48 protein-coding genes are annotated in these 42,269 nt (G+C 46.9%); all 48 read right to left on the bottom strand.

The annotated features are described in order from the left end of the window. Positions 1-317: 317 nt before the first annotated feature. A complete protein-coding gene (lysS, locus tag ADS79_RS14440) occupies positions 318-1,838 on the bottom strand; it encodes a lysine--tRNA ligase (RefSeq protein ID WP_049739139.1) in 1,521 nt (506 codons plus the stop codon). A 104-nt stretch (positions 1,839-1,942) separates the two neighbouring features. Continuing rightward, positions 1,943-2,419 carry a transcription elongation factor GreA gene (greA, locus tag ADS79_RS14435; RefSeq protein WP_049739138.1) on the bottom strand — a complete coding sequence of 159 codons (477 nt, stop codon included), beginning with the start codon at positions 2,417-2,419 and terminating at the stop codon, positions 1,943-1,945. 219 nt (positions 2,420-2,638) lie between these two features. Then, positions 2,639-3,667, bottom strand: coding sequence for a tRNA dihydrouridine synthase DusB (dusB, locus tag ADS79_RS14430; protein WP_049739137.1), 1,029 nt, complete (start codon positions 3,665-3,667; stop codon positions 2,639-2,641). Between the two features lie 67 nt (positions 3,668-3,734). After that, a complete protein-coding gene (locus tag ADS79_RS34375; RefSeq protein WP_084765873.1) occupies positions 3,735-3,944 on the bottom strand; it encodes a helix-turn-helix domain-containing protein in 210 nt (69 codons plus the stop codon). Further along, positions 3,896-4,426, bottom strand: a complete 531-nt coding sequence (gene folK, locus ADS79_RS14425; RefSeq protein ID WP_049739136.1) for a 2-amino-4-hydroxy-6-hydroxymethyldihydropteridine diphosphokinase — start codon at positions 4,424-4,426, stop codon at positions 3,896-3,898. Before folK ends, ADS79_RS34375 begins: the two co-directional genes overlap by 49 nt. Beyond that, positions 4,423-4,794: a dihydroneopterin aldolase gene (gene folB, locus ADS79_RS14420; protein ID WP_049739135.1), complete on the bottom strand. Its 372-nt coding sequence runs from the start codon at positions 4,792-4,794 to the stop codon at positions 4,423-4,425. The genes folK and folB overlap by 4 nt, the downstream gene beginning before the upstream one ends. Next, positions 4,787-5,986, bottom strand: a complete 1,200-nt coding sequence (gene folP / locus ADS79_RS14415; RefSeq protein WP_141261180.1) for a dihydropteroate synthase — start codon at positions 5,984-5,986, stop codon at positions 4,787-4,789. The genes folB and folP overlap by 8 nt, the downstream gene beginning before the upstream one ends. Positions 5,987-6,037: 51 nt before the next feature. After that, complete coding sequence (gene pabC, locus ADS79_RS14410) at positions 6,038-6,883, bottom strand: aminodeoxychorismate lyase (protein ID WP_049739134.1); 846 nt, start codon at positions 6,881-6,883, stop codon at positions 6,038-6,040. Between the two features lie 33 nt (positions 6,884-6,916). Next, complete coding sequence (tatC, locus tag ADS79_RS14405) at positions 6,917-7,651, bottom strand: twin-arginine translocase subunit TatC (protein ID WP_049739141.1); 735 nt, start codon at positions 7,649-7,651, stop codon at positions 6,917-6,919. 80 nt (positions 7,652-7,731) lie between these two features. Next, positions 7,732-7,971: a twin-arginine translocase TatA/TatE family subunit gene (gene tatA / locus ADS79_RS14400; RefSeq protein WP_049739133.1), complete on the bottom strand. Its 240-nt coding sequence runs from the start codon at positions 7,969-7,971 to the stop codon at positions 7,732-7,734. Between the two features lie 20 nt (positions 7,972-7,991). Next, entirely contained in the window at positions 7,992-9,635 is a 1,644-nt protein-coding gene (locus ADS79_RS14395) for a PhoX family protein (protein ID WP_049739132.1), read from the bottom strand. A 190-nt stretch (positions 9,636-9,825) separates the two neighbouring features. Continuing rightward, positions 9,826-10,410: an aminodeoxychorismate/anthranilate synthase component II gene (gene pabA / locus ADS79_RS14390; protein ID WP_049739131.1), complete on the bottom strand. Its 585-nt coding sequence runs from the start codon at positions 10,408-10,410 to the stop codon at positions 9,826-9,828. Next, positions 10,411-11,928 carry an anthranilate synthase component I family protein gene (locus tag ADS79_RS14385; RefSeq protein WP_049739130.1) on the bottom strand — a complete coding sequence of 506 codons (1,518 nt, stop codon included), beginning with the start codon at positions 11,926-11,928 and terminating at the stop codon, positions 10,411-10,413. It abuts the gene before it with no gap. Between the two features lie 120 nt (positions 11,929-12,048). Continuing rightward, entirely contained in the window at positions 12,049-12,981 is a 933-nt protein-coding gene (cysK, locus tag ADS79_RS14380) for a cysteine synthase A (RefSeq protein WP_049739129.1), read from the bottom strand. A gap of 81 nt (positions 12,982-13,062) precedes the next feature. Continuing rightward, a complete protein-coding gene (locus ADS79_RS14375; protein WP_049739128.1) occupies positions 13,063-13,965 on the bottom strand; it encodes a peptidyl-prolyl cis-trans isomerase in 903 nt (300 codons plus the stop codon). Between the two features lie 49 nt (positions 13,966-14,014). After that, positions 14,015-14,887 carry an Hsp33 family molecular chaperone HslO gene (gene hslO, locus ADS79_RS14370; RefSeq protein ID WP_049739127.1) on the bottom strand — a complete coding sequence of 291 codons (873 nt, stop codon included), beginning with the start codon at positions 14,885-14,887 and terminating at the stop codon, positions 14,015-14,017. A 174-nt stretch (positions 14,888-15,061) separates the two neighbouring features. After that, the gene (locus tag ADS79_RS14365) at positions 15,062-16,006 is read right to left on the bottom strand and encodes a sigma-70 family RNA polymerase sigma factor (RefSeq protein ID WP_049739126.1); all 945 of its coding nucleotides are present in this window, start codon (positions 16,004-16,006) and stop codon (positions 15,062-15,064) included. 260 nt (positions 16,007-16,266) lie between these two features. After that, positions 16,267-17,226, bottom strand: coding sequence for an ABC transporter ATP-binding protein (locus ADS79_RS14360; RefSeq protein WP_049739125.1), 960 nt, complete (start codon positions 17,224-17,226; stop codon positions 16,267-16,269). Between the two features lie 26 nt (positions 17,227-17,252). After that, on the bottom strand, positions 17,253-18,170 hold the full coding sequence (locus ADS79_RS14355; RefSeq protein ID WP_049739124.1) for a C40 family peptidase: 918 nt from the start codon (positions 18,168-18,170) through the stop codon (positions 17,253-17,255). Positions 18,171-18,172: 2 nt separating this feature from the next. Next, positions 18,173-19,267, bottom strand: a complete 1,095-nt coding sequence (locus ADS79_RS14350) for a dipeptide epimerase (protein ID WP_049739140.1) — start codon at positions 19,265-19,267, stop codon at positions 18,173-18,175. A gap of 144 nt (positions 19,268-19,411) precedes the next feature. Further along, positions 19,412-21,073 carry a peptide ABC transporter substrate-binding protein gene (locus ADS79_RS14345; protein ID WP_049739123.1) on the bottom strand — a complete coding sequence of 554 codons (1,662 nt, stop codon included), beginning with the start codon at positions 21,071-21,073 and terminating at the stop codon, positions 19,412-19,414. A gap of 130 nt (positions 21,074-21,203) precedes the next feature. Beyond that, positions 21,204-22,229, bottom strand: a complete 1,026-nt coding sequence (locus ADS79_RS14340) for an ABC transporter ATP-binding protein (RefSeq protein WP_049739122.1) — start codon at positions 22,227-22,229, stop codon at positions 21,204-21,206. A 5-nt stretch (positions 22,230-22,234) separates the two neighbouring features. Next, positions 22,235-23,122 (bottom strand): ABC transporter permease, encoded by an 888-nt coding sequence (locus tag ADS79_RS14335; RefSeq protein ID WP_409362441.1) that lies wholly within the window; start codon positions 23,120-23,122, stop codon positions 22,235-22,237. Between the two features lie 26 nt (positions 23,123-23,148). Further along, on the bottom strand, positions 23,149-24,087 hold the full coding sequence (locus tag ADS79_RS14330) for an ABC transporter permease (RefSeq protein WP_049739120.1): 939 nt from the start codon (positions 24,085-24,087) through the stop codon (positions 23,149-23,151). 134 nt (positions 24,088-24,221) lie between these two features. Then, a complete protein-coding gene (locus tag ADS79_RS14325; RefSeq protein WP_049739119.1) occupies positions 24,222-24,563 on the bottom strand; it encodes a DUF3870 domain-containing protein in 342 nt (113 codons plus the stop codon). 138 nt (positions 24,564-24,701) lie between these two features. Further along, the gene (locus tag ADS79_RS14320) at positions 24,702-25,265 is read right to left on the bottom strand and encodes a hypothetical protein (protein WP_049739118.1); all 564 of its coding nucleotides are present in this window, start codon (positions 25,263-25,265) and stop codon (positions 24,702-24,704) included. A 55-nt stretch (positions 25,266-25,320) separates the two neighbouring features. After that, the gene (locus ADS79_RS14315; protein ID WP_049739117.1) at positions 25,321-25,740 is read right to left on the bottom strand and encodes a hypothetical protein; all 420 of its coding nucleotides are present in this window, start codon (positions 25,738-25,740) and stop codon (positions 25,321-25,323) included. After that, complete coding sequence (locus ADS79_RS35455; RefSeq protein WP_162490618.1) at positions 25,740-25,883, bottom strand: hypothetical protein; 144 nt, start codon at positions 25,881-25,883, stop codon at positions 25,740-25,742. Before ADS79_RS35455 ends, ADS79_RS14315 begins: the two co-directional genes overlap by 1 nt. A gap of 12 nt (positions 25,884-25,895) precedes the next feature. Then, positions 25,896-26,267: a hypothetical protein gene (locus ADS79_RS14310; protein WP_236699988.1), complete on the bottom strand. Its 372-nt coding sequence runs from the start codon at positions 26,265-26,267 to the stop codon at positions 25,896-25,898. Between the two features lie 463 nt (positions 26,268-26,730). After that, the gene (locus ADS79_RS35690; RefSeq protein ID WP_162839538.1) at positions 26,731-26,877 is read right to left on the bottom strand and encodes a hypothetical protein; all 147 of its coding nucleotides are present in this window, start codon (positions 26,875-26,877) and stop codon (positions 26,731-26,733) included. A 13-nt stretch (positions 26,878-26,890) separates the two neighbouring features. After that, the gene (locus ADS79_RS14300) at positions 26,891-27,730 is read right to left on the bottom strand and encodes a hypothetical protein (protein WP_049739114.1); all 840 of its coding nucleotides are present in this window, start codon (positions 27,728-27,730) and stop codon (positions 26,891-26,893) included. After that, positions 27,730-28,629 (bottom strand): hypothetical protein, encoded by a 900-nt coding sequence (locus tag ADS79_RS14295; RefSeq protein ID WP_049739113.1) that lies wholly within the window; start codon positions 28,627-28,629, stop codon positions 27,730-27,732. The genes ADS79_RS14300 and ADS79_RS14295 overlap by 1 nt, the downstream gene beginning before the upstream one ends. Continuing rightward, positions 28,626-29,975, bottom strand: coding sequence for an ATPase, T2SS/T4P/T4SS family (locus ADS79_RS14290; protein ID WP_049739112.1), 1,350 nt, complete (start codon positions 29,973-29,975; stop codon positions 28,626-28,628). The genes ADS79_RS14295 and ADS79_RS14290 overlap by 4 nt, the downstream gene beginning before the upstream one ends. Beyond that, positions 29,975-31,093: a hypothetical protein gene (locus ADS79_RS14285; RefSeq protein WP_049739111.1), complete on the bottom strand. Its 1,119-nt coding sequence runs from the start codon at positions 31,091-31,093 to the stop codon at positions 29,975-29,977. The genes ADS79_RS14290 and ADS79_RS14285 overlap by 1 nt, the downstream gene beginning before the upstream one ends. Further along, complete coding sequence (locus tag ADS79_RS14280; RefSeq protein WP_049739110.1) at positions 31,090-31,878, bottom strand: SAF domain-containing protein; 789 nt, start codon at positions 31,876-31,878, stop codon at positions 31,090-31,092. The genes ADS79_RS14285 and ADS79_RS14280 overlap by 4 nt, the downstream gene beginning before the upstream one ends. Further along, a complete protein-coding gene (locus tag ADS79_RS14275) occupies positions 31,875-32,750 on the bottom strand; it encodes a hypothetical protein (protein ID WP_049739109.1) in 876 nt (291 codons plus the stop codon). The genes ADS79_RS14280 and ADS79_RS14275 overlap by 4 nt, the downstream gene beginning before the upstream one ends. 2 nt (positions 32,751-32,752) lie before the next feature. Next, positions 32,753-33,511 (bottom strand): hypothetical protein, encoded by a 759-nt coding sequence (locus ADS79_RS14270; RefSeq protein WP_049739108.1) that lies wholly within the window; start codon positions 33,509-33,511, stop codon positions 32,753-32,755. 155 nt (positions 33,512-33,666) lie between these two features. Further along, entirely contained in the window at positions 33,667-33,945 is a 279-nt protein-coding gene (locus tag ADS79_RS14265) for a hypothetical protein (protein WP_049739107.1), read from the bottom strand. Positions 33,946-34,055: 110 nt separating this feature from the next. Continuing rightward, positions 34,056-34,673 (bottom strand): DUF4046 domain-containing protein, encoded by a 618-nt coding sequence (locus ADS79_RS14260; RefSeq protein ID WP_049739106.1) that lies wholly within the window; start codon positions 34,671-34,673, stop codon positions 34,056-34,058. 98 nt (positions 34,674-34,771) lie between these two features. Further along, positions 34,772-35,281: a hypothetical protein gene (locus ADS79_RS14255; protein WP_049739105.1), complete on the bottom strand. Its 510-nt coding sequence runs from the start codon at positions 35,279-35,281 to the stop codon at positions 34,772-34,774. Then, positions 35,278-35,709: a TadE/TadG family type IV pilus assembly protein gene (locus ADS79_RS14250; RefSeq protein WP_049739104.1), complete on the bottom strand. Its 432-nt coding sequence runs from the start codon at positions 35,707-35,709 to the stop codon at positions 35,278-35,280. The genes ADS79_RS14255 and ADS79_RS14250 overlap by 4 nt, the downstream gene beginning before the upstream one ends. Further along, positions 35,710-36,204: an A24 family peptidase gene (locus tag ADS79_RS14245; protein WP_049739103.1), complete on the bottom strand. Its 495-nt coding sequence runs from the start codon at positions 36,202-36,204 to the stop codon at positions 35,710-35,712. Next, positions 36,201-36,377 carry a Flp family type IVb pilin gene (locus tag ADS79_RS14240; protein WP_049739102.1) on the bottom strand — a complete coding sequence of 59 codons (177 nt, stop codon included), beginning with the start codon at positions 36,375-36,377 and terminating at the stop codon, positions 36,201-36,203. The genes ADS79_RS14245 and ADS79_RS14240 overlap by 4 nt, the downstream gene beginning before the upstream one ends. Positions 36,378-36,626: 249 nt before the next feature. Next, positions 36,627-37,535: a type II secretion system F family protein gene (locus tag ADS79_RS14235; RefSeq protein WP_049739101.1), complete on the bottom strand. Its 909-nt coding sequence runs from the start codon at positions 37,533-37,535 to the stop codon at positions 36,627-36,629. Positions 37,536-37,539: 4 nt separating this feature from the next. Continuing rightward, positions 37,540-38,439, bottom strand: a complete 900-nt coding sequence (locus ADS79_RS14230; RefSeq protein WP_049739100.1) for a type II secretion system F family protein — start codon at positions 38,437-38,439, stop codon at positions 37,540-37,542. 10 nt (positions 38,440-38,449) lie between these two features. Further along, the gene (locus tag ADS79_RS14225; RefSeq protein WP_049739099.1) at positions 38,450-39,940 is read right to left on the bottom strand and encodes a TadA family conjugal transfer-associated ATPase; all 1,491 of its coding nucleotides are present in this window, start codon (positions 39,938-39,940) and stop codon (positions 38,450-38,452) included. Positions 39,941-39,953: 13 nt separating this feature from the next. After that, the gene (locus tag ADS79_RS14220; protein ID WP_049739098.1) at positions 39,954-41,360 is read right to left on the bottom strand and encodes a CpaE/TadZ family protein; all 1,407 of its coding nucleotides are present in this window, start codon (positions 41,358-41,360) and stop codon (positions 39,954-39,956) included. Further along, positions 41,357-42,085, bottom strand: coding sequence for an RcpC/CpaB family pilus assembly protein (locus ADS79_RS14215; RefSeq protein ID WP_049739097.1), 729 nt, complete (start codon positions 42,083-42,085; stop codon positions 41,357-41,359). Before ADS79_RS14215 ends, ADS79_RS14220 begins: the two co-directional genes overlap by 4 nt. Positions 42,086-42,269: the final 184 nt, after the last annotated feature.

The following is a 42,269-nucleotide window of genomic DNA, read 5'->3' as shown; positions in this document are numbered from 1 at the left end:
GGCAAATCATTTAATGATAGACTCATTAACGCTTTCGCTGTTCAGTTTTCAAAGAGCATTTTCGCAACAACCATTTCATCTTATCAGGTTGTCCAAGTCGTGTCAACAACTTTTTTGAAGTTTGTTTATCAGCGACTTCATCAATCTATCACATAACCGGATAGAAAAGCAAGTATTAATTTTTCAATCGGTTGTGATTGATGTATGTAAAAAGAAGAACAGGACTTACTATATCACCTAAAACATTTTAGCGCAAGTGAAAATAAAAAAACCGCCTGAATTCATTTCAGACGGTTTTTCCACTTAGTGATTCTCTTTTAGTCACGAGCCCGCATATGCGGGAACAACAGTACATCGCGGATCGAAGGAGAGTTGGTCAAGAGCATTACCAAACGGTCAATCCCGATACCGAGTCCCCCTGTAGGCGGCATTCCGTATTCCAAAGCTTCGATGAAATCATCATCCATTTCATGCGCTTCGTCATTACCTGCTTCTTTTTCCAAAAGCTGTGCCTCAAAACGCTCACGTTGATCGATTGGATCGTTGAGCTCAGTAAAGGCATTCGCATGTTCACGCGCAACGATAAACAGCTCGAAACGATCTGTAAAGCGAGGATCCTGATCGTTCTTTTTCGCCAATGGAGAAATCGCCACTGGGTGACCGTATACAAACGTAGGCTGAATCAGTGTATGCTCCAGCTTTTGTTCAAAAAACTCATTTACCACGTGACCAAAGGTATGGTGAGGCTCTACGGAAACCCCATGCTCTTTCGCCAGAGCGCGGGCCTCATCATCGCTCATTTCCTTCCAGAAATCAACGCCAATTTCATCCCTGATCAAATCAACCATATGAACACGACGCCATTTTGGAGTCAAATCGATTTCATTGCCTTGGTACTGAATTTTCATCGTACCCAGCACGTCTTGTGCAATATGGGCAATCAATTCTTCTGTCAGTGTCATGATGTCTTGGTAGTCAGCGTATGCCTCGTACAGCTCGATCATCGTAAACTCAGGATTGTGTCTTGTAGAAATACCTTCGTTACGATAAACGCGGCCGATCTCATATACCTTTTCCAGACCACCAACAATCAGACGCTTCAGATGCAGCTCAATCGCGATACGCATATACAACTGCATGTCCAACGCATTGTGATGCGTAATAAATGGACGAGCAGAAGCACCACCAGCAATTGCATGGAGCGTTGGGGTTTCAACCTCTAAATAGCCGAGGTTGTCCAAATAGCGGCGCATCGAAGTCAAAATACGGCTGCGCGTAATAAACGTGTCACGAACTTCAGGGTTTACAATCAAATCAACATAGCGCTTGCGGTAGCGCGTTTCGATATCTTTCAAGCCATGATATTTTTCTGGCAATGGACGCAAAGATTTTGTCAGGTAAGTCAGCTCTTTTGCCTTTACGCTGAGCTCTCCTGTTTTCGTTTTGAATACAACACCTTGAACACCGAGAAGATCGCCGATGTCGCTCAGGTCAAAAACCTTGTGAACATCTTCACCGATCGTATCCTGGCGTACATAAATTTGAATTTGGCCAGAACGGTCCAATAGTTGCGCAAAGCTCGCTTTCCCCATTGCACGCTTAGCCATAAGGCGGCCAGCGATTGTGACCACGTTTTCTTCGGCTTCCAGCTCTTCTTTGGACTTGTCGCCAAATGCTTTCACAATATCAGCAGCATGGTGAGTCTGCTCGAATTTTTTACCGAACGGATCGAAGCCCCACTCGCGAATTTGGTTCATTTTATCATGACGCACTTGAAGCAGCTCGTGAAGCCCTTCCTGTTGCTGTTCTTCCTGTTGCAAATCTTGCTCGTTAGACATTGTATCCACTCCTCTAAAAAATACCTACGTTAACAATATTGTACAAAGCGATTAAATAACGATGCGGCGTACCTTTACTAAAAGGTACGCCACTGGGCTACTACTTACAAGTTAATGTCAAGAATCTCATACTGAATGGTACCAGCTGGTACGTTTACATCTACAACTGCGCCCTTTGCTTTACCCAGAAGCGCTTGACCTACTGGAGACTCATTGGAGATTTTGTTGTTCATCGGATCAGATTCTGCAGAACCGACAATCGTGTAATCTACCACATCTCCGAACTCCAGATCCTTCAGACGCACTCTGGAGCCTACACTTACAACTCCGGTATCCACATCATCATTAGTGATGATACGAGCATTGCGGAGCATTTTCTCGAGAGTCAAAATACGGCCTTCAATGAACGCTTGCTCATTTTTAGCTTCTTCGTACTCCGAGTTCTCGCTAATATCACCAAAGCTGATCGCTTCTTTAATTCGAGCCGCTACTTCCTTGCGTTTAACCGTTTTCAAATCTTCGAGCTCTTGTTCAAGTCTCGATAAACCTTCTGGTGTAAGGATGACTTCTTTTTCGGACATGATTCAATTCCCCCGTTTTAAAAAAATGATTCCATTTGTACTGGGTAAAGTACAAAGGATTATATGTAGTTGTTCTATACAATATACAGCCAAGACACAATCATTGTGAGCTTTCAAAGGTAAAGCTGCCAGGTTGGACTGGCAGCTTGACTCCCAATATTACGGAGTATTATAGGATATGAAGGAACCCTTGTCAATGTCTGGAATGAGTATCCAAATCTAGTAGCTAACCGCCTCATTTTGTGCGGTTTCTACGGGTTCTTCACTGTCATCTGCGTAGTTTTCTACCCAATCGACATAGTCTAACAACGTACGACGAAGCTCATCTTCGGTTTCGACGGCATTTACCAAATTCTTTGTTTGGGTAGCACCCCGCAAGCCCTTTAAATACCAGGCAGCGTGTTTGCGCATTTCAAGCACACCTACTCGAGGACCTTTCAATGCAATCAAACGCTCTGCATGTAAAAGACAGATTTCCATCTTTTCGCGTACGGATGGCTCAGATACCAGCTCACCAGTCGTCAAATACTGAATGGTGCGATACAGCATCCATGGGTTACCAAGTGCTGCGCGTCCAATCATAACCCCATCGCAGCCGGTTGTATCCAGCATGCGCCGAGCATCTTCTGGGGTAGCCACATCACCGTTGCCGATTACCGGAATGGAGACTGCTTCTTTCACTTTGCCAATCCAGCTCCAGTCGGCATGTCCCTTGTACATTTGCACGCGAGTTCGGCCGTGAACAGCAATCGCTTTCCCACCTGCACGTTCTACAGCGCAAGCATTATCGAGGACATACAAGTGTTCTTCGTCCCAGCCCAGTCTCATTTTCACGGTGACCGGCTTATCGACAGCATCAACAACCGCAGAAACGACTTCATAAATCTTTTCAGGATCCAGCAGCAGGCGTGCACCTGCATCGCAGCTCGTAATTTTTGGAACAGGACAACCCATATTAATATCGATGATGTCCGCATTCGTATTCTGGTCTACATATTTCGCCGCTCCGACCAATGTTTCCTTGTCGCCACCAAAAATCTGCAAACTAAGCGGTTTTTCGCGCTCATCGACAAAAAGCATATCCAGCGTCTTTTTGTTTCCGTGCATAATGGCCTTATCACTAACCATCTCCGCACATACCAGTCCTGTACCAAATTCCTTGGCAATCAAACGAAAGGCTGGATTACACACTCCGGCCATCGGAGCAAGTACTACGTTATTTTTTAACTCAACATTTCCGATTTTCATCTATATTGACCTCCTTTTCCCGTTTTCCAATCGGGTTCTTGGAGAGGACAGACCTTTCCAAAAGTCATCATTTATTTATAGCACATAATTCGTCATAGTCGACCTGTAAAGTGCTGGCGATCTTGCGCAAAACCGGTTCGGTAGGCGTTCTGGTACCTCGTTCAAGTGAACCAACAAAAGACAGTGACACACCCATCTTTTCCGAAAAAGACTGTTGTGTATACCCTTTTAGCTTCCGGAAGGATCTAATTCGATTTCCCAATTGACTGTTCCCCACTCACGTACCCCCTTGTGATCCTCTACCAATAAAGAAAGATAGTGTTCAATCGTATGGTTGTACTCAGGCAGAGCTCCGCCCTCCCATATATCACGCAATGGTACCAGCACAAACGCCCGCTGGCTGATGCCCGGATGTGGGATTACGAGATGCTCCTCTGATATGCGGGACTGACCGTACAATAACAGATCAATATCAATCGTACGCGGTCCCCACCGAATGGTGCGCACACGACCAAGCTCCCGTTCCACTTCCAGAGCTGTATTCAGCAGCTCATCTGGCGACAGAGAGGTTTCGATAGCAATTGCCATATTGAGAAAAGCATCCTGCTCCACATTTCCAAAAGGCTCCGTTTCATAAACAGAAGAAGCCCGAAGAATGCGGATGCCTGGTTGATCATTTAGCTTTCTCAGCGCCTGTCTCAGAGTCTCGGCACGATCTCCCAGATTGGAACCTAAGGCGATGTACGCACAAACCGTCATAAAGCAAAATCCTCTCTTTTGCGTATCATCTCGATCGCTACACCTTCATAGTGACCCTTGATAGGCGGATTCGGTTTGGTTACCTTCACTTTTGCTTCTGTCAGAGGAAATTGCGTAAGCAGCTGCCGAGCAACTTCTGTGGTCAGCCTTTCCACCAGGTTATAGCGTTCGCCCTCTACTACCTTTTGCACACAGGAAAAAACCTCTGCGTAATTCACAGTATCCGTAAGATCGTCACTTGCCCCCGCGCGAGATAAATCGATGGACAGCTCGAGATCGACCATAAAACGTTGTCCCAGCTCTGCTTCCGCTCCATACACCCCGTGGAAACCATAAAATGACATACCGCTGAAGAAGATTTTATCCAACGGGAATGCCCCCCTTTAACATTGCGTCCATCATCTTGGTAACGCGCTTCATTTCCTTCACATCGTGTACCCGGACCATGTGACAGCCTTTCGCCACACCGAGCGCGACTGTCGCAGCCGTCCCTTCCACTCGCTCATCAACAGGAAGGTCGAGCACGTGTCCGATCATTCTTTTTCGGGAGGTAGCCAGCAAGACGGGATAACCCAAAGCAACCAGATCATCGAGACGTCGCATCGTTTCCAAGTTCTGATCCACGGACTTCACAAACCCGATTCCCGGATCGAGAATGATCTGCTCTTGTTTGACACCTGCATCCAAAGCAATCTGCACCGACTCTCGCAGATCTTTTATATAATCTGCAAAGAAATCGGTGTAATCGGTGTTCGTGCGATTGTGCATCAAAATAATGGGGACACCATGACGGGCAGCGACCCCAGCCATCTGCGGATCACGCTTGGCTCCCCATACATCATTGATAATATGTGCTCCTGCCGCTATCGCCCGATCAGCTACCACCGCTTTATAGGTATCAATCGAAAGCGGAACGTCCAGCTCCGCGGACAACAAACGGATAATCGGCAACACGCGATCAAGCTCTTCGGCTTCATCCACCGGCTCCGCTCCCGGTCTTGTCGATTCTCCGCCAATGTCAATGATGTCAGCACCTGCCTCGACCATCGCACGAGCCTGGGCCAAGGCCTGATTCAAATCAACAAATCGTCCACCGTCTGAAAAAGAGTCCGGCGTCACATTCAAAATCCCCATGACCAGCGTTCGCTCGCCAATCGGCAGCACGTGACGACTACAAACCAGTTCGCGACGATTGCGCAGCTGTGCAGGTCTAGCTAAAATCTCCCGTACCTCTGCCGCTGCAGCACGCAAACCTGCCGTCCTGTCACCCATACGCTCGAGCATCTGCTCCAGCTGCTTTTGCCCGGCTAGTAGAAGGACATACACGGTTTCTTCTTTTACCGGATCAGCCGAAATGATAGCTTCAGCACCTACAGACAGCATGTCCTCCTGCAATAGAAGAGCATCTGATCGAATCAAGTTTTCCACATGAATCATCAAGCCTGCTCCCCAGTTAGCGGCCAATCGCTCACATTCAGGAGATGCAATGCCCCTTTTCGACAGCTCCGATACCATTTCTGCATGATTAGCCGCGTGAATTCGGAATGGATTGTACTTCATAGCCTTACTCCCTTTTCCGTCTTAGCATGTTGATTAGTAGCATACCATAATTTACTCTTCCATCGCTATAGAATGACGGTAGGCGCGGTGCAGTTCACGGGTGAATTTACCGTAGACAGACGCGATCAAATGACCATCAATTTCTTGCACGGGAACGATCTCTTGTACGGAATTCGTGACAAAGATTTCATCTGCCAGAAGCAGCACTTCCCGCCCGAAGCGCCCCTCCACGATCGGCATGGATAATTGAGCGGCTAGCTTCAGAACGTGCTGACGAGTTACTCCATCCAATATGCCCGTGTCCAGAGCAGGCGTAAACAAGCTGCCATCCTTTATCCAGAACAGATTGCTTACTATGCCTTCAGCCAGATAGCCATCGTGCGTCAAAAACAAGCCCTCTACATCAGGCTTTGCTCCAAGCTCTTGTCTTGCCAAAGCATTATTGAGGTAATTATGCGACTTGAAGCGCTGATGTCCTTCTACTGTCTGACGAGCCAAGGACAGCGTCAGCAGCTTTTTTGGCTGGGGCGGATCTTGCAGAGCAGCAACTGGTTTGGCAAACACAAATAACGCTGGGCGCTCATAGCCATCCGCAACTAGTCCAACTCCCTCTGCTCCAGCTGTCACACTCAATCGCACGTACGCATCACGTAATTCATTGGCATCTACTGTTCGCAAAATCGCCTGCTTCAGCTCTTCCTTTGACCAGGCAGGACGAATTTGCAACGCCAAAAGCCCGGAGCTCAGCCGGGCATAATGGGCATCCCACAAAAACAGTTTGCGGTCGTACACACGCAAGGTTTCAAATAAGCCGATTCCGTATAAAAATCCATGGTCTAATACAGATACCGATGCCTCTTCAGCTGGACAAATCGTTCCATTCACATATACGTGCATGCATGCTCGCTCCCGATAATATTGTCGAGAGCATCATACCATATTTTCAGATGATAGCGCAGTTTCCCGAGTGCGTTTTCCGTGTATGAATCGAGAGATCGAAATCGATAGTTCATACAAAATGATCAGCGGTACAATGACCATGATATCTGACAGAAAATCAGGTGGCGTGATTGTAATGGAAATGATGGACAGCACCAGGTAAGCCGGCTTTCGCATTTTCGCCAGTCGATGCGGATTCAAAATGCCTAAATGACTCAGAAAAAGAACGATTACAGGCAGCTCGAACAAAAGCCCAAAAGGCAGACACAGATTTAGCATAAAGGTAAAGTAATCGTTTGCGGTAATGACCAGCTCAAAATTTCCGTTGGATAAGCCGAGGACAAATTGATACATCATCGGAAACAGCACAAAGTACGCAAATGACAGTCCAAAGAGAAACAAGAAAAACAGCGCCGGAATATACATCAGTGCGATCTTTCTCTCTCGCTCCTCCAGCGCCGGAACAACAAAGCGCCACGCCTGATAGGCAGCTACAGGAATCGTCAACGCCAAGGCACCGACTCCAGACAATTTGATATAGATCGACAAAATATCTCCTGGACCGAGAATCGCCAGTTTTTCTCCCGAATGATTGGCGAGCGCCTGATATATGTGATCGACAAATAAAAAGCAAACCACCATGCCAACGACAAGTGCCGACAAAACAATCAAAAGCCTGCGACGCAAATCCGTCAAATGCTCCAGAAAGGGCATTTCTTGATTCACATGATTTCCCCCCGGGTAAGCTGATTTTGAAAAGGAAAAGCGATGCGTAACAAAGCGCACCGCCTTCCTTCGCAAACTGATTAGTTGACTCGCTTCAACGCGTCCTCGCTGCTACTTACGGAAAGATCAACGACCGCTTCCTTTTTGGACTTGCCCCTGTCATCGTCGTCTTCCTTGGTCAAGTCTTTGGTTGCTGATTTGAATTCTGTCAGTGTACGCCCAAAGGCGCGACCAATCTCAGGAAGCTTGCTTGGCCCGAAAATCACCAAAGCAATAATCAGGATCAGGATCAGACCAGGAATTCCAATACTGGATAACATCGTTTGCTACACCCCTTGTCCTAGAAACCGGTGATGGCGACCACACTCGGCATCGCTACAGAGCTGCCGCCTTTTGGCCAATGGCTGGTAGGCTTGTCATGCGACTTGAGGTTTTCACCTGGATGCTGAACAGACAGGAACAACGTTTTTTCATCAGGTGTAAACCATGGACCCGTCATTTCCGAGCCAACTGGGCCAGAAGCGAATTGGGAAGCGATTCCTTTACTATTTCCCGAGGTTGGGATAAAGAATACACCATTATTGCCAAATGGCTTGAAAATACCTGTGTTGATGGAGGAAGAAGAGATATCTGTCACAACCCACAGATTGCCCGCACTATCAAACGCCATATTGTCAGGAGCTGCAAAGCCGCTTTGCGGACCACCCGCCGCAAAAATTTCAAACGTAAACTCGAGTCCAGCGTGGTTGTTATCAGTTTCAAACAGACGAACGATTTGCCCGTAGAAATTGCCGTGCTTGTCATTGTTCGTCAGAGCGATAAAGATCGAGCCATCAATTGGATGCACTTCCAGGTCTTCAGGGCGATCCATTGGCGTCGCTCCCACAGCTTTTGCTGCATCCCGGCAGTTTACCAAAACATCAGCCTGGGAAGCGAACAATGGCTTTCCTTCGCCGTTTACCGCCTTTTTCAGGGCATCATTCGTTGCATAATCCAGGGCTACCCATTTTCCTTTACCAAAGTTGGCAACAAACAGCGTACCCTCTTCCAGAAGCTTGGAGTTGTTTTTTCCAGCCTTCGGATCAAATTTGCCTTTGGACACGTATTTGTACACGTACTGGTCTTTGGCGTCGTCGCCCATATATACGACTAGCTGGCCGGATGGAGCGAGTACCATTGCTGTATTTTCATGAGAAAAGCGTCCAAGTGCTGTATGCTTTTTCGGAGTGGATTTCGGATCGAATGGATCTACCTCGATTACCCAGCCGTATTGATTTACATCTTGCAGCTTGCAATCACTGACAACATCCATATAGTTCTCTTCACAGGAGAGCACTGTATTCCAGAACGTAACCCCACCAGAGCAGTTCGCAAAGGTACCGATTGCTTCTTTGGCAACAGACGCTGCTGGTCCAGTCAGGACATGCTTAGTCAAGCCACTGACACGGCGACCGTATTTGGAATCGCCCACGAGCTTCCAGCTGCCATTTTCCTTTTTCACTTCGATAACAGAGCCGCCCAATGCGTACAAATACTTCTCGATTTGCGCGGATGTACGTTTGTTATCGTCTGGATCGGCAGTCAATGTATCATAGCCAGTGACGTAATATTCTAACTCACCCAAATATTCGTGATTTACCCACAAGAGTCCATGATCTGGTTTCCCGTCGATGGGTAGAAAACAGGTGAAATCGTTGTTAAAGCCGAACGTATCGCCAGCTGCATTAATTTTATCGCCATAAGAAGCAACGACGTCGTATGTAAAGCCTTCTGGAAGGACTAGGTCATCTTTGGTTGTCGGATGAATTTCTTTGAACTTTGGATTAAATGGATGTTTTTTTGAATCCAGTCCAAACAGGTGATCAGCTGTTTTTCCCGAGATAGCGCTACCCGCTGCGAGTGCAGGAATCCCTGTAGCTACCGAAGCCAATGCTGCTGTACCTGCACCTAAATAGGTTAAAAATTGCCGACGATTTACATCCATTCCATATCGCTCCTTTTTTCTGTTACTTTCTTCTAATTGTACGAGCGTTATATCTAGGCTGGATGAATCCTATATAAAGAGTGTGTAAACAAAACATCACATCATCACATCCACTTTTACGAAAAGCGTCGTGACGTTTTTCACACAAAAATACCGCCCGATGATCAGGCGGTATTCATTCATCTCTTCGTTAACTTGTTGTATGGCGCGCATAGGTACTGAGGAAATTTTTCAGCAGCTGCTTGCCATGCTGCGTGATAATCGATTCCGGATGGAACTGAACACCTTCAATCGGGTATTCGCGGTGACGAACGGCCATGATTTCTCCTTCGGCTGTTCGTGCCGTTACTTCCAATACACTCGGCATCGATGCTTCCTCCACAATCAGGGAGTGATAACGGGCTGCGGTAAACGGAGACGGAATGTCTTGGAAAATTGTTTTTCCATCATGCAGGACTTCCGAGGTTTTTCCATGCATCAAGCGCTCCGCACGAATGACTTTGCCACCGAACACTTGACCTATGGACTGATGTCCCAGGCAAACGCCCATGATCGGAATTTTTCCGGCAAAATGACGAATCGCATCCATGCTGATTCCTGCCTCGTTCGGTGTGCATGGTCCTGGCGAGATCATCAAATAGTCCGGTGCCAGCCGCTCAATCTCCTCAAGCGTGATTTTGTCATTGCGGTGTACCTGCAGCTCTTCTCCCAGCTCACCCACGTATTGCACCAGGTTGTAAGTAAACGAATCGTAATTATCAATCATCAAAATCATCTAACTCATCTCCTCTAGGCTCTTCTTACTCATTCTCTGCTCGCAAAGCTCAAGTGCTTTCCATAACGCTTCTGCCTTTTTCAATGACTCACGATACTCTGCCTCTGGCACTGAGTCAATCACAATACCTGCCCCTGCCTGAACATGAGCAACGCCATCCTTTACCACCATCGTTCGGATCGCAATGTTGACCTCGACCTCGCCATTAAAGCCAAACCAGCCGATCGATCCCGTGTACACGCCTCGCTTGACTGGCTCCAGCTCTTCGATGATCTCCATCGTGCGAACTTTGGGCGCCCCTGTAATGGTTCCACCTGGAAAGGCTGCTGCTACGGCATCAAACGCATCCTTGTCATCGGCAAGCTCTCCTTTGACATGAGAGACGATGTGCATGACGTGGGAATATTTCTCCACAACCATGAATTCGCTCACTCCCACGCTGCCAAAGCGGCAAACTCGCCCCAAGTCATTGCGTTCCAAATCCACCAGCATGACGTGTTCGGCGCGTTCCTTTTCATTATCGATCAGCTCACGTGCCAAAGCCTCGTCCTGGGCATCTGTTTGTCCGCGTGGCCTCGTACCGGCAATCGGACGCGTATGCACCTCGCCATTCTTCACCTTTACCAATAGCTCTGGTGAAGCGCTGACAAGCTGAAACTCGGGAAAGCTCACATAGCCCATATACGGCGATGGATTCAGCTTGCGCAGGACCTCGTACACTTCTGGAGGTGATACCTCTAAAGGCTTGCTCTGCCGCACAGACAGATTCACCTGGAAAACGTCCCCTTGGGAGATGTACTCTTGCACACGGCTCACGGCTGCTTCGAACTGATCCTGGGCAAATGATACCTCCACAGGAGTCTCATGCGACAACGGTCTTTTCCGCAGAGCTTCCCAATCGGTGTGATCCGTGTCCATCGCTAACGAGGTTACCATAGCCAAGCGTTTTTCGATAAGCTCGGTCATTTGCTGATAGACCTCTTCACTCAATGTTTCAGCTGGCAAATGGGTCAGACAGATGATTTCTCGTGCCTCATGATCAAAGACTAGAAGGTCTTGCATCATCATAACATACAGGTCTGGCAACTGTAAGTCGTCTGTCGCGATCTGTGGAAGTGTCGGTTCAAAAAAGCGGTTCATGTCATAGCTCATGTACCCGATGGCGCCTCCAGAAAAATCAGGCAACTCTGGAATGACCGGCGTCTTGTAGCGCGCAAGCAAACTCCGCAAGGCATCCAACGGGTTTTCATCCAAAAGACTCTCCACCTGACCGTCCGTGTATGTGACAACCGCCTCTCCCTGCCCGCTACGCATGGTAGCAATCGGCTGATATGCCAAAAACGTATACCTGCCAGCTCGTCCGCTCTCCAAAAGGACGGCATCTTGCAAAGATGGCTGCAAGGCTTTTAGCACTTGCCATGGATCTATATGGGATGCCCATTTACCACGAACAGCTAGCGGGATTAACGAAAAGGTATTGGCGTAGTTCTGGCAATCTGTATAACTAGGGAATGGCACTCCACTTCACGCTCCGGTCTTTTACAGTAGTATTATCCGTTCATTATATAGGCGGTCTATATGTAATGAAAAGACCACGGTGCATAAAAAGACACACCGTGGTCGCGTAAATTTTTCCTCTTAGTCTTCGAATTGATAAAGTGGAGTGGACAGATAGCGCTCGCCATTGGATGGGATGATCGCGATGACCTTTTTACCCTTCCCTAGCTTTGCCGCGACTTGCAGTGCAGCATGAATGGCAGCTCCAGAGGAGATTCCGCCCAAGATGCCTTCTGTACGAGCAACACGGCGCGCTGTTTCGAAAGCATCCTCGTTCTCTACCTTGATAATTTCATCGTAGATACCGGTATCCAGAATTTGCGGTACAAAGCCTGCTCCGATCCCTTGAATTTTATGCGGCCCTGGTTTTCCTCCAGATAGTACAGGGGAAGCCGCAGGCTCTACTGCAACAATGTGTACATTCGGATAATGCTCGCGCAGCACTTGACCGACACCAGTGATGGTTCCACCGGTTCCGATCCCGGAGATAAACGCATCTACACCGCCGATTTCCTGTGCTTGCTCCAGCAGCTCTCGCGCAGTCGTTTCACGGTGAATCGCAGGATTGGCGAGGTTATTGAATTGTTGTGGAATGAAATAGGTGCTGTCTTCTTTCGCCAGCTCTTCCGCTTTGCGGATCGCTCCACCCATTCCCTCAGCTCCTGGTGTCAGAACGAGCTGCGCACCATATGCACGCAATAAATTGCGACGCTCAATACTCATCGTTTCTGGCATGACCAAAATGGACTTGTAGCCTTTTGCAGCCGCTACCATAGCAAGACCAATCCCGGTATTTCCGCTCGTAGGTTCAATAATTGTATCACCGGGTTTTAGACTTCCATCTGCTTCTGCCGCCTCAATCATGGCGAGTGCGATACGGTCTTTTACACTGCTACCTGGGTTGAAAAACTCCAGCTTTAAATAAATATCTGCAATATCTTCGGTGACAACACGATTCAGCTTCACTAATGGTGTGTATCCAATCAAATCAGTAATGGAATTCGCCACGCGCATATGTCCTGCCCCCTCATTTTTAATAGCCGAGTAAAACGCTAGGATTTATAGTTTTAATTATATCAACGGTTGCCCATTTGGTCAATGAGGCATTTGCCCAGAAATCTGAACACCTACTGACTTTCGCAACTGCTCAAGAACGGTATCGAGCGACTCCACCTGCGCATAAGCTACCTCTCGCCGCAATTCCTCTTTGACTTCCTCAAAGGAACGTTTTTCTTCATCCCTTTTTTCTTCAATGCGATAGATGGCGTATTGATCGCCGACTTTTACTACTGTGCTATTTTTATTCGTTTCCATTTCAGCAAGCACCGTTTTTGCCTCATCCGGCAGGCGAGATCCGTTCATCGAAATCCACCCCATGTCGCCTCCATTCGCAGCTGTCAGGTTATCGATGGAGCGTTCCTTGGCGAGTGTTTGAAAATTGGCTCCCTGTGTGAGCTCTGCCGATACTTGTCCCGCTTCCTTTTGAGATGCAACTACAATTTGATACAAATGCAGCTGCATGGGCTTGGAGTATCGTAGTGGGTTGTTGTTGTAGATCGTTAGCAATTCATCGTCTTTAACCGTTATGTCCTTGGTTGCAAGCGCTTGCAGCAACATCTGGTATGTAATTTCCTGCTTCAGCGCTTCCAGACTCGTTCCCGCTTGCCGTTTCAGCGCTTCCTGAAACTCGCTGTCCGTTTGGCTTCCGTAGCTCTCTTTAATTTGTGCCACTTCTTTATCCAGTTGCTTTTGATCCACAGTGATCCCTAAACGCTTTGCTTCCTGGAAAACGACCTCGCGATTGATCATGTCATCCAGCACCTGCTTGCCGAACTTCTGTTTGAGTGCAGCGACATACTCCGCTTCACTAATCGTCTTGTCTCCTACTACAGCGGCAGACTGGAGCTTGCCGGACGACTGGTAATAGCCCCATGTCACGGCAAGCAACAGCAATACGAGTGCTCCAATGAATGCCCACAACCCTTTGACGTTGGTCATGCCACCCTCTCCTCGCCCTCAAACCACGCTTACATGTCGCTTACGATGTTTACATTTCGTTCAAGATGTCTGTGAGCGCAGCTTCGTCATAATAATAGCGTTCATTACAGAAATGGCAGTGTACTTCTGCCTCACCTTGCTCATCGATCATGCTTTGCATTTCCTCGCGTCCCAGGCTGATGAGTGCTTGGGTCACTTTTTCCTCCGAGCATTTACAGTGGAATTTGATCTCGGTGCGGCTGAGGTATTTCGGCTCGTCTAACACTCTCGCCAAAATTTCCTCTGGTGTCAGTCCTTCACCAATCATGCGTGACACTTGCGGCAATTGGCTCAGGCGCTCCTCAATCTGTGCCACCACTTCATCTGGCGTGAAAGGCATCAGCTGAAGAATAAAGCCACCTGCAGCGAGTACCGACCGGTCCTCTGGGTTCACAAGCACACCTACACCGACCGCTGATGGAGTCTGCTCGGACATGACGAAATAATACGTGAAGTCCTCTCCGATTTCTCCAGAAACGATCGGGGAGCTTCCTTGGTACGGCTCCTTCAACCCAAGATCCTTGGTCACGTAGACGAACCCTTCTGTTCCCACCGCACGTGCCACATCCAGCTTGCCTTTGTCATTGAGCTCAAAATGAGTGTGTGGCTCGGTAACATAGGCGACCCCTTCGCCATGTGCATTCACTTCTGCCACGATCTGGCCGATTGGGCCTCCCCCTTTTACTTTGACATTGATGCTTTCGTTTCCTTTTAGCATGGCTCCCATCATTAACGACACGGTTAGCGTACGACCTGCTGCCGCAGTTGCTGTATTCCACATGTCGTGGCGACGACGGATTTCCTCTACAATATCTGTCGTACGTGCCGCAAACGCGCGCACATGTCCGTTAAAGCCTGTTGCTCTTATTAAATAATCGCTCATCTGGCGATCCTCCTTTTGGCATAAAAAAATCTGAACCTGCTTGTAACAGTGTACCACAAGAAATGGTGGCTACGCTTCTGCCCCCATGCTTCCCAAACACTTCTACTTTTCCATGCGCAAACCTGCGCAAAAAAACCCCCTCTGCCAAATGAGAGGGGGTCACAACTTCATCGTTTACGTTAAATATTCTTTTAAAACTCGGGAAGCCTTTTGTGTGCGCAGCCGATCAATCGTGGTTGCCTCGATCTGCCGAATACGCTCACGGGTAAGACCAAACATCTTGCCTACTTCCTCCAACGTGTAAACCTGATCATCATACAAACCATAACGCATGGAAATGATCTCTTGCGCGCGTGGACTCAAGCGTTCCAGTGCGGCGCGCATCTGTGAGCGTAAATCGACCTTTTCGATCCAGTCATCGAGGGATGACAAGCCATCATCCATGATCTCCGCATAGCTGAGGCACTCATCTTCATGCCCGGCCATCCATGAATCGTCATCCGGTTCTGCGTCGATGGACTCCATTTTCATCATCAAGGCGAGCTCAATCGCATCGACCTTTTCTAATGGAATGTCTAGCAAACCGGCAATTTCATGGCGATCGGGGGTACGATTCAACGCTTGTACGAGATGCAGTACTTGTTTTTGATACTGACGAATCTGTTCGTGCATGTGAACAGGGATCCGAATCAAGGTCCCTTTGTCGTTGATCGCTCGCGTAATCGCCTGGGATATCCACCAATGCGAGTAATGATAGAGACGAACACCACGGCCCACGTCGAACTTGTCAATCGCGGTAAACAAACCAATCGTGCCCTCCTGAATCAAATCCAGGAAAGGCATACCTCTTTTCAGATGTCTCAGAGCCGTACTGACGACATAGCGCAGATAGGCTCGCACAAGAGTTTCGCGAGCATCCAGATCGCCATCCTGTTGATAGCGGACCAGACACGCTAGCTCTTCTTCTTTGTCCAACATGGGTGTTGCAGCGACACTTTCCAAAAACAGCAAGGCAGACGTGTCTGATCGCAGTGATCGTGGCACGGTGATTCCTAACTGAGCTTCGACTTCCCGCCAACGTCGGGGAGTAGAATGGAATGAGGAGGTACTCAAAGTCATATGCAACCCTCACTTTTCCTGGAATGGAAGACTCACGATGAAGGTAGGCGAATAACGAAATGGTTTACTGTAACCGTATTTCGACAAAACTTGTTTGATTCCTGCCAGTTTACAGAATATTAACAGTTCTCCTACCTGATTTTGCTGGTAACCCTTCCTTAATATAGGGCTCCTTCCACGTCAAAAAAACCATCCCCAGAAGGCAGGGATGGTATCTGAACTTTGTCGAATTTTCTGTTGCAATTTCCCACTCGCCATCCTCACTCATACAAATGACAGGCGACAAAATGACCCGTGTCAACTTCCTGCCAAGCAGGCTTTCGGCTCGCACAAACCTCTTTTGCTACAGGGCAGCGCGTGCGGAACACACAGCCGCTCGGCGGATTGATTGGGCTTGGCACATCCCCTTCGATAATGGTACGCTCGCGACTTTTCTCCAGATCCGGGTCCGGGACAGGAATTGCAGATAAAAGTGCCTGCGTATATGGATGCTTGGGGGATTCGTAGAGCTTTTCACTTTCTGTCATTTCCACCATATTGCCCAGATACATCACACCGATGCGATCACTGATATGCTTTACCATTGCCAAATCATGCGCGATAAACAAATACGTGAGGCTTTGCTCGCGCTGCAAAGTTTTCATCAGATTGACGACTTGTGCCTGAACAGATACATCCAGGGCAGAAATCGGCTCATCTGCGATAATGAAGCGCGGATTGACGGCAAGTGCCCGCGCGATGCCAATACGTTGTCGTTGCCCCCCACTGAATTCGTGGGGAAAACGGTTTGCATGTTCTTTTTGCAGGCCAACCATTTCCAGCAGCTCGATTACGCGTTGCATCCGCTCTTTGCCCTTGTATAGACCATTTAGATTCAAGCCTTCGGAAATAATCTCGGAAATATTCATGCGCGGATTCAAGGACGCGTACGGGTCTTGGAAAATCATCTGCATGTTGCGGGTAATTTTTGCACGTTCCCCGCTTGAGGCTTTATGAACATTTTGCCCATCAAACAATACCTCGCCCGAAGTCGGCTGATACAGGCCGATAATCGTACGGCCGGTCGTTGATTTCCCGCAGCCAGATTCCCCTACCAGTCCAAACGTCTCTCCCTCATATATTTCGAAGGAGATACCGTCCGCCGCTTTCAGTGAGAGTCCTTTTTCCAACGTAAAGGTTTTTGTCAGGTTCTTGACCTGGACCAGCTTCTTTCTTTCCATCTGGCCATTCCTCCCCCATTATCCATTTACCAGTATCGTCTGGAGACAGAATGTTCCTTTTCCAGCTTGTAGCCATCCAGCTTGACGATTTCGATGGCACTACGGGAGTCTGGCGAATGAATCATTTCCCCATTTCCCATATAGATGCCCACGTGATGGACTCTTCCTTTTCCTTCTTCGTAAGCGAAAAAGAGCAGATCGCCAGGGAGCAAATCTTCTTTTTCTACCAATTGACCCGCTCTCGCCTGATCAGAGGCATCGCGCGGGATTTGAATCCCTACGGAACGGTGCATGTTGTAGGCAAAGCCTGAGCAGTCATATCCATAGGAGGACATGCCACCCCATAGGTAGTGCAGGTTAAGGAATCGTTTACCCGTTTCTACAATCATTTCTCCGCGATTTCCGGTCAGCTCCACTGGCTCATTGGCATTTACGATCCGTACGTCTTCTTTTCGCAGGAGCGCTGTGCCGTCTGGTGTCGCTACTGTTACCCAGCCCTCTGTTTCTTCTATTAGAGGCAGTCTGGTCAAAAAGGCAAGCTCCATTCCTGGCTCTTTGTCGGTATTGTGTAAATGAGTAAATGCCGCAGTCACCAGCGCCTGCTTTTGACCCTCGCTTACGTCAAAGGCAGGGGTCCACGGAGAGAGCTGATGAGATGGAATCCAGCCTGGATAGCCTTTTTCATTTTTGTTGCAGGTCTGGTCAGGAATCAGCACATGGGACCACTCGCCCTGCTCCTCGCCCACCTCTACTCGTGTTCCGTACAGCGCCTGTGTCTGAATCGCATTGTTGTCGTAGAATCCAAGCTTTTCATCAATCGTGAGTGAAGCAAGCCAGCTGCGAGCATATACTGGTGTACCCAGAGCTAACTGGTCGATGTCACGCGGAGATTCCGGTTTGGTCCAAACAGTCGCTACCGAGACAGAAACGATCGCTGTTTTCATATTTATTTTCCTCCCTCCCATAAGCTAACAGAGCGCAAGCCAAGACCTGGCTCCTTCTGCATCTTCATCAAGCGTCCCTCGTAGGTTACGCCGCCGTCGATTCCGTCGTGCAGAAGCATCAATGGCGCATCGAAGTCAAAGCGAGTGATGTTTTTCTTACTAGCCGCAAAATGTGCCGCTGCCGATACTGCCAGGCGTGATTCGATCATGCTGCCAACCATGCATGGAATACCGTGCTCTTCAGCCATTTGGTTGATCAATTGAGCTTTGAAAATGCCGCCTGCTTTCATCAGCTTGATGTTAATCATGTCAGCCGCCCGGTTTTGGAGAACCTGCAACGCCTGAGCCGGCGAAAATACACTCTCGTCAGCCATGATCGGCGTATCGACTGAATCCGTTACCCGCTTCAAGCCCTCCAGATCATGCGCTTTTACAGGCTGTTCAATCAGCTCGATGCCAAGACCCATGTCCTCCATTTTGCGAATGGACTGAACCGCTTCTTTTACATTCCATCCCTGGTTGGCATCAAGACGAATCTTCACCTGATTGCCCACAGACTTACGAATTTCCTGGATGCGCAAAATATCGTCCTCAATATTGTCTTTACCGACCTTGATCTTCAGAACATGAAAGCCCTCTTTCAAGTACGCCGCTGCGTCCTCACCCATTTCCTTCGGGGAGTTCACGCTTACCGTATAATCGGTTTCCAGCTTGTCGCGATAACCTCCGAGGAATTGGTACAAAGGCATTCCGGCACGCTGCGAAATGAGGTCATAGAGAGCAATGTCTACAGCAGCTTTTGCGCTTGTATTGCCCACCATAGACTGATGTAAGGTTTGGAATACTTGCTCATAGGCAATCAGATTCAGGCCGATGAGTTGTGGCTTCATCGTATTGAGGATGGCAGATTCGATGCTTTCGATGCTATCACCTGTAATGACGACGGTAGCAGAAGCCTCGCCCCAGCCTACCATGCCATTGTCACATGTGATTTTGACCAAAACAGACTCCAGACTGTGCACCGTACGCAATGCAGTTTTAAAAGGTTTTTTCAACGGAACAGATATCCGTTTTACCTCGATGGCTTGAATAATCATGTTTTCCTCCATCTTCTCTAGCATTCTTTCTATCTCTATTTTTCTGTAATGACATACTAAATTATAGCACTATTAAAACAATCAGCAAAAAAGGGGGGAGAGTCATTCCATCCGCCTGAAATGACTTCTCCCGCAAAGCTGTTATTACTTCACAACGGCTTTTCTCAAGTCCGTGTAGCTGAGGGAAGAGCTGACAATTCCACTCACCTTGTCGCTGGAGAGAAGAGACGTGTTATAGAAGTACAGTGGTGCGATTGGAGCATCGTTCACCAAAACTTTCTCTGCGTCATGCAGCATTTGCATACGTTTTGCATCATCTGGCTCTTTGTAAGCCCCTTCGATCAGCTTGTCGTATTCCGCGTTTTTCCAGCCCGTACGGTTGCTACCACTCTTCGATTGGAAAATGTCGAGGAAGTTGATCGCATCTCCGAAGTCAGGCAACCAGGAAGAACGTGCAATTTGGTACTGCAATTGCTTTTGCATATCGGTCAGTACTTTTCCTTCTACTTTTTGCAGCTTCACATCTACGCCGAGAGTTTGCTTCCACATTTCTTGTGCCGCTTGCGCTGTTTTCTCGTTAGCTGTTCCGCTGCGGTACGTGAGCGTAACCTCAGGAAGTTGTGTGTAGCCTTTTTCTTTCATACCTTGCTCCAGCAGCTTTTTCGCTTCTGCTGCATCGAACTTCACCAACTCGCCGCCTACTTGACGGAAGTCGCCCGAACCGTTTGCATCTGGCAAGCCAAAGGATACGAAGGCTGTTCCTGGCTTTTGCTGGCGCATCAGAACGAGGTCAACCAAGGTTTGACGGTCGATCGCCATGCTGAACGCTTTACGGATATTGGCGTTGTCAAATGGCTCCTTGGTTACATTGAAGCGGTAGAATTCTGTACCTGCTCCATCTTTTACGTAAACCTTGCCTTCTTTGAACAGCTGGTCAGCCATATCCGCTGGAACAGTTGTTGTTCTGTGCAGCTCTTCGTTTGTAAACATTTGATACTCGGTATTCTCGTCATCGATCATTTTCCAAACGGCACCGGCCAGTGTTACGTTTGCCGCATCCCAGTAGTTCTCGTTTTTCATCATTTTCAATTCGCTGTCATGCGTCCATTCAGTCAGCTTGAATGGTCCATTACCGACGAATGTAGCGGCTTCAGCAGCCCACTTCGGATCTTTTTCGCCTGTCGCTTTATTTACAGGGAAGAAAGCCGGGTTGGATGCCAAGAGGAGTGTCCAGGACGCAGGCTGCGCCAGTACTACTTCCAGCGTTTTGTCGTCCAACGCTTTTACTTTTACATCTTCTACTTTACCTTTGCCGCTGTTGTAGGCTTCTGCACCTTCAATGATATAGGCGAGGAAGGATGCTGGAGATGCCAGAGCTGGATCGAGCATACGCTTCCATGCGTATTCAAAGTCATGAGCAGTTACAGGATCACCATTGCTCCATTTGCTGTCGCGCAGGGTGAAGGTATATGTTTTGCCATCCTCGGATACTTTCCATTCACTAGCTGCTGCTGGTTGAATCTTTTGATTCTCATCCAGACGAGTCAAGCCTTCCATCAGGTTGTTCAGGATGTTGTAGGACGGTTCATCAAAACCAATCGGCGGATCGAGAGAAGTAGGCTCCTTGATGTTGTTCAGGAGCAGGAGCTTCGCTGCTTGATCCCCTGGTGCCGTAGTATTCGGCTGATTATTGGCTGCTGGTGGTGCCGACTCATTATTCGCTGCCGGTTGGCCCGATGAACAGCCAGCTACAAGCATGGAAACAGCAAGTGAAGCAGAGAGCAGGACGGTTGATAATTTTTTCACTGTTTCTTCCCCCTTATACTTTTTATTTATATCGTAAAAGGATAGCGCCGTTGGACGACAACCTCTTTTACTCGATCAAAAAGCAGCTAAACCATGAGTCAGTCAGAGATTTTTCCTGAAAGACACCGAGCTACGTGCCTGTCGGTGCCTGCATCGCAGCCAGCATCTTTTTGGCCCTTGGATCTTGTAGCCAACAAGAGACAGAGTGCTTGCTGTGCAGATGTGATTCCGCAGGCTGGTAATTGCGACATACCTCCAGCGCGTAATCACAACGAGCAGCAAAGGCGCAACCGATTGGCGGAGCAAACAGATCGGGAGGAGTCCCGGGAATCGGGCTGAGCGGGATTTCGCGATCAGCATCGAGTCGCGGCATGGAAGCAAGCAAGCCCTTTGTATATGGATGCTGCGGATTGTAGAAAATGTCGCGTACCGGACCAGACTCTACTACCTTCCCGGCGTACATGACGTTTACCCGATCGGCAATCTTGGCAACGACACCCAAATCATGCGTAATGATGATGATCGAAACGCCTGTCTTTTGCTGAATGCTTTTAAACAGGTCAATAATTTGCGCCTGAATCGTTACATCCAGAGCAGTCGTTGGTTCATCCGCAATCAGGATGGATGGTTTACAGACGAGCGCGATCGCAATCATAATACGCTGGCGCATCCCGCCGCTAAATTGATGCAAATATTGCTTGAGACGGCTCTCCGGATTGGCGATCCCAACCAAGTGCAGAATTTCGATAGCCTGCCTGCGCGCTTCACTTTTGGCGACCTTTTGATGGCGGATAATTCCTTCCATAATCTGTTCACCAATCGAGAGCGTCGGATTGAGCGAGGTCATTGCATCCTGAAAGATCATGGAGATTTCTCTGCCGCGCAGCTCACGCATTTCCTTTTCGGGCAGCTTCGCAAGGTCCTGTCCCTTGAACATGATGCTGCCACCGGCAATTTTTCCGATATGCTCCGGAATCAAACGCATCACGCTGCGAGCAGTAACGCTTTTACCACAGCCGGACTCACCAACTATCGCCAGCGTCTCGCCTTTGTTCAAGCTAAAGCTCACATCTCGAACCGCATTTACTTCACCGCCATGTGTTTTAAAGACGACACGCAGTCCGCTTACTTCCAGCAATTTTTCTGTTTGATTCATGTCGCTTACCTCCTTGCCTTCGGATCGAATGCATCGCGCAAGCCATCACCGAGCACGTTAAACGCTAGCATCGTCAAGGAAATGAAGAAGGCCGGGAAAAAGAGTCTCCACCAATGACCAGATAAAATGGTCGGTAGTCCATCATTCGCCATTACACCCCAGCTGGCCATAGGCGCTTGGACGCCCAGACCGAGGAAGCTCAGAAACGCCTCCGAGAAGATCGCGGACGGTACGGACAAGGTCACGTACACGATGATGATACCGATTGTGTTTGGAAGCAGATGCTTGCGAATGATGTAGAACGGCTTTGCTCCCATCGTTTTAGCAGCCAGCACGTATTCGGAGCTTTTCATTTGCAAGACTTGACCGCGCACGGTACGAGCCATCCCAATCCAGCCGGTAGCACTCAAGGCGACGATAATCGTTCCCAGCCCTGGCCCCATAACAACCATGAGCAAAATGACGACGAGCAAATAAGGAAGTCCGTACAGAATGTCGACGAAGCGCATCATGATGTTATCGACTCGCCCGCCCACATAGCCGGCAATACCGCCATACAGAACACCGATGAAAAAGTCGATCAGCGCTGCCATAAAGCCGACAAACAACGAAATACGTGCCCCGTACCAGACACGGGTAAAGACATCTCGACCAAATTCGTCGGTACCAAACCAGTTTTTTTCAGTAGGTGCCTGATTTTTGGAGATAATCGACTGTTTGGAGTATTCATGACCGGATATCATGGGTCCAATCGTCGACATGACACCCAGCACGATAATAATGACCAATCCCATCAGGGCCAGCTTGTTTCCTCGCAAACGGAGCCAGGCTTCCTGCCAAAACGTAAGTTGAGGTCGCACAATCGCTTCCGAATTAAGGTTGTCTTTGCGCATTGGGATAAACAAGTCGTCAGAAACGATCATCCTTCGCTCTCCTTTCGGTGTAGCTTGATTCGCGGATCGATGATGCCGTATAACACATCGACGACAAACATCATGAAAATCAAGAGGGCACTATAGAAAACGGTCGTTCCCATAATCACGGAGTAGTCGCGGTTAATAATGCCAGCTACGAAATACTTGCCCATTCCGGGAATCGCAAAGATTTTCTCGATCACAAAGCTACCAGTCAAAACGTTGGCGATCAAAGCGCCAAGCAGCGTGACTACAGGCAAAATCGCATTGCGCAAGGCGTGCTTCAAAATAATCGTCGCTGGTGAAAGCCCTTTCGCGCGAGCGGTCTCGATATACTCCTGAGTCAATACCTCCAGCATGTTGGTGCGCGTCAGGCGAGCAATAATGGCGATTGGACCAAATCCCAATGCCAGAGCCGGCATAATGACGTGCTGCCAGGTACCCCAGGTCGCGGTCGGCAGCAGCTTCCATTCCACTGCCAAGTATTTGATAAGCAAGGGAGCAATCACAAAGCTAGGTATAGAGATACCGATTACGGCGATAACCATGGCTACGTAGTCAATCAGACGGTTATGCCTCAGTGCCGCAACGACGCCGAGTCCAATACCAGAGAAGATGGCAAACAGGACGGCTATGACACCAAGCTGAAACGATACGGGGAATCCGCGGGCAATCATCTTGTTCACAGTGTCCGCGCTGTTGGCAGTGGATGGACCCAAGTCAAACTGCACCAGCTTTTGCAGATAGAGTCCGTACTGGACCATCAAGGGCTTATCCAGGTTGAAATATGCATTGAGGTTTTGCTCTACAGAGGCATTGAGTGCTTTCCCTTCTCTTTCAAAAGGAGAACCCGGTACTGCGTGCATCAGGAAAAACGTGAGTGTAATGATGAGCCACAACGTAACGATCATGGAGATAAATCTGCGGAAGACAAAAGATAGCAAGGACTCTCCTCCTTTACATACAAAATCCGGTTAATCCAAAAAACCCAGCAAATGCTCGTTATAGCGGGCACTTGCTGGGTTTTACTTACGTGTATGCCGTGCATACGGATAAATAAAGCAGCCTATGGAGTTGGTTATTTTGTGATTTCTGCTTTACTTCTCGCGGTTATGGCCTGTTTGTACTTCTTTTGTGCATCCTTAAACGCTGCAATCAATGTTTTTTGCGAAGACCCAAAATACCGTAAGCGAATCTCTTCCCCTATCGCATCAGACGCGTAGATGGAGTGACCAATAAAGATCGATCGGGCAAAATCTGACGTCAGCTGGACAGTCGCAGAGCAAGCAGCCTCTACAATTTTGTCGTTGGAAGTATCGACAACCAACCCGATAAAAAACGCACTGAATTGCTGCGTAATCGGATTGTTGGAGGAAGATTGAGCATCGCCAACAATATAAATGGTCTCTTTATCAAACAAATCTAAAACCCCACTTTTACTATGCTTAAAAGACCGGCCATGCGGGACGTTCGGAGAGCGACTTCCTCACAATCGCAGGCTGGGTAAGCACTTTCTTACATAGTAACAGACAAATTCATAATTTGTAAATAAGTCTGACTAATCTTTCACTTCTTCAACAGAAACGACAGGAAAAGAGTGGGCGGGAAGCATTGGAAGAAAAGGGCGCTCGTCTACATAGGCAACGACTACATGGGATGGACCAACCATTGTTTTGGGTGCGAGACGCAGCTCTTCGCCCTGCTCGGTTACTACCGTGATCTGCAAACGCCCCCCTTTTGGACGCAGTCCCCCCGGTGTTGCTTGCTCTATGACAAACTTTTCTCCGTTGTATTGATAGCGTAATTGCAGATCGCGCTCCCACGAGCGAAAATCTACGTAGTAGCGGGTAAAGGAGATTGGATCTGTTGTCACACTATTAGCTGCTGGCATGAACGTCTCCTGCTCACGCACATAACCGCCATTTTCTTTCATACGCCTGTCAAAGCGTTGCATGGCATCGGCTTCGATCAGGTCAATTACCCCTTCTGTTTTCAGAATAGGATCGACAGCAAAGCTAGCATGATGGTTCGCCAGCTCTAGCAGCATCTTTACCTCAGCTTTCTTTTGCATGGCAATATCAGCATCCACCACAAACGCCCCAACGAGCAAAAAGAACAGGATGACCGATATGGATAAGACATTGATTCCCGTATCGTTAGCCTCCTAACTGGAGCGATTATGATAAGTCGTAATCCATCACATTAATCGTCCCTTGCCGGATGACTTGCAATGTTTTTGCAGGCATTGGAATCAGCATCGTAAACTGCGGAAAGGGAATCGACATTTGCAGCACAAACTCATCCTCATGGCTCCAAAGAATCGGATCAGCTGCGCGAATGCGAGTGACAGTGACAGCGAGCTCCGGCTCGGAGAGAGACATGCGTTTTTCTGTCAGCTCACGGGATATATATGCCCGTACCTCCTGCTGGATAAGAGCTTCATTCATACCGCCGTGATTGCTGACATATTTGGCAGCAGCAGCACTGACCTCCAGAAGCTCATTTCTTGCCTGAATCACCGTATGGGCTTGCAAAATACCTAACGGCACGACCAAAAGCACCATAACATTGAGAATAACTGCAATGAGCTGTCCCATCAGCTTGTACCAAAGCGAGTCACACTATTGAGCAACTCACCGAAAAATCGCGTGCATGCAGACAATAAATTATCAGGTCCGGCAATCAGAAGATTTACTGTCAAAGGCAGTACCAATGCTAGCAGTACCAAGATGGTAATCATTTTATTCACCCTCTACCACCTCGGATCAAAATATTCAGAGGGGCGGCTTCCTGCAAAAGAAAACGAAACCTCACCTTCCGCAAATCGATGCATCCATTGTGCGACTCTCGAAGGAGTGACCGTCAATGCAAGCGTCACAGATTCCTGCCTTTCCTTTCGAGCGCGCTCATTCTCTACTCGCGGCCAGCTCCCTGCAAATACATCCACACTTACGTCCCAGCCCAGATCCCCCATTTTTTCAAGGTAGTAATCGGCCAAAGAAGGCTCCAGATAGCCAATATCCTGCATGTCGTCGAGGATATCTGCATATATACCTCGAGCAATAGCTCGCTCCATCGCATACATGTGGTACGCTCCAAGTGCAGACGTAACAATGATCAACACCGACAAACATATAAGAAACACCTTAGCTTTTACCATTTACCCGAGAGCGCCCGTAACTTATTAATGAAAGATGACAGTCGCCGCTCTATACACCCTCTCCTGTTGTGTCTGGCGCAAATTTTCCTCTGGCTCGGAAGCCCAAAAAATCGATACCAAGCTCCCTACCATGATTAAAACAATTAAAAACACGTGATGGTGAAGCATCAGTTTGACGTGTAGGATGTGCCATTTTGCATCCGGAAGTTAATATTTTCGTTTCTGGTGTCGTAATTAAGAGAAGTAATCGAGCGATTAATGCTTTCTGCAGAATCATTCGCTGCCGGACTTAATTCGTTACCGTAGGAGCTCACTCCAATCCCTAAAACCATAACGCATGCTAAAAAGATGAAGAACATTTTTGACATACACGACACTCTCCTCTGTCTACTATTTGTAATTGGATTTCCGATTCAGCAATGAATACTCATGGGATCGCTTGATCTATCCAGCTGACCGCACGATCTCTTAATCCCCCGTCTCTGACCACTGAGCTATTAATATTGGAAAGACTTGAGACGATGATGCCCAAAGAGAACACAATGCACATGATGATAGATAAGAGCTTGGTCATGGGCAGTTCCTCCTCAGATTAGATATTTGTCGAGAATTTCCGTAAGCAGCTTGTACCACGGGAACATAGCAACCAAGAGCCCCATATAAAAGGCTGGGTAAACAATCACACTGTAGCCAATCCCTAATGATTTGATTTTCTTTCGGTGACGGAACATTCTACGGTGATCAACTGCCCACTCCATCCGCTGCATGGTTACACTGACTTGTCCCTCGCTAAGCTGCTCAATCGTTCTCATACTGGAAACAAGAATAACTCCGTCGTCTATTCCTATTTTGCGTTTGAAGCTCTCCAGCGCTTCATTAGGGTCTTTATTCCACTCTGATAACGTAGGGACATATTCCTTAAGTTTTCGTGTAGGCCTTGCTGCTTTCACCATGGCACTGTAAATGGGAACCTGATTTTCCAACAGTGTGACGTAGCGGTTGATAAATCGGGCAATGTCGTTACTTAATAGATCCTCACGATGCCCCGCCCACATTTTCAATCCTATGTAGGGCAACATAAAACTACCGGCAGAAGCCAAACACATGGAAAGAAGAGGGAACGACTCCACACGACTAGCCATGACCCAAAGTAGAATCAGAATGCATACCCCACTGCCACAGAGGAGTTGAAGAAAAACCCACTCCGCCTTCCCCCACCCAAACGGCCGCCCCGCCCTGGAGAGCAATTGATCCCAATGTTCGTCCTCATCCATGTTTAAGGATCTCTCCCATTTCCTCCACCAAACACCTGATACGAAAAGTTTTGGTTTTGATGAGCTGGCTATATATTTGCCTACCACGAATGAGGCGATAAAGACGAAGAGTGTTCCCAATCCCAAATACATGTACATCACTGTCAGTGGCATTAGCGATACCTCCGTCCCCAAATAAAGGCCAGCAAAATAGAAAAGCACCATACCGTTACTGCTAGAGCCAATATGGCCTGTCCATCAGGCGTATAAAAATAAAGACGATAAGAATCTTTTAGAAGACTTTGATTGTAGGGAATCAGGCAAACACAAATAGCTATGACGACTAACAGACTAATCCATATCGAATAAATCTCACTATCTCTCTCTTCTTTTTCATCCTGCTGGACAAACATTTCATTCGTAAGTCTGTTGAGTGGGGACTGAATGTCCTCTGTCTCTCCCTCTAAGCCACTTGCAATATATGTGGCAAAATCAAAAGCCCACGGGTGATCCAGGCGCTCAGCAAATTGTTCAATAGCTGTTACTGGATTACCACCATCCGCGAGACTGTTATTCAAGAGCAATAGTTCGGGAAGCAATTCTTTTGGACATTCATCGATCATGTCACGAAAGGTCAGGATAATATTTTTGCGACTGTTATAATACCGGGAAAACAATTCTACAAACCTGCAAAACGAGTTAATTTTCTTATTAATACGAACGGTGAAACGTGCGTAAAGTAGAAGGGTCGGCAACAGCAAAAATAAAAGGAACAGAGACATTGAAACAATAAGGTTTCCTACTAGTACACCAGATATAAAGCCAGCCACTGCGCCTATTAGAGATAGCAGCAGATGAGCCTCTGGCGTACCTCCCGCAATATGGCACCAACGATCATATGTTTCGTATATCAGACGTCTAGTTGGGTCCTGCAAAAATTTTTCTCTCCAGACAGTCACGGTTTGTGGAAAGAAAACGCGTGGAGTTGACCAACGTCTGTTCAAATGCACTCCAAGGAACAAAAAGGCGACAAAGAGACATAAAAACATAGGAACGAGTAGCAGGTACATCATATTTGTCTACCTATATCCGTGAGTCTTAGCTCTCTCAAAACATCAATTTCTGCCTTCCCGATATAACACATATATTCAATCAACTCTGGACTGATCTTTTGACCCGTCCATTCGTATTCCCCTGTCTGCATATTGCGACTAACTAACGGTACGGAGTCCACACGATTAAACGTTTCATTCCATTCTGTAACATGAATAGCATCAATGAAGCGATGACCATTATTGCGATAAGTAAGTGAGTTAACAAAATTGACCGCTCTGCTGATTCTCTCCTGAGTCAATTCAATACTTCTTCCTCCATACTGATAAACAAGATCTGTCAAGTCCTGCAGCGCTTTATGTGGAAAACGCTCGTGCATCGCTCCAATTGTTGCGTCTGTTCCTCTTATACCTGCATTGATAAAATGGTAGGCTTCGATAGGTTCCCTGATCTCCCCAATCAAAATCGTATTAGCTGTAGATCGGTACATATCCTTGAAGCAATGTGCGAGCTCAATTCCAATTTCCTCAACATTTTGCAGTTCAATGACTTCTCCTGGCCAGAAATCGCCAACCCGCATCTCATGCTCACTTTCAAAAATAGTAACGTACTCGGCAAGTGGATCCTTGAGCTTTAACATGCATAGCATGAGTGTTGTCTTGCCTGCTGCCATCGGTCCTATGACCAGTACATTTCCTCTCCCGTAGACTTGTTGTTCCAATAACCATTGAACTCTCTGATCAAATGTAGACTGCTTCTGCGTCCTCAGGTTATCCAATGAAAAAGACGGAGTCGTAAAGCGTCTTACGAGAATGGTGGGCACTCTGGAATACGGAAACGTAAACATCGTTAACCTCGCCTTTAAAGCTTCCAGGTAGCCGCTCAAGCGCGGTTTCTTCTCATTAAAGGAAAGACCTGCCGCATTCGTAAGCTTTTGTTGGAGGGTCTCGACTTCTTTCCAGGTAGGGACATACGGAAGAAACTTTTTTACCCCTTGTTCCAAATAAGCCACGTTTTTATTTGCAGAGATTCGCACTTCTTCTACCCATGGAGAAAGATGAAGCACAGCATCCAATATTCCCCAACCATATGTTGCAAATGTTAGACCTTCATATCCGTTGACATGCGGTAAAATTTCTTCAGTAATTGGACGTTTTATGACTTCTTCAAAATAATGCTGCAGCCGAAGAATAATATGATTATGGCTGTCACGGTCACCTTGCTCTGCCATCGATAGAATCCGTTGCATCTCGATTTTTTCATCTTTGGTTTTCCCAAAATGATTGAGATAATCTCTGGCTGCCTGTTTCATATCCTCAACGCTCTGCAAGCGTGATGCCGTCCATTGAGGCTCCATTATTTTCATCAACTCGACACCGCTTTCCTTACTCCGTACTCAGCTTTTGCAATTTCTTTCAAGCTACTGATGTACACTTTGGGTGGAAAAAACTCCTCAACCAAAATACTGTTGCTGCGTTGGGATTCCATCAGTCTACTCTCGGAAATACGCGGTACAACCCCATATATAGCAATGTCCTCACCAATTCGGTATGGCTGGCCTTGATCCAGATGACTTAGCAACACCTCACACTGGACGCCCTTTTCCCTCCAGGATCGAATCCACTCTCTAGAGCTTTCTATACTGAATGGATCTGCCCGAACAAACAATAGATTACGATCAGCCGTATACAGTAATCGTTGCATGGCTTCCGTCTCAGGGAAACAATAGCCCCAGTCGATATATACGTAATCAAACTGTTTTCGGAAGGCCGCGATCAAATTCGTAATTTCCCAGCTCTTCCACAAGCTTGCTGCGTGTGCATAGTATAGATTTGGCCTGTGCTTGCTTTGTTTGCATACGCTTCTCCACTTTCGATTTGCTGCAGTATGAATATCCAAAAAATCGGGTCGAAAGAGAGCCAGCTGATTATGATGCAGCTTAAAAAATCTCGTCAAATCCGGTTTCATCCTGTTCATATCAAGTACGACGATGGACTTGTCAGGGTATTGTTTTGCTAACAGGATTGGATAGTTGATACAGAAAGTAGTGATTCCAGCAGCTCCATAACTCATAAGGGAGTAAACAAGTCCCTCGCGTTCACCCTCCGTATAGCCAGATGACTCTCCTATAAACCCAAGAATGGTTCCAATCCTACTCCGAATTTCTTCCTGTGACAGCTGCGCTGAAAGCAAATAGATTCCCTCTAACATTAGCTCTTCTATTACCTGTTTAATAATCGATTCATCTCTGTACAACGGAACAATAATAAGCGGTACTTGCTTCGATAATGACGATCTCACGGCTGGGAGCCATACCCAGGCTGGTGTTGTAAACATCTCAGAAAAAACAACGGCAGAATCAGGCTGATAGATATGAACCAGTCTCTGAAAATCCTCGGGAGACTCTGCTACCAAAGCCTCGGAAGAAGGGGGCATATATGTTTTCACTAACGACTTCATAGGATAGCACACCAAAATTTTCATGAAGCTTGCTCCTTTGAAACCATGATATGACCGACCTGTACAACTCCATATGTCATTGCCTCATTGAGAATCACATACTGTTGATCGGTTAGATTAAAACCGATAAATGCCGGTAGAGCAGTTGGCTGCACTCTGTAGTCTCTATACCGTTTTTCGCTATTTAATAGCGGCTTTTGGCGAGAGCCATTAAACACTGCATCCATGTGGTCAGGAGAGGGGAGTAGGCTTGGCTTCAAAGTATAAATTTCTATCCCATTACTATCCCTGACACTTGCCAACTGACTTTCAAACAAGAACTCTGCTGTGTCATTTGTTTTTTTGAATTGCAGAGGTTCCGGATAGTCTTGTAGTTCATGAATCGCCTTGTACTTCACCCATATTTTTACATGATCCCCTTTTCGCAATTCAGTCATAGGTTGTATGGCCAATAACGGAAATTCGTATCTTGCCTGTCCCTTTTCTGGTAACAACTGAGAGTCAGTTAATTTTTTTGTAAGCAATTGCTCTCCTTCATACATGCTCTGCGTACTACGCTTTCCTAAAACACTCTCTAGATCACGAGCGGAATCAGGCAGTATTTCATCTATTCCCTCCTGCACGAGTACAACATCATCTTGCGTAATCGGTTCAAACGGAGAGATTTCTTTACCTGGAGCGACTTTTACAACTGGGGCAAATAATCGTTCGGCTGCCATCACATCTATATACTGTGTAGCTGCGTAGAAGGATGAACCTGCCAACAGAAAAGATATCAAGCAGATTAAAAACAAGGTTTGCTTCTTCATAACATCCTTCCTTTATAAGCAGGAATCAATGATTGGAACTCACTTTCTTCTTCCGGAAAGCTCTCTAATAACAAGTTTCCCTTTGAATGGGCGGTTGCTGTTCTCTCACCATCTATCAGCGGAAGCATACATTCTACCTTGGAGAGGGTAAACTCACTGTTCCAAAGAGAAAGAGTTCCCTCTACTTTTTTCATAACGCTGGACTTTGCGAGCTGATTATTCCATTTATTCGCAATAAACCTGATTTTGCTCTTTTGAGTCGTCCACCAGATTGGTGCTGCCTCTGTTAGAAACAATCGCGTAAGACGAGCGAGATCTGCATCAAAGACAACCCATATTTCATCAGCCATTTCAAACATTTGATTCGTCTCGTCTTCTGTCCAACCAGAAGATATATCAATAATAACGATCGGGCTATCCTTGCTTACTCGGAGAAGCCAACTGGCTATGTCTGTGCTGGAAGGTTTCTGTTGAAGATTCAAAGGGGATTCCATCTGGATGCGAAGATAATTATTTTGCATGAGGAGCTGTGATGTGGAAGTATTCTCTCGTTGCTTGGCCCTGCGCTCATAATCAAGCGCAAAGTAAAAGTAGGAAATCGCATTCGGACGTTCACACAGAGTAACAGGTACTCCCTTTCCGGCCCATGCATACGCGATATTTCCAGATATAAAACTGGCGCCAGATTGAGCATAGAGACTTGTTACGGCAATGCATTTGCGAGAGATGGTCTCTGAGGGTTCAGCTAATTGAGGCACTGCCAGTTTTTCCTTAAGCATCTTCCAACGTCGTTCTTCCTCACCAGTCAGAGTGAACTCCTTCTGTTCAAGGTCACGAAATCGGGAGACAAATTGATTCATTTTTTGGTACATAACTAGCCTACTTGAAAATCTGTTGTCTTATTTTTACTTGCAAGATAACTTCTGAACTTTTCAACCATCTCTCGAACGGTGAGTGATTTTCGGTGGTAATAGTATATTTTCCGCAAGCGCTCACGTTCTTGAGAAGTCATTTCTGGCTTTTCTTTCATCGCAAGCTCGATTAGTAATGCAAGCTCTACATTATTTGGTCTGCCTCGTCTTGGCGGATTGGCGAACAATTGCTGCTGCTTTTTATCAAAAGCATTGGGATATTCTAAAAGCCACATATCCACCAATGATTCAATATCCTCCTGAGCCCGAACCCCCAGCTTCATCAGATACTTAAAATATGCTGGCAGGGAACGCTGTCCCAGGATACCTTTTTTCCATCGAGCGATAAATCCACTTGGAACTGTCAAAAGCTTTGTGACGTCACGGATGAGGGAAAGACGATTTTGTGATTGATACAATACAACTGCTTCCTTTACAAGAGTAAATAAGATGTCGTGATAGTGTGCATCACTAGACTCGCAGCCGTATTGGACGATATACCACTCTTCTACCGCTTTATCAAAGTCTTTTCGACAATTGGTGAGATGGAGCTGATCTAGGTGTTCGTAGAAATCTTCTAAATCATGTTGAGTCATATATTCTTCCTGATAGTCTCCAAAAACAAACTCGATAAACGATTCCTTCAACTCTTGTAGCGAAACCAGTCTGTTTGTCTCTTCATAGCAGCGGTTGACTAATTCTATTGCACTATTCGCCAACACTTCTCATCTCTCCCATATTTTTACATTTAATTATTTTAATAGACATTTTGCTACATCTTTCGCCACTCGTCAAATCTTTTTTGTTTTTATTTATTGATTTTTATTTTCGTTATAATGATCACCTTACATGCATCCATGTAAGGTGATCGTGAGAATTACTCTGCTACGAAATAGAGCTCTTCTCCCGTTGCGAATAGAAGTGCAATCCTTCCTCCGCGCTCCATGACGGTTGGAGCATTCTCCATTACAATAATCCCGTCATTGAGTACTACCCTGTTTCCAAACCGATGTACAGACTCGATTTGAAACGTCCCTTCAGGTAATCTTTCCACTGAAAGATTACTGCCGGGCTTGTGCTTCTGATAGCGGACCGTCCGCCCAAGAAGCTGCTCCATATATACAGAGCACTGCTGGTGAGCCTCCACTGTTGCCATACGCAACGCCTCCTTCTCTCACCTTGTAGAGTACGGCCGTTTCATGTGCTTATAAGCCAATGAAACTATTACTACCGTAAAAAAAGACAGTGGGGTGTTGCAAATATTTTTCAACTGTCTTCCCAGAAGGCAGGATTGCTTAATTCCGGATAGATCTCCGTCACCATGTCGAATGGAGAAAAATACAAGGTGTCGACGAGAATTTTCAACCTATACTTTTTCAAAAGGCTGTACGCACGTTCTGTTTTCCCAAATATTTTGGGTAACTCGTACAGATCACTAAGTTTCATCAAGTGTTGGCACATGTAATCGACACATATCTTGGCTCGTTCCTCTCCCTTGATGCTTTGGAAATACAATGGAGGGAAATGACGGCGAATACCTGCCAAGACCTCCTGATAAACCCAAAGCACACGCTGTTCCTCAGGAAGACGTGGTAAATACGGGTAAGCAAATTCGACAATATAATAGACATCATCTGACTTCGCCTCAATTGGCGGCTCTATATACTCCCTTACTAAATGCAGCTTCAGCTGTTTGATATCGTGAACGCTCAATTCCCGCCGCGCTTGCTCAGGTGTCCATCTTTTTACGTTTTCAATCGCATAGCGAACCACTAGTTGCACTTTTTGCTTGCGGTACTGCGCATCTTCAAACTCGTACGGGGAAAATCGTTTCTGCTCTCCGCTGAGAATGCGTTTGTACCGTTCTACTATTTTTGACGGCACTGCTCCCTCACTCCCATAACCATTTTTGGAATATAATACAAAATTACCACAATGGTTTAGGACAAAAATAACAGTGCGTCATTTGACTTCATGTGACTTTATTCATAAACTCCAGACTGCGAAACTCGTCCTACCTTTGCATCAAGCTCTCCCCACCAGATCGGAATGCTTTTCTCTGTCTCTATTCGCACATGATAAATTCCTTGACGGTACAGATACGCCTTTTCTCCCTTTTGATGGATGGCATGAGCAACCTTGGCTTCACTTGCTAGCGCTGACCTGTTCAGCTGCCAAAGTATCGCTGCCTCTTCACGTGCACCTCTAATGATATCTGCATCATTTTGTATAGCTTCCTCTGTAGTTGCAAACAGACGAAGCTGTCTTTTCCCTTCTGAATCGACATACTCCCATTTTCCAGCAGCACGAGCACCCTTGGAGACGATATCAGCTGTATGCTGTGTTTTCATTTCCAGCAGATCGCTTTGCTCTAAAAATAACAAAAGAGATAGTAACCCACCCAAGCAAAAAAGGAAAAAGATCGTAGAAATCAATACAGCTCCCCGCTCTTCTCTCAATCGCTGTTTGAAGTGAGGATGAAATCGGATCATTTTTTAGCCTCCGCATTTTCTATCATCATGTAGTAACTCTCCGTTATCTCGTACGGCTTCCCTGTCGCAAGCAGTCGAAACGAAACGGTAGCATCTGCTCTCAAATGGTTGCCCTTTTTCCATCCTCTTCCTTCTAACTGCAGTCGAACCTCACCATTTGTTACCCCTATTCCTTGGCTCAGCTCAACCTCTCCACGTTCTGCTGCATGGTAAGTCGCTAGTCCGAAATTTGGCTGTACCGCAGCAATTCTACCAGCCTCATAAGCAGCCGCCATCGCTTTTTGCTTATTGTATAAAATGCTAAATTGATCAAAAGAAAACATGATCAACAGCCAAACCAGAGGGAAAACCAAAATAAACTCTAGAATTTGGCTACCCCGCTCGTCGTGAATGACAGCCTGTAAGAACCGCCGAATGTTTTTTTTCATTTAACTCGTCCACACATAGCTCGAAAAATGCTGGAACAAAAAAGCACCAAGCAAGAAGACTGCATACGGAAAAGATAGGGCTGTTCGATCCAATCCAGGTAACCAAAGCTGCCTATGGGCAGACCATCCTATCGATATCACGCGCAAATTATCCCGTAAACGCGTCCATGATCGCGGATAGAGCAAGAGAAACAGCAGGCATAGCCAAATCGAGTTAAAGAATAAAGGGTACACTTCATTCCAGCTACTCCATGCTCCTACAGCCATCAACAGCTTTTGATCTCCCATTCCCATGCCTTTCAGTACAACTGGACCCAATGTAAGAAGAAAGGCTCCAGCTACACCAGCTAACGCGACTGTCATAGATCCGCTATACCATTGAAAAAATAGTCCTGCTGCCAGAACAGGAAATGTAATGGCATTTGGAACCTTGCGACGGCGCAAGTCAAACCATGCGGCTACTGCCAAAACTGTAAAGACTACTACGCTCATCATTTGCCGATCTTTTCTTGCAGTTCCTTTAATTTAGCGTCTTCCGCTTCACCCAAAGAGGATAGTGTCGGAATAATCAAGATCAGGATTACCGCAACGATAATAACCATTTCCACGATCGTGACACCATCTTCTTCCCGCCAAAAGCGCTTGAGATAATTTGAGATCATAGACATACCATTCACTCCTTTATGGTTTCTATCTATGACTTTGCCAAAAGACAGTGACCCTCGCAAAAATATTTATAGTGCGTATTCAAAAAGTTGGCTTTTCAGCACCGAGAAAATGGCGAGAACCGTACGAAGGAGGAGCGGAGTGTAGGCAAACTGCATGAGCACCGGACTTCGAAGGTGAACGCCATTTTCAATGCCAAATTAGCTTTCAGGACTCCTTCGTGATCAAAAGACAACTTTTTGAACAACCTCTTATAAGCGATCTCCGATTCCAATCAATGCCGGCCCCATAACAAGGAATAGCAAAGGAACCCCCATCAGCAAAATGACAAAGGGGAGTAAACGAATATTTAAGCGATTCATATGTGCAGATGCTTCATCCTCCTGTTGTCTCATCTGTTCCTCTACTTGAACGGATAGCATCTGGGCAATGCTGACTCCCTTGCTGATCGCCTCATTCATTTCCAATGCAATGGTAGTTAGTGCGTCTACTTCCCAACGATATGCCAGCTCCTCTAATGCTTTTCGCCATGTGCCATACTGCTTTTGCTCAATTTCAAGACGCGCAAGTTCCTTGCCAAGTCGTGCATCAAAACGTTTCGCTGTTTCTTTCACTGCCGCTTGGATGGGCATTCCTGCTTCTACCAATGATTGGACGATACTAAAAAAGACCGGAACCTGCTCGCGAATCTGGTCTTTTGCGCGTTTATCTCCCCAATCCAGCAACCAGGTTGGAAACATATATAACAATAAGCTTCCGATCAAAGGAAGACCGTTTACCATCCTCAGCGATTGTTCAAACGACGTATTCACTACAAGATTAAGGAGAGCAGAAACGATAAACACCATGGACAGCACCTTCAAAAGGATGATTTCTGCCAAACGGACCCTCCAGCCCAATCTCGACAAAATCTCAGTTGTCTTTTGCCGATCTATACCCGTCAACTTGCATAATCGATCCAGCAACTGATTGTTGTTCTCTAACAATCGGACCAACTGCCAGCGCGTTTTTCTTTGGTGAAAGGATTGGTCCAAGCGTGCTTTTTGTTCCTGTTCAATCCTGCCAAAGAGGGTATCATCAACTTGACCCGCCCTGTCTAGGCAAGCTGGCAAACCATACATAAAAAGCGCCAGTGCTATTACGATGCAAATGAGCAGCATTGACTCACCCTCCTTTGTGCATGCTTTTATGTGCAACGTAACGGATTGCCTCTCCCCCTAGCAAGATGCAAGCTAAACACCCCAAGATCATCAATCTTCCTCCCGCGGTAGCATTGAGGGAGTCAAAATGATGCGGATTATTGGAGTACAACGCAATTACAAAGACGAATGGCATGGTACTTAACAAATTCACCTGGGCAACGATTTGTGCCATAGCTGCCTTTTGTCTTCGTAGTGACTGTCTGCGCCTAAGAATGGACGAGGCTGCCAAATCAAGGGTCTTGGCCATGTCTCCTCCCATTTCCCTTTGAATTTGAATAATGGTTGCCAAATACTTTACATCAGCACTACCCGTTCGTTCATAAAACTCATTCATGACATGCTCAAGCGGTATTTGTGCTCGCAGTAGCTCAACAATTCGCCGGTATTCATCAGTTATGCTTTTTGCCAAAAAAGGGCTTTTCGCAACTTGTTCAAATGCGTGTAAATAGGAAGGAGAGGTACGCAATGCGCTCGCCATGAGACGAATCGCCTTCACATTCCCGTCTTCAAATTGGTCTTTTTTCCGAGCCCCCCATACGCTGACTAATCTTTCTGCAAATAGAATTCCTGCCAGTAAAGCCGGAGCTGCCAGCCACCAGGATTTTAAGATTTGACTGCTTAACCCAAATGAAATCAGACCAAACAAAAAGGAGAGGGTCACATACTGGTTGACCCCCCACCCTGAACGTGATTTCGCTAGCCTTGCATCCAATCTATTCCATACAGTTTTTCTATCCTGTTGTAATAAGCCAACAATGGCATGCTTGTCTGATCGGTTTTGTACATATAGCTTCTGTGGTGCAAACAGCAGCAAAATTCCTATCCCGATACCAAAGGCTAAGGGCAAGCTTACATCTTCCATGCTCTTCCTCCTACACAGGTATTGGCTGTGTAAAAAAGACTTGATCGATATCTTCCCGTGATAATCCTTTTTCCACCCATCGCTTGATTAGCCGTTCCGGACGATAGCCTGTCCATTTAAAATGACCTGTCACCCTCCCGTCCTGGATACCGGTTGGCTCGTAGACGAATATATCCTGGAGATACACGCGGTCGGGTATGACCTGCTTGATATTGCACGCTCTTTTAATCCATTCCTCATGTGATTGTCCAGTACCGACAACCTCTGTAATAGCTACGACTTTGCGGCTTCCGTCCTCTTCAAAACGCTTTACCTGCACAATCAGATCAAGCGCGGAGCCGATCATCAAATTTCGTTCCTCTGCGCTGTACACCTCATCAGCCTTGCCGAACAAAATGGGTAGGGTGGAATCTACCAGAGCACGAGGTGAATTCGCATGTGCGGTGCTCCAGCTGCCAGGATGATCCGTGTTCATCGCCCAGAGCATATCCACTATTTCGCCACCACGGGTTTCCCCGACCATGATCACATCTGGACGTTTACGCAGGGAGAGCCGTACACAATCCTTGATAGAAAAGCCACCCTTCCCTTCGTAATTCGCTGGCTTTGCTAAAAATCTGCGAACAAAGGGATGCTGAAGCTTCATTTCCAGCACATCCTCAATCGTGATTATACTCAAGTAGGTAGGAACATACTGAGATATAAGATTAAGCATGTGTGTCTTGCCTGATCCAGTACCGCCACTTACAATCCCAGATGCCCGTGATAAGCCTACTGCCCGTTTTAAAAATAGGAGCATGGGCTCGCAGATAGAACCATAACGCAAATAATCTGCTTCACTTAGCAAGTCGCGATGTTTTCTGATTGTAAGCATATGGCCATCCGGTGAAATAGAACGATGTGTAGCGGCAACCCGCGATCCATCAGGAAGCTGTGTGTGCAGCTCTGCTTTCGTTTCGTTAAATTCGCGTCCCATCGTAGCAGCTATCTGCTCCAGTAAACGCAGCATTTCTTCCTCGTCACGAAAGACTTCCATATCGGGTGTCTCCAACCTTCCCGTGCTTTTTCGTTCCACAACTAAATAATTGAACCGATGAAAGAGGATTTCGTTCACGTCTGTGTCCTCTAACAATGCGTCTAATGGTCCCCACCCTGTTAAAGAGTGCAGCAATCTCTTTGCCTCCGCCTCGAGATGTAGGGAAGAGAGCGTCGTTTTTGCTTCAAGCAGCATTTTAATGTCGTGCGTTAGTTCGTTTATAAAAATAGGAGAATGCTTTTCTTCCCATAAACGCTTTCCGTACTTTTCTACAATTTGCGTTCGGATCAAGGTCTCGGATTCTTGACCAATCCATTTCTCTCCTGCATGCTGCAAGTGGGCCGATGTCTGCATTCTTTCGTGCAATGTATTCGGAAGCCGATCCGTTTCTCGACCGATGGACCGCAAATCCTGTTTACCGCGCGTTTCCTTTGAAAGACCAAGCAGTTGTTTCTTGTCGAACATCCTGTTCCCTCCTTTACCCCCATAGCCATCTGAAAAGAGATGGGCGTTCCTTCGTTTTTTCTTTTGGAGCAGAGCCAACCCTTTCTGAATCTACAGGCAACAATGCCTTTCCCAAAGTTTCAATCGCATCCTTTGCAGCAATTCTTCCTGGATGCAGCATGACTGGCACTCCGGTATTAATCGATTTTTTAACTTCAGCATCATCAGGGACAGAATATATTTTTTTGCTTGGATGCAATTGAAAATACGCTCTGATTTCCTCCAAGGTAAACATTTCTTTGCGTTGAAGCCTGTTCATGCACACTTGTATGCGTTCTTCCGGATATTCTGCCTCTCGGAGTAGCTTAAGTAGCCGCTGAATATTCTCGATTGAATCCACTACAGGGTTTCCGACCATTACAACCTGTTCAGCAAAAAAAAGAGCCTGAATCGTTGCATCTGTTGTATCCGGTGCAGTGTCGATTAGGATAACGTCATACATGCTTTGCTTTAACGTTTCTAGGATGAGATAGAGATGATAGTCCCGAATTTCAAAGCTGTGCCGTATATCACGTGGTGATGTCAGAACATGCAGACCGGTTTCGGTATGTGTCACGATATACTTTTCGATGTCCTGTGGAGACAGACTTATGCTAGATGCGAATTCCTGCCATTCCTCGTTTCGCAGTGTGAATGGATCTCTTCCTTGTTGCTGAGCATACGAATGTAGCTGAGTATCGATATCCTGTACCCATGTGAAAAGATTCGGGGTTCTTGGGAGGTTTAACGTAGTTGCAAAAGTACCGAGATCGAGGTTGAAATCAATCGCTAAGACCCGAAGTGGGCGCCCTTCTTGTTTTTGGGTGGTGAAATAAACAGCTAATTCACGTGAGATAAAAGTTTTACCAACCCCGCCTTTGGGGCCATATACAGTGATCAGATGCTTCGGTCCAGTACTGACGCCATTAGTTGGATCGGGATCGTTTTCAGTAACTGCCTGTGGCGTATGTGATACCGTGGGAGATAATACAGCTGTTGCCGCAAGTGGAGCAGGCTGTTGTTGAGGCGGGATTCCTGTATACATTGCTTGAGGTACCATCGTCAATGCCTCTAGCTGACCAGTTTGAACTGGCTTCACAATCACCCAGAGTCCCAAATTCCGAAAAAACGGTTCCCACATCAACTCTTGGGGCGAACACGCTGCAATGAAAGAGAGTTGAGGATAAGCAAGGCGAAATTGCTGACAAACCACACCTCTTTCTGCTCCTTTAATTGTTCCTAGCATTACCATGTCCGGAAGCGTTGTCTGCAGCATTTGCCATGCCTCATCGATGCCTGTGGCGATTCCACAAATCTCGAGCCATGTACTTTCGGCTAGCTGTCTTACTAATGCACTGGTAGAATCCTTATCGTCATCTACTATGAGCAAGCGTTTTTTCATTCGTAGTCCTCCTCACGTTTATTCCACCTTTTCTTTGTTCTCATTAACGCAGTCGCAAACTGGGCGTCGCCTACTCCTGACATTTGCCCTTCAAGCACGGCTGCTAATCCCAAGCGGATTTTGCCGTAATGAAGCGCGTGAGTCAGCATAACGGCCTCATTTCGTGTAAGGGAGAGAGTGACTGCTATCAGATTCGGCCGGTTGCCCTCCATTTCTCTCTGCACACCAATAATAGGCATATTTTGCAGCAGTAAGCCGGAGTGAGCACCTAAGTCATCTTCAAATGATGCATAGACATGGACTCGTTCTCCAGTAGATAAATGAGGAGATACCCCTGCTACATTGTCGACAGGAATGCTCATTCCGGTCATATGCTCTGTCATCTTTGCCTCGCTTTGAATATGACCTGCTCTCTCCAAATCGTTTTCAAGCAGTGGACGTCCACCCTTTATCTGGCGTGTGAAGGGTAACCCGATCAGGTTCGATGCCTCCGTCCACGGGATTAATCCTGGAATGGAGGCAGTCGGTTTCGTAAAAGTACCTCCCATGGTCAGTACCAATGGTTCCAAATCCTTTGCTTCCAATAGCTGTCCGCTATCCTTCTCCACGCTGGACCGCAATTGAATATAAGTAACAGTGTGCGGCTTCAGAATCGTATAAGCACCAAATCCGACACATACTGCCAGCAGTAATAATGCGAGTAATCTCAGCGGGTGTATCGACATTTCTCTCCTCCTCTCCTACATTGCTGCTTCCATCATACGAGGAGCCTTAGGGACAAAAAAAGAAACACAAAAAAGCACCGTGCAGTTAATTTTGCACGGTGCTTCTCATTCATCTATATCGTTCATTCCTTGAAAACTGGATCTGCATGATTGCTAAGAGTGTGGATAAGTCCTCGACCGATTA

Source organism: Brevibacillus reuszeri (assembly GCF_001187725.1).
Lineage (GTDB): Bacteria > Bacillota > Bacilli > Brevibacillales > Brevibacillaceae > Brevibacillus > Brevibacillus reuszeri.
The sequence above is the reverse complement of the archived record's forward strand: the minus strand, read 5'-3'. Positions and strand labels throughout refer to the sequence as shown.

What these genes read in the sequence shown, in the direction of transcription:
- pabA (WP_049739131.1), bottom strand. Translation starts at nt 10,410, where the DNA reads ATGATTTTGATGATTGATAATTACGATTCGTTTACTTACAACCTGGTG.
- folP (WP_141261180.1), bottom strand. Translation starts at nt 5,986, where the DNA reads ATGAAGTACAATCCATTCCGAATTCACGCGGCTAATCATGCAGAAATG.
- dusB (WP_049739137.1), bottom strand. Translation starts at nt 3,667, where the DNA reads ATGAAAATCGGAAATGTTGAGTTAAAAAATAACGTAGTACTTGCTCCG.
- ADS79_RS14220 (WP_049739098.1), bottom strand. Translation starts at nt 41,360, where the DNA reads ATGAAAAAACGCTTGCTCATAGTAGATGACGATAAGGATTCTACCAGT.
- ADS79_RS14335 (WP_409362441.1), bottom strand. Translation starts at nt 23,122, where the DNA reads ATGCGCAAAGACAACCTTAATTCGGAAGCGATTGTGCGACCTCAACTT.
- ADS79_RS14285 (WP_049739111.1), bottom strand. Translation starts at nt 31,093, where the DNA reads ATGAAAATTTTGGTGTGCTATCCTATGAAGTCGTTAGTGAAAACATAT.
- ADS79_RS14235 (WP_049739101.1), bottom strand. Translation starts at nt 37,535, where the DNA reads ATGCTGCTCATTTGCATCGTAATAGCACTGGCGCTTTTTATGTATGGT.
- ADS79_RS14245 (WP_049739103.1), bottom strand. Translation starts at nt 36,204, where the DNA reads ATGATGAGCGTAGTAGTCTTTACAGTTTTGGCAGTAGCCGCATGGTTT.
- ADS79_RS14350 (WP_049739140.1), bottom strand. Translation starts at nt 19,267, where the DNA reads ATGATTATTCAAGCCATCGAGGTAAAACGGATATCTGTTCCGTTGAAA.
- ADS79_RS14275 (WP_049739109.1), bottom strand. Translation starts at nt 32,750, where the DNA reads ATGTACCAAAAAATGAATCAATTTGTCTCCCGATTTCGTGACCTTGAA.
- ADS79_RS14280 (WP_049739110.1), bottom strand. Translation starts at nt 31,878, where the DNA reads ATGAAGAAGCAAACCTTGTTTTTAATCTGCTTGATATCTTTTCTGTTG.
- ADS79_RS14300 (WP_049739114.1), bottom strand. Translation starts at nt 27,730, where the DNA reads ATGCCACTGACAGTGATGTACATGTATTTGGGATTGGGAACACTCTTC.
- ADS79_RS14315 (WP_049739117.1), bottom strand. Translation starts at nt 25,740, where the DNA reads ATGGGACAGCTCATTGCAGTTATTCTCAATGTTATGGTGCTTTTGGTC.
- tatA (WP_049739133.1), bottom strand. Translation starts at nt 7,971, where the DNA reads ATGTTATCCAGTATTGGAATTCCTGGTCTGATCCTGATCCTGATTATT.
- ADS79_RS35455 (WP_162490618.1), bottom strand. Translation starts at nt 25,883, where the DNA reads ATGATTACCATCTTGGTACTGCTAGCATTGGTACTGCCTTTGACAGTA.
- hslO (WP_049739127.1), bottom strand. Translation starts at nt 14,887, where the DNA reads ATGAGCGATTATTTAATAAGAGCAACAGGCTTTAACGGACATGTGCGC.
- ADS79_RS14255 (WP_049739105.1), bottom strand. Translation starts at nt 35,281, where the DNA reads ATGATCCGATTTCATCCTCACTTCAAACAGCGATTGAGAGAAGAGCGG.
- ADS79_RS14230 (WP_049739100.1), bottom strand. Translation starts at nt 38,439, where the DNA reads ATGGAAGATGTAAGCTTGCCCTTAGCCTTTGGTATCGGGATAGGAATT.
- greA (WP_049739138.1), bottom strand. Translation starts at nt 2,419, where the DNA reads ATGTCCGAAAAAGAAGTCATCCTTACACCAGAAGGTTTATCGAGACTT.
- lysS (WP_049739139.1), bottom strand. Translation starts at nt 1,838, where the DNA reads ATGTCTAACGAGCAAGATTTGCAACAGGAAGAACAGCAACAGGAAGGG.
- ADS79_RS14365 (WP_049739126.1), bottom strand. Translation starts at nt 16,006, where the DNA reads ATGACTTTGAGTACCTCCTCATTCCATTCTACTCCCCGACGTTGGCGG.
- ADS79_RS14250 (WP_049739104.1), bottom strand. Translation starts at nt 35,709, where the DNA reads ATGAAAAAAAACATTCGGCGGTTCTTACAGGCTGTCATTCACGACGAG.
- ADS79_RS14360 (WP_049739125.1), bottom strand. Translation starts at nt 17,226, where the DNA reads ATGGAAAGAAAGAAGCTGGTCCAGGTCAAGAACCTGACAAAAACCTTT.
- folK (WP_049739136.1), bottom strand. Translation starts at nt 4,426, where the DNA reads ATGACGGTTTGTGCGTACATCGCCTTAGGTTCCAATCTGGGAGATCGT.
- cysK (WP_049739129.1), bottom strand. Translation starts at nt 12,981, where the DNA reads ATGCGCGTGGCGAATTCCATTACTGATTTGATTGGATACACACCATTA.
- ADS79_RS14355 (WP_049739124.1), bottom strand. Translation starts at nt 18,170, where the DNA reads ATGAAAACAGCGATCGTTTCTGTCTCGGTAGCGACTGTTTGGACCAAA.
- ADS79_RS14340 (WP_049739122.1), bottom strand. Translation starts at nt 22,229, where the DNA reads ATGAATCAAACAGAAAAATTGCTGGAAGTAAGCGGACTGCGTGTCGTC.
- ADS79_RS14215 (WP_049739097.1), bottom strand. Translation starts at nt 42,085, where the DNA reads ATGTCGATACACCCGCTGAGATTACTCGCATTATTACTGCTGGCAGTA.
- ADS79_RS14265 (WP_049739107.1), bottom strand. Translation starts at nt 33,945, where the DNA reads ATGGCAACAGTGGAGGCTCACCAGCAGTGCTCTGTATATATGGAGCAG.
- ADS79_RS14225 (WP_049739099.1), bottom strand. Translation starts at nt 39,940, where the DNA reads ATGTTCGACAAGAAACAACTGCTTGGTCTTTCAAAGGAAACGCGCGGT.
- ADS79_RS35690 (WP_162839538.1), bottom strand. Translation starts at nt 26,877, where the DNA reads ATGACCAAGCTCTTATCTATCATCATGTGCATTGTGTTCTCTTTGGGC.
- ADS79_RS14295 (WP_049739113.1), bottom strand. Translation starts at nt 28,629, where the DNA reads ATGATGTACCTGCTACTCGTTCCTATGTTTTTATGTCTCTTTGTCGCC.
- pabC (WP_049739134.1), bottom strand. Translation starts at nt 6,883, where the DNA reads ATGCACGTATATGTGAATGGAACGATTTGTCCAGCTGAAGAGGCATCG.
- ADS79_RS14375 (WP_049739128.1), bottom strand. Translation starts at nt 13,965, where the DNA reads ATGACCAACGTCAAAGGGTTGTGGGCATTCATTGGAGCACTCGTATTG.
- ADS79_RS14240 (WP_049739102.1), bottom strand. Translation starts at nt 36,377, where the DNA reads ATGTCTATGATCTCAAATTATCTCAAGCGCTTTTGGCGGGAAGAAGAT.
- ADS79_RS14395 (WP_049739132.1), bottom strand. Translation starts at nt 9,635, where the DNA reads ATGGATGTAAATCGTCGGCAATTTTTAACCTATTTAGGTGCAGGTACA.
- ADS79_RS14290 (WP_049739112.1), bottom strand. Translation starts at nt 29,975, where the DNA reads ATGAAAATAATGGAGCCTCAATGGACGGCATCACGCTTGCAGAGCGTT.